Here is a 56,285-nt window from a genome sequence, read left to right on the forward strand (position 1 = left end):
ATCTAAGATCAGCCATTCTGGCTGGTCTTTTTTGATGTTCTAATTAACGAATAGGTTTTTTATCTCCAGGGTTAGCATAGGGCTGGATCTATTTGTTGGTTAAAATACCATTAGAGGGAACGGGAACTGGAGAAAGAGGTTGAATTTAGGTGAAGGAGCTTTGAGGAGAAGAAAAAATTGCAGGTTTTGCATTTATCTTTTCAGGGTATTTATGTAAGATATTTCAACTTTAATGTTCAATGGGGTATGTAACTACATATAATTTGGAGAAAATGGATAATACAGAAAGAAAGTGCGTTTAAGTTGCAAAATGCATTTTTCCTTGTATAATAATAGTCAAATATAGTCAAAGTCAGAATGGAGGAGGCTGAGTGAGAAACATATCTGATGTTATCGAAACTTATTTGAAGCAAGTGCTGGAAATAAGTCAAAAAGATATCTTAGAGATTAAAAGAAGTGAAATAGCAGATAAATTTCAGTGTGTTCCTTCTCAAATCAATTACGTAATCAATACCCGGTTTACAATCGAGAGAGGTTATGTTGTAGAGAGTAAGCGTGGAGGCGGCGGTTATATACGCATCATGAAAGTGGAATCGCAGGATTCCGTGCAACTTATTAACCAATTATTATCGCTTATTGGTTCTAGGGTAACTCAATCGATGGCTGAAGGAGTAATTTCCCGGCTGATGAATGAGGAAGTCATTAATGAAAGAGAAGCAAAGATTATGATGAGCGTCATAGATAGATCGGTGATTTATATCGACCTACCTGACCGCGATGAGCTTAGGGCAAGAATTTTAACTGCGATGCTTACGACTTTAAAATATAAATGAAACTGGCAGAGGTGATGAACGTTGATTTGCCAAGAATGTCATCAAAGGCCTGCTACCCTACACTTCACCAAAATCATCAATGGAAAAAAGACTGAAGTCATGATTTGTGAGAAATGTGCTCAGGAAAAAGGTGAGGTGTTCATGGATGCAGGTGGACCTGGTTTTTCAATAAATAATTTATTAGCAGGATTGTTGAATATGGAGTCGAATATTCAACAGACAAAGGCAAATGCATTTCCCAAATCGGAAGAGAGGCGTTGCCCGAATTGTCATCGTTCCTATAAAGAATTTGTCCATATTGGTAAGTTTGGCTGTGCCGAATGTTATAAAACATTCAATGAACAGTTAAACCCTATTTTAAAAAGGGTTCATAGCGGCAATACAGCACATATAGGGAAAATTCCAAAAAGGATTGGTGGCACCATATATCTTCGAAAGCAAATTTTGGATTTGAAAGAAGTTTTAAAGACCCACATTATTCAAGAGGAGTTTGAGAAAGCGGCAGAAGTAAGAGATAAGGTTCGTTCCCTTGAAAAAAGGTATGATGCACAAGAGGGAGGCGAGGAATTATGAGCTTGGAAAAGTTTGTAGAAAACGCCTTGAGTTCCTGGATGAGTGCCGAAGGGCCGGAGATCGATATTGTATTGAGTTCCAGGATTCGATTGGCCAGGAATTTCAAAGACTTTACCTTCCCAACCTCCTTTTCTAACGAAGAAGCTAAAAAAATAATTGAATTGGTCAAAAAAAGAATTGAAGAGGAAGTTACTCCAGAGATTGGGAAACTGGAACTTCTAGAGATTGACCAATTACAGCCACTGGAAAAGCGCGTTCTTGTTGAAAAACATTTAATCAGCCCTCATTTAGTTGAGGAATCAGCGAAAAGCGCATGTCTCCTTTCGGAAAATGAAGAAATCAGTATCATGATAAACGAAGAGGATCATCTCCGTATTCAGTGTTTAATGTCGGGGTTGCAGCTAAAGGAAACCTTAAAGATTGCAAATGTTCTTGACGATTGGATTGAAGAATCCATAGACTATGCATATGATGAAGAAAGAGGATACCTAACTAGTTGTCCAACTAATGTGGGAACGGGATTAAGGGCTTCAGTCATGATGCATCTGCCAGGCCTGGTCCTTACTCAGCAAATGAATAATATTATACCGGCTATCAACCAATTGGGGTTGGTGGTACGAGGGATTTATGGAGAGGGCAGTCAAGCGTTAGGGAATATCTTTCAAATCTCTAATCAAATCACTCTCGGAAAGTCGGAAAGGGATATCGTTGAAGATCTAACAAGTGTAGTGCAACAAATCATAGCCCAGGAACGGTCAGCGCGGGATGCATTAGCGAGGACTTCCCACATACAATTAGAAGATAGAGTTTTCCGTTCATATGGGATATTGTCCAATGCTCGAATCATCGAGACCAAGGAAGCTGCTACCTGTATCTCAGATGTTAGGCTAGGTATAGATCTTGGGTATATAAAAAATATTTCTAAAAGCATTCTAAATGAGTTGATGATTTTGACACAGTCGGGATTTTTACAAAAGTATGCAGGTGGCCCTTTAAGATCCCATGAAAGGGATATCCGTAGAGCAGCACTCATCCGAGAACGCTTGAATTTCACGGAATCTTCCTCCTCATAGAGGTCATTATCCTCTTTGGAGAGTACCAATATTCATGAATAGGTATGGAGCAAGAACCTGCCATTACTTAGAGAATTGTCTACAACTTTATTCAAAACGAAAATTCTTAAGGAGGAATTCCCTATGATGTTTGGTCGTTTTACTGAAAGAGCACAGAAAGTATTAGCATTAGCCCAAGAAGAGGCAATCCGTTTAGGTCATAATAATATTGGCACGGAACATATTTTACTGGGTCTGGTCCGAGAAGGTGATGGCATTGCAGCCAAAGCGTTATATGCTCTTGGATTGGGACCGGATAAGATTCAGAAAGAAGTGGAAAATTTAATTGGCCGTGGACAGGATACGGCTCAAACGATACATTATACCCCAAGAGCTAAGAAAGTCATTGAGCTTTCCATGGATGAGGCGAGAAAATTAGGTCATTCATATGTTGGAACAGAGCATGTACTTCTTGGTCTGATACGAGAAGGGGAAGGTGTAGCCGCCCGCGTGTTGAATAATCTGGGAGTAAGTTTAAATAAAGCCCGACAACAGGTATTACAACTTTTGGGCAGCAATGAATCAGGTGGTCATCAAGGTTCAGCTGCTTCAAATGCTAGCACACCGACACTGGATGGCCTTGCCCGTGATTTAACGGCGATTGCCCGGGAAGGAAGCTTGGATCCCGTTATCGGAAGAAGTAAGGAAATACAGCGTGTCATTGAGGTATTAAGCCGTCGTACAAAAAATAACCCAGTATTAATCGGTGAACCTGGGGTAGGTAAAACAGCCATTGCTGAAGGGCTTGCCCAACAGATCATCAATAATGAGGTACCTGAAATTTTACGAGATAAACGCGTAATGACCCTAGATATGGGTACTGTTGTGGCAGGTACTAAATATCGGGGTGAATTCGAGGACCGATTGAAGAAAGTGATGGATGAAATTCGTCAGGCGGGTAATATCATCTTATTCATCGATGAATTGCACACATTGATTGGTGCAGGCGGTGCAGAAGGTGCAATTGATGCCTCCAATATCCTTAAGCCATCATTGGCCCGTGGTGAATTACAATGTATCGGTGCTACCACTTTGGATGAGTACCGTAAGTATATTGAAAAAGATGCTGCGCTTGAACGTCGTTTCCAGCCAATCCAAGTAGATGAACCGACCATGGAAGAATCCATTCAAATTCTCAAGGGTTTACGTGACCGTTATGAAGCCCATCACCGTGTCTCGATTACTGACGAAGCGATTGATGCCGCAGTCAAATTATCCGACCGTTATATTTCCGATCGCTTTTTACCGGACAAAGCGATTGACTTGATTGATGAAGCTGGATCCAAGGTTAGGTTACGTTCATACACAACGCCACCAAACTTAAAGGAACTTGAAGTGAAGCTAGATGATGTGCGTAAGGAAAAGGATGCTTCCGTTCAGAGCCAGGAATTTGAAAAAGCTGCTTCGCTTCGCGATACAGAACAACGCTTAAGAGAACAATTGGAAGAAACGAAAAAGACTTGGAAAGAAAAACAAGGGCAAGAGAACAGTGAAGTGACTGTGGATGATATTGCGCACGTCGTATCCAGCTGGACGGGAGTTCCAGTCACTAAACTGGCGCAAACAGAGTCAGATAAACTGCTTAATATGGAATCAATCCTCCACGATCGCGTAATTGGGCAAGAAGAGGCCGTCATTGCGGTTTCTAAAGCAGTACGACGCGCAAGAGCAGGTTTGAAAGATCCTAAACGTCCAATTGGTTCATTCATCTTCTTGGGACCTACAGGGGTCGGTAAAACCGAGCTTGCCCGTGCTTTAGCTGAATCCATTTTTGGTGATGAAGATGCTATGATCCGTATAGATATGTCCGAATATATGGAGAAACATTCGACTTCACGTCTTGTTGGATCCCCTCCAGGATATGTTGGATACGAAGAAGGCGGACAGTTAACGGAAAAAGTGCGGAGGAAACCATATTCAGTCGTTCTGCTTGATGAAATAGAAAAGGCTCATCCAGATGTCTTCAATATTCTTCTTCAAGTTTTGGAAGATGGAAGACTGACAGATTCCAAGGGGCGTACTGTCGATTTCAGGAATACCATTCTGATTATGACATCGAATGTAGGGGCGTCTGCCTTAAAAATTGATAAGTATGTGGGCTTTAACATCCAGGATACCGGCCAGGATTACAAAAATATGAAAGGGAAAGTGATGGAAGAACTCAAACGAGCATTCCGTCCGGAGTTCCTGAATCGTATTGATGAAACTATCGTGTTCCACTCATTAGAGAAGGATCATTTAAAACAAATCGTCACATTAATGTCAAATCAGCTTACTACCCGTTTGAAAGAACAGGAAATATACTTGGAACTTACAGATGCGGCTAGAGAAAAAATTGCTACGGAAGGTTTCGATCCTGAATATGGGGCACGACCAATCCGCAGGGCGCTTCAGAAGCATGTTGAAGATTATCTTTCCGAGGAGTTGCTTAAGGGTAACGTGAAAAAAGGGCAAACGGTCGTGATGGATGTCGTGAATAATGAGTTTGCAATCCGACAAGGTGAACCTGTTAATGTAAGTGAATAACCTGATTCTAAACTTCGAGGTACACGGCAGATTTTTTTGCAGTGTACCTCTGTTTTTTATCCATAGGTAGAAATGAGTATAAGTTGGACAATGTAGAGTGATTATTTTTTTAAAAAAACTTAGCCTTAAGAAGGTTTAAATAAAACAGAGATATAATATCCTTAATATAGGTATTTTTTCCAAAGAAAGAGGAGTAATTTATGGCTGTAAAGAAGAAAACCAAATTTATGTGTCAGTCTTGTGGATATGAGTCCGCGAAATGGATGGGGAAATGCCCAGGTTGCGGTGAATGGAACAAAATGGTCGAGGAAACTGAAATCGTTAAACCTGCTAGAAAAGGTGCTTTTACCCATTCAGAGGTTAGAGGTTCCGGGGAACGGGAAAAGGCAGCGCCCATAACTACTATTCAATCAGAAAAAGAACCACGGATTAAGACGGATTTAATGGAATTGAATCGTGCTCTTGGGGGCGGGATCGTACAGGGGTCACTTGTATTGATCGGAGGCGATCCGGGTATAGGTAAATCCACCCTACTTTTGCAGGTATCCTCCCAATTGGCACATAAACAGAAAAAAGTGCTTTATATATCAGGTGAAGAGTCAGTCAAGCAAACCAAATTGAGAGCGGACCGGCTTGGGACCATGTCAGAAAATCTATTCGTCTATGCTGAAACCGATATGGACTATATCCAACAGGCGATTACAGAGGTAAAACCGGATTTGGTCATTATTGACTCCATTCAAACGGTGTACCATTCGGAGGTTACATCTGCCCCGGGAAGCGTTTCACAAGTTAGGGAATGCACAGCCTCACTCATGCGCATTGCTAAAACGAATGGGATTGCGATCTTTATCGTCGGACACGTTACAAAAGAAGGGGCCATTGCAGGGCCACGGCTGCTTGAGCATATGGTAGACACCGTTTTATATTTCGAAGGTGAAAGACACCATACATATCGAATCATACGTGCTGTCAAAAACCGATTTGGTTCGACGAATGAGATGGGTATATTTGAAATGAAAGAACATGGTTTGGAAGAGGTCGCGAATCCATCGGAAATTTTCCTTGAAGAAAGGTCTCAAGGAGCTTCGGGTTCCACAGTCGTCGCATCCATGGAAGGAACAAGGCCGGTGCTTGTTGAAATTCAAGCATTGATTTCACCTACTAGTTTTGGCAATCCAAGGCGAATGGCCACAGGGATAGACCATAATCGAGTTTCGCTCTTAATGGCTGTTCTGGAAAAGAGAGTGGGCTTGCTGCTCCAAAACCAAGATGCGTATTTAAAGGTTGCTGGTGGTGTCAAGCTGGATGAACCGGCAATTGATCTCGCTGTCGCAATCAGCATTGCCTCTAGTTTCCGTGATAAACCAACAAACCCTACGGATTGCATCATTGGTGAAGTGGGGCTGACTGGTGAGGTAAGAAGGGTGTCAAGAATTGAACAAAGGGTGCAAGAAGCAGCAAAACTAGGGTTTGAACGAGTTATCATACCGGCTAATAATATAGGGGGATGGACCGCACCAAAAGGTATTAAGATCGTTGGTGTTTCATCGGTTTCGGAGGCTCTTCAACAATCGTTAGGGGGGTAAGTATGACAGATAAAAAAGGGTATGAGAAAACAAAATTGGAGATTCTGCAAATTGTAGCTCCAGGTACCCCGCTTCGGGAGGGTATTGAAAATGTCCTGAGGGCAAATACGGGTGGTTTGATAGTGGTTGGATATAACGAGAAGGTTCGAACTATCGTAGATGGCGGCTTCGAAATCAACTGTAGCTGTACCCCAAGTACATTGTATGAGTTGGCGAAGATGGACGGGGCAATCATTTTAAATGAAAAAGCCGATACGATCATTTTCGCAAATGCCCAATTAGTGCCGGATAACAGTACTCCTTCCACTGAAACGGGAATGCGGCATCGGACAGCGGAACGTGTAGCAAGGGAGACCAAGTCGTTGGTCGTCGCAATATCACAACGCCGGAATGTCATCACTTTATATCAAGGCAATTTCCGGTATGCCCTCAAAGATATAGGGGTCATACTTGCTAAGGCCAATTTAGCCATTCAAACCTTGGAAAAATACAAGGTGGTCCTACAGCAGAGCATATCAGTATTAGGAGCATTAGAGTTTGAGGAAATCGTGACCTATGCCGATCTTTTGCAGGTATTGCACCGTTATGTAATGGTACTCAGAATCAAGGCGGAGCTACTTACTTACCTTAATGAGCTTGGTACGGAAGGAAGATTGATCCGTCTGCAAATGAATGAAATCCTGGCAGATATTGAAACGGAAGGAAAGTGGCTTATCAAGGATTATATTTCCAGTAATGATGAAAAACCAGAGGATATCATTTTTCGGCTTCAAGAGTTGGCCATGCAGGAAAAATTGGACGAAAGCATACTTCTAAAGGTACTGGGCTATCACGGATACATACATCTTGATGAGTCAGTACATCCCCGTGGTTACCGTATTCTTCATAAGATTCCACGCTTGCCGGGTTTGATTATCGAAAATTTAGTGAAACAGTTCGGAAGCTTTAGCGAAGTCAATAAAGCTACAGTTCAAAACCTTGACGATGTAGAGGGTATTGGCGAAGTCCGTGCCAATAAAATTAAAGAAGGACTCCGCATTTTAAAAAATCAGTTGGTCACAAATAGAAGGATGTAAGGTGCAGCTGGCCTTCAAAATTTCTCTGGATTAGCTTGAAATTGATTAGTGTTTATTTTTGACACTCAAAACTCAGGGTGCTAGGCTAATATTACGAAAAAGAGAAGGAGTCATATTAGTAAATCCACTAATTCCTTAAGTGAATTTCACGTATATAATGAAAACGAATTTTCGAAGGTTTCATTTTATTTTATTGGTCAATAATGAGTAGAGGGAGGTGAAAGGGATGTTAAAACGCATTATACAAGCATGCTTCTTAATAGTCGGCGGAACACTTGGTATGTTACTTATTCCAGAATTATTAATTGTATTACATGCAGACGATATTGCTTTAATAAACAATCCTTATGTAAGTGTACTGTTGGGTGCCATTATCTTTTATCTTATTACTTTTTGGGCAGTAGATCATGTGATCTATTTTATGAAGTGGCTGGAGGAACAGCTTGTTAAGATACCGATTACGGACATAATCTTTGGCAGCGTCGGTCTTTTAGTGGGACTGCTTGCGGCGTTCTTGGTTGGTTCCGCCTTCAGTGCCATCAAGGTGGTTCCTATCATCCTTACGCTTTTATTTGGTTATCTTGGTTTCCAGGTGGGCTTTAAAAAACGTGATGAACTATTGAGTTTATTTACGAAAAATAATAAGAAAAAGAATACTGATGGTGAAGTAAGTGAAGAGGACGAAGAGGGGTATAGCAAGCGGCTGAAGATTCTCGATACAAGCGTCATCATTGACGGTAGAATTGCGGATATCTGTCAGACAGGCTTCCTGGAGGGTACCATAGTCATCCCTCAATTCGTATTAAACGAACTACAGCACATTGCTGATTCATCTGATGCATTGAAAAGGAATCGTGGAAGACGTGGTTTGGATATCCTGAATCGGATTCAAAAAGACCTTCCGATTAAAGTGGAGATGTACGAGGGAGATTTTGAAGACATCCAGGAAGTGGATAGTAAACTTGTGAAGCTTGCCAAAATATCGGGCGGAATGGTCGTTACCAATGATTTCAATTTAAACAAAGTATGCGAGTTTCAAAATGTGGCGGTCCTTAATATCAATGACCTTGCCAATGCCGTAAAACCTGTTGTACTTCCTGGGGAAGAGATGAATGTTCAGGTCATTAAGGACGGGAAAGAGCAGAACCAGGGCATTGCTTATTTAGACGATGGTACAATGATCGTTGTAGAGGGTGGTCGTGACCATATTGGGAAACGAATCGATGTACTTGTCACAAGTGTACTGCAAACCTCTGCAGGACGTATGATATTCGCTAAACCGAAACTATTAGAAAAAGCATTATAAAGAAGAGTAGGAGAAACCGTTATGTTTTATGAAGTAGTGATACCTGCAGCTGGACAAGGAAAAAGAATGAACGCGGGCAAGAATAAACTTTTTATTGAACTATCGGGTATCCCGATTATTGTTTATACACTTCGTGTCTTTGAAGAAGATCCTGACTGTCGGGGGATTATCCTTTCGATAAACCCGGCAGAAAAGGATTATTTCAGTCAATTGATAGCAACGTATGGGCTTAAAAAGGTCAAGAAACTCGTCTTGGGTGGCAAGGAGCGCCAACAAAGCGTTTATAATGGGCTGCAACATGCTGGGGAAGAAATCATCCTGGTCCACGACGGGGCTCGCCCTTTTATCAATCCAGGGCAAATCAGAGAATTGACTACCGCAGCTTCCCTTCATGGAGGTGCTGTCATTGCAGTGCCCGTAAAGGATACGATTAAAAAAGTTACTGATAAAAAGGTATTGGAAACGGTGGAACGATCAAGCTTGTGGGCGGTACAAACTCCACAAGCTTTTCGTGTATCCATATTAAAAAGGGCGTATGAACAGGCAGAGGCTGAAGCTTTTTTAGGGACGGACGATGCAAGTTTGCTAGAACGGATCAATGAACAGGTAGTTATTATTGAGGGCAATTATGATAATATTAAAATTACGACTCAGGAAGACCTATATTTTGCAGAAGCGATTTTACATAAACAACAACATGGAAAACGATGATTGGGGAGAATGATATGTTTCGAATTGGACAAGGATATGACGTTCATCAGCTTGTAGAGGGTAGACCCTTGATTATTGGCGGAATTACGATTCCGCATGAGAAAGGTTTGTTAGGTCATTCGGATGCGGATGTACTTTTGCATACTGTTGCTGATGCCTGCTTGGGGGCAATCGGTGCAGGGGATATCGGTAAGCATTTTCCGGATACCGATCCTGAATTTAAAGATGCCGATTCGGCAAAACTGTTGCAGTATATTTGGGCGATTGTAAAAAAAGAAGGATATTCCTTAGGTAATGCGGACTGTACAATCATTGCACAAAGCCCGAAAATGGCACCGTATATTGAGGAAATGCGAGGCAGGATTGCAGAACTTTTAGATGCCTCGATAGATAGAATTAATGTAAAGGCGACCACTACAGAGAAACTTGGATTTACAGGCAGAAGCGAAGGAATCGCGGCACAGGCTGTTGTCTTATTGGTTAAATCAAACTAATTTGTTTTTAGAGTGGATGCCTTTAACCAAATGTATATAAATGATAAAATAAACAATAGAAAAGAACGACTGGGAGGTCTATATATATCATGAGCAGTGATATTCGAGTTCGCTATGCACCGAGTCCGACTGGACATTTACATATAGGTAATGCACGGACGGCTTTATTTAACTATTTATACGCACGAAACAAAGGTGGGAAATTCATCATCCGGATTGAAGATACCGACCAAAAGAGAAATATTGAAGGTGGAGAGGAAAGTCAGCTTAAATATTTGAAATGGCTTGGTATGGACTGGGATGAAGGTGTGGATGTTGGCGGTGAATACGGGCCATATCGTCAATCAGAAAGGAACGACCTTTATCAGGAATTGTATCAAGAGCTTTTAGGTAAGGGTTTGGCATATAAATGCTATTGTACGGAAGAAGAGCTTGAAGCAGAGCGTGAAGGACAGGTCGAACGGAATGAGACGCCAAAATATTCAGGGAAGTGCAGGCATTTAACTGAAGAAGAGCAAAGTGAACTATTGGCTGAAGGACGAAAACCTAGCATTCGCTTTGGCGTTCCAGCGGGGAAAGTCCTTACTTTCAAAGATATGGTCAAGGATGACGTTTCGTTTGAAACAGATGGTTTTGGTGATTTTGTTATCGTTAAAAAAGATGGCATACCGACCTATAACTTTGCAGTGGCAGTCGATGATCACTTGATGAAGATTTCCCATGTCCTTCGCGGTGATGATCATATCTCCAATACTCCGAAACAATTGATGATTTATGAAGCATTCGGATGGGAACCGCCGGTATTCGGACATATGACGCTAATTGTAAACGAAAGCAGGAAGAAACTGAGTAAACGTGATGAATCGATCATTCAATTCATTGAGCAATATGAAGAGCTTGGTTATGTACCTGAGGCTTTATTCAATTTCATTACATTATTAGGATGGTCTCCGGTCGGGGAGGAAGAGATTTTCACGAAAGAAGAGTTCATTAATCTTTTCGATGCTGATCGGTTGTCTAAATCACCTGCACTTTTCGATAAGCAAAAACTTACATGGATGAATAACCAATACGTGAAGCAATTGGACGTAAATCGTGCAGTGGAATTGTCAATGCCTCACTTAATTAAAGCTGGGAAGGTCTCAGAGACACTAACCGCTGAAGAAGAAGAGTGGGTACATGGCCTTGTTTCCCTTTTTCAAGAGCAGATGAGCTATGGAGCGGAAATAGTTAAGCTATCTGAACTGTTTTTCAAGGATGAGGTCGAGTTCGAGCCAGAAGCTAAGGAAGTATTGGCAGAAGAACAGGTACCGGAAGTCATGAAAGCTTTCCTTCAGGAAATCGAAGGGCTTGAAGAATTTAATGCGGATGAAATCAAGAAGTCGATTAAAGCGGTACAAAAAAGCACAGGGCATAAAGGAAAAAAATTATTCATGCCGATAAGGGCGGCCGTCACGGGTCAAACACATGGTCCTGACTTGCCTAAGGCCATTTCATTACTGGGCAAAGAAAAAATTAAACAGCGTATTCAGAGTATTTTATATTAACAATTTGTCGAAAATGTAATATAGTATTTAATAATCTTACAAAAGAACGCGTAGATGGGGAGAAGTAAGTAAACGAAGCTTTTTAGAGAGAACCATAACCTGCTGAAAGTGGTTCAGGCCTCTCGTTTTCTGAAATGCACCCTTGAGTCCTTTGCTGAACTAACCTATAGTAGGCACAGGCGGAATGTCCTCCGTTACAGGGATTAAAGTTGGGGATGAAAAAACAGGGGAAAGCTTTACCTGCTTCGTTATTCCAAACAGAGTGGAACCGCGCTTAAAGCGTCTCTGTCTATTTGGACAGAGACGCTTTTTTATATGCATTAAAAGCTTCAAATGGGGATGTAGGAAAAGGACGGAACATAGGGGGGAATCATTTTGTTAAAGATGTTTAAAGAGGATATCGAAGTGGTTTTTGATCAAGATCCTGCTGCGCGCAGTTATTTGGAAGTCATTTTGACGTATGCGGGTTTACATGCGATTTGGAGTCATAGGATGGCTCACGCACTATTCAAGAAGAAGTTCTTTTTCCTAGCGAGAAGTATTTCTCAAATCAGCCGGTTTTTTACCGGAATTGAAATTCATCCAGGAGCTACCATTGGCCGTCGTTTCTTCATTGACCATGGAATGGGGATCGTCATTGGCGAAACTTGTGAGATTGGTGACAATGTGTCTGTCTTTCAAGGTGTAACCCTTGGGGGGACAGGAAAGGAAAAGGGAAAACGTCATCCTACGATAAAGGATAATGTATTGATTGCCACAGGAGCAAAAGTGCTGGGTTCCATCACTGTTGGGGAAAACTCAAAAATCGGTGCAGGATCGGTCGTTTTAAAGCAAGTGCCACCTAATTCTACAGTTGTGGGCATTCCAGGTAAAGTAGTCATTCAAGATGGTATCAAAATCAACAAAGACCTAAATCATTGTGATCTTCCTGATCCAATCGCTGATCGCTTTAAGGAATTGGATAGTGAACTCAGGGCCTTAAGAGCGAAGCTGGCTGAACAGAAGCAGGAAGAAAGGAGTCTATAATATGGCGATTAAAATATATAACACAGCTACAAGAAAAAAGGAAACCTTCATCCCGATTGAAGAGGGAAAGGTGAAGATGTACGTATGCGGACCCACTGTCTATAATTACATTCATATTGGTAATGCACGACCGGCAATCGTATTCGATACCGTTCGTAGGTATTTGGACTACCGTGGATATGATGTGCAATTCGTTTCGAACTTTACGGATGTGGATGATAAGCTGATTCGTGCGGCAAAAGAATTGGGCGAAGATGTCCCGACAATATCAGAGCGTTTCATCAAGGCTTATTTTGAAGATGTGTCCGCATTGGGCTGCAAAAAAGCGGATGCTCACCCAACCGTAATGGAGAACATGGATGAAATCATTGAATTCATCTCGGCATTGATTGAAAAAGGATTTGCTTATGAATCTGAAGGGGATGTGTATTACCGTACCCGTAAGTTTGAGGGGTATGGAAAACTTTCACATCAGTCCATCGATGAGCTGCGAGTAGGGGCCCGTATTGAAATAGGTGAGAAAAAACAAGATGCCCTTGATTTTGCCCTTTGGAAAGCGGCCAAGGATGATGAAATATCTTGGGAGAGCCCGTGGGGAAAAGGGCGTCCTGGCTGGCATATAGAATGCTCCGCAATGGTCAAAAAGTATTTGGGGGATACAATCGATATTCATGCAGGGGGTCAAGATCTAGCTTTCCCGCATCATGAAAATGAAATTGCACAATCCGAAGCTTTGACAGGTAAGACCTTTGCGAATTATTGGATGCATAACGGGTATATAAATATTGAGAATGAAAAAATGTCTAAGTCATTAGGCAATTTCGTTCTTGTGCATGACATCATTCAGAAGCATGATCCACAAGTGTTACGCTTCTTTATGTTATCCGTACATTACCGTCATCCCATCAATTATAGTGAAGAAGTGCTTGAAAATGTAAAAGCGTCCCTTGATCGGTTAAGGACATCTTATCAAAACTTAAAGCATCGCCTTCAGGTAAGCGACGGATTGACTGAGAATAATGATATTTGGTTGGAGAAGCTTAATGGATTACATGAACAATTCATTAAGGAAATGGACGATGATTTCAACACAGCTAATGCAATATCCATACTCTTCGAACTTTCCAAACAGGCAAATTATTACTTGATGGAGAAAAACACAGACAAGGAAGTCATTGATGCTTTCCTTGAAAAATTCAATACTTTATTTTCTGTCCTAGGTTTGTCACTTGAAGAAGCGGGGCTTTTGGATGAAGAAATCGAAGGTTTGATCCAGCAGAGAATTCAAGCGCGGAAAGACCGCAATTTTGGGTTATCTGATGAAATTCGTGATCGTTTGAAAAACATGAATATCATATTAGAGGATACCCCTCAAGGTACAAGATGGAAAAGAGGGTAATTAATGCTTCATTACGATAATAACGTAGATGCAAAAATGCTGAACAGTCTGGCTTTAGCTTATATAGGTGATGCTGTATACGAAACGTATATCCGGCATCATCTCATTCAAAATGGTGCGGTCAAGCCCAATCTACTTCACAAAAAGGCTACATCTTTTGTAGCGGCTAAAGCTCAAAATAAGATTATCCATTTTTTCCTTGAGTCAGATTGGTTATCGGAAGAGGAATCCGCTGTGGTTCGGCGTGGCCGAAATGCAAAATCCGGTTCGGTCCCGAAGAATACGGATGTGCAAACGTATCGCTACAGTACCGCTTTCGAGGCACTTATGGGATTTTTGTACTTATCCGGTCGAATAGAAAGAATGGAAGAACTAATCAAAAAATCTATTGAATACATTGAAGAAGAAAAGGGGAGTAACCCATGAGTGAAGAATATATCATTGGCAGAAACCCCGTATTGGAAGCTCTTCGCTCCGAACGGGATATTAATAAAATTTGGATAGCCGAAGGCTCACAAAAAGGCTCGATGCAACCACTTATCGGTCTGGCGAAGGAAAAGAAGGTATTCGTGCAAATCGTGCCGAAGAAAAAAATTGACCAAATGGCAGAAGGCATCCATCAAGGTGTTGTCGCACAAGTGGCTGCATATGAATATGTGGAATTGGATGACCTATTCGCAAAAGCGGCTGAACGGGACGAAGCACCTTTTTTCATGATTCTTGATGAAGTTGAAGATCCGCATAATTTAGGTTCGATCATGAGAACGGCTGATGCAGTCGGTGCCCATGGAATCATCATTCCAAAAAGAAGAGCTGTGGGCTTGACGGCAACAGTGGCGAAAGCTTCAACTGGTGCAATCGAATATATTCCGGTTGCTCGCGTGACAAATTTGGCAAGGGCAGTGGAAGAGTTGAAAGAGCGAGGGGTATGGATAGTAGGTACCGATGCGAAAGGCAGCGATGATTACCGTAACATGGACGGAAAGATGCCTATCGGACTTGTTATCGGTAGCGAAGGAAAAGGTATGGCCCGGTTAATGAAGGATAAATGTGATTTTCTCATCCGTCTTCCCATGGCAGGGCAGGTAACTTCGTTAAATGCATCGGTAGCAGCCGGTTTATTGATGTATGAGGTTTATAGAAAAAGAAATCCTCTAGGGCAATGATGGGATGAACATTCTGTTGGTGGACGGTTATAACATTATTGGAGCCTGGCCGGAACTGAGAGAATTAAAAGAACGGGATCTTGCTGCTGCAAGAGACCGGTTGATTGAAATGATGGCGGAATATCAAGCATTTACCGGATACCGTGTAATTGTCGTATTTGACGCTCAATATGTTCAGGGGATTGCCCGTATATTCAAAAATCATAAAGTTGATGTAATTTTCACAAAAGAAAATGAAACTGCGGATGAAAGAATAGAAAAGATGGCCATTGAACTGAATAACGTCAAAACGCAAATCCAAGTGGCAACCTCTGACTTTACAGAACAGTGGGTGATCTTTGGCCAAGGGGCTCTAAGGAAATCCGCTCGTGAACTGCTTATTGAAATGGAAGAAATTCAAGGGGAAATCAAGAAAGATGTCAGAAAAACAACGACAATAAAACCCGCGGTTAAAATTCCTTTAAGTGAAGAAGTGGCAGAAATTTTCGAAAAATGGCGCCGAGGTAAAATTTGAACCATTGACGGGTAAATTTTACCTGCTGTATAATATTTCTATCTGAGTCAGGTCAGGGGGATATAATGTGGGTCTCAAATTCGGAATGAAGCTGAACGAAAAGTATCTGCAGTTTGAGGATGATGAATTGATAGGGTTGGTTCACACTGGTGATAGTGAAGCGCTGGATTATTTGATCCAAAAGTATCGTAATTTTGTTAGAGCAAAAGCAAGGACTTATTTCTTAATTGGTGCAGATAAGGAAGACATCGTGCAAGAAGGTATGATTGGTTTATATAAAGCCGTCCGTGATTTTAAAGGGGATAAGTTATCTTCCTTTAAAGCATTTGCAGAACTGTGCATTACGAGGCAGATCATAACAGCTATCAAAACAGCAACACGTCAAAAACATATTCCGCTCAATTCCTATGTTTCCCTGGACAAGCCCATTTATGATGAGGAATCGGACCGAACTCTAATGGATATTATATCGGGTACGAAAGTTTTGGACCCGGAAGAACTTATCATCAACCAAGAAGAGTTTGACGATATCGAATTAAAGATGGCCGAGCTCCTGAGTGATCTTGAGAGAAAAGTGTTAGCTCTTTACCTGGATGGACAAACCTACCAAGAAATTTCGGAAGAGTTGAACCGGCATGTTAAGTCAATCGACAACGCCCTTCAGCGGGTGAAAAGAAAGCTCGAGCGCTACCTGGAAGTAAGGGAAATCAGTTTATAATCCCTCCGCTTTTTCCGCTTAATTTCATCTGTCCCTTCTCCACATGGAAGTTTATTATTCACTGAAATTTTTAATGGTATGTTAAGAAAACAATGGTTTGATTTCCGGTATCCATAATGGGCGAAACCCGCTTTGACATTGACAATAAAAGACAGCCGTGATAAGGTTTTATGGATATAGTAGATAGGATAGGTGTATCTAATGCGAAAAAAAATAGTTCTTGCCTGCACTGATTGCGGTTCAAGAAATTATAGTTATGAGAGCAAACAATCGACAAGCGGAGAACGCCTGGAAATCAAGAAATTTTGCAGTACGTGCAATTCACACTCGATTCATAAAGAAACGAAATAACCGTTTTATAAATAGATTGACAGAAGCTTCTAATGCTTGGAGGATACATTCATGAAACGTTTTACCGAATTTTTCAGCGGAGTCGCTCGCGAAATGCAAAAAGTAAGCTGGCCTAAACGCAAGGAGCTTACCAAATATACAATCGTGGTAGTGACGACTGTATTGTTTATGGCTTTATTCTTTACAGTGGTCGATTTGGGCATTTCCGAATTAATTCGCTTAGTTATTGAATAAGAGATTCGAAAATAAGGTATAATAGTGATAGAATAATATGTGTCAGCAGAAAAGCCCGGAAACGGGTTTTTTAATTTGTCTTTTTTAAGAAGTGAAGAAGTTCAAAATCGAGCACTGCTGTAATATGAATCATCATAATTTATTCTAGTTAAGTCGGGATGACGACGGTTTGGTATTTTGGCTAAAACGTTCAAAGATAAAGATTAATAAAGAAAATGATTGATTGCAGGGAGGGAAGGACGTTAAAGTCCTAACACATGGAAAAGAATTGGTATGTAGTTCACACCTATTCAGGTTATGAGAATAAGGTTAAGGCTAACTTGGAAAAACGTGTTGAGACTATGGGGATGGAAGACAAGATCTTTCGCGTTGTAGTTCCAGAAGAAGAAGAAACAGAAATTAAAGATGGCAAAAAGAAAGTGACCAAAAAGAAAGTATTCCCAGGTTATGTACTGGTTGAGATTATCATGACGGATGATTCTTGGTATGTTGTCCGGAATACGCCTGGCGTAACAGGTTTCGTAGGTTCATCTGGAGCTGGGTCAAAACCGACTGCGTTGCTGCCGGAAGAAATTGAAGTCGTTCTTAAACGAATGGGCGTGGATGAAAGTAAATTCGAAGTTGATTTTGAAATCGGTGAAATGGTTCAAGTTAAAGAAGGACCATTTGCAACCTTTGCAGGACCTATTGAAGAACTTGATAAAGATAAAGGTAAAGTAAGGGTTCTAGTCAATATGTTCGGTCGTGATACACCGGTTGAACTTGATTTTAATCAAGTGGAAAAATTATAAACGGAAAAAAACTTGAAATTGTCTTTTGAAAGTGGTAAAATTTCAAAGGTCAGTATGTTTCAATTTTTAGGCCTCAACGATACAAGCATTCTTTATTAATATATAAAGAATTCAAGATGAGTGGGAGGGTATATCCCTATTACCACATCACGGACTTATAAGGAGGTGTGTCTCGTGGCTAAAAAAGTAATTAAAATGGTTAAATTGCAAATTCCTGCTGGTAAAGCGAATCCGGCACCGCCAGTCGGTCCTGCATTAGGTCAAGCTGGTGTAAACATCATGGGATTCTGTAAGGAGTTCAACGCTCGTACAGCAGATCAAGCTGGTCTAATTATTCCTGTTGAAATCACGGTATTTGAAGACCGTTCATTTACATTCATTACAAAAACTCCACCGGCTGCAGTATTGCTTAAGAAAGTAGCTGGTATCGAGTCTGGTTCTGGTGAACCTAACCGTAAAAAAGTTGCTACAGTCAAGCGTGATCAAGTGCGCGAGATTGCTGAAACTAAAATGCCTGACCTAAACGCTGCAAGCGTTGAAGCTGCAATGCGTATGGTTGAAGGTACTGCTCGCAGCATGGGTATTGTCATCGAAGACTAATCCATGTAATTGCTATTTGTTTCTACGGGGTTGCGATTGATACTCGCAACCTTTATTCGTGGGAGGTTATACCGTTAAAACCACAATTTAGGAGGATTTATATCATGGCGAAAAAAGGTAAAAAGTATCTTGAAGCAGCTAAGCTTGTAGAAGTTTCTAAGGCTTATGCTGTAACTGAAGCAATCGAAGTTGCTAAAAAAGCTAACTTCGCAAAATTCGATGCGACTGTTGAAGTTGCTTTCCGTTTAGGCGTAGACCCTAAGAAAGCTGACCAACAAATTCGTGGAGCGGTTGTTCTACCGAATGGTACTGGTAAAACTCAACGCGTATTAGTATTCGCTAAAGGCGAAAAAGCAAAAGAAGCGGAAGCTGCTGGTGCTGACTACGTTGGCGAATCTGACTTCATCAACAAAATCCAACAAGGATGGTTCGAATTCGACGTAATCGTTGCGACTCCAGACATGATGGGTGAAGTTGGTAAACTTGGCCGTGTATTAGGACCTAAAGGATTAATGCCTAACCCTAAAACTGGCACTGTAACATTCGACGTAACAAAAGCTGTCAATGAAATCAAAGCTGGTAAAGTTGAATACCGCGTAGATAAAGCTGGTAACATCCATGCTCCAATCGGTAAAGTATCTTTCGAAGATGCTAAACTAGTGGAAAACTTCACTACTATCTATGATACGTTAATGAAAGTTAAACCTGCGGCTGCTAAAGGAACTTACATGAAAAACGTTTCTGTAACTACTACAATGGGCCCTGGTGTGAAAGTTGATCCTTCTACTTTCAATAAATAATAATTGACATTCCAAAACTATTGTTGTTATAATAAGTTTTGTTGTGAATAAATGAATATCATTTGTACCGTAGACAGTAGGTGCTCGTTACGAGCTTAATTCCCTGCCGAGGTAATTCGATAATAATAGTCCTTGACTATGACTTTTGAAATTACTGCCTTCATGTCTGCAATAGAGATGAAGGCTTTTTCTTTGAAACGGTATAAATGTTTTCAAGCAAATCTACAGGAGGTGTAAGGATGAACGCAATTATTGAACAAAAGCAAAAAATCGTTGCTGAGATTACTGGTAAATTAACTGCAAGCCAATCAACAGTAGTTGTTGACTACCGTGGATTGACTGTTGCTGAATTAACAGAACTTCGTAAGCAACTTCGTGAAGCTGGCGTTGAGTTTAAAGTTTACAAAAACTCTTTAACTCGCCGTGCTGCTGAAAGTGCTGAACTTAGCACTTTAAACGAATCTCTAACAGGACCAAACGCAATTGCATTCTCAACTGAAGATGTTATTGCGCCAGCAAAAATCCTTAACGATTTTGCGAAAAAACATGAAGCGTTAGAAATCAAAGCTGGAGTTATCGAAGGAAATGTTGCAACTGCTGAAGAAATTAAAGCTCTTGCAGAACTACCTTCACGCGAAGGCCTACTTTCAATGCTACTCAGCGTGCTACAAGCACCTATGCGCGGACTTGCTCTTGCTACAAAAGCTGTTGCAGAGCAAAAAGAAGAACAAGGCGCGTAAGCTAACCGCTTATTCAGCCTGCTGATTCAAAAAAAAACCAACCATTTCGAGGAGGAAATAATAATGACTAAAGATCAAATCATTGAAGCAGTTAAAAATATGACTGTTTTAGAATTAAACGACCTTGTAAAAGCAATCGAAGAAGAATTTGGCGTAACTGCTGCTGCACCTGTAGCTGTAGCTGCTGCTGGTGGCGCTGCTGCTGAAGAACAAACTGAGTTTGATGTTATCCTTACATCTGCTGGAGATCAAAAAATCAAAGTTATCAAAGCTGTACGTGAAGTTACAGGTCTTGGACTTAAAGAAGCAAAAGAACTTGTTGACAACACTCCAAAAGCAATCAAAGAAGGCGCTACTAAAGAAGAAGCTGAAGAAGTTAAAGCTAAACTTGAAGAAGTTGGAGCTGGCGTTGAAGTTAAGTAATCTTGCATAAACAAAAAGCTCGCTATCACTGGCGGGCTTTTTTTCTTCATTTTAATGAAATGACGGAAATACGCCGTTAATGGTTTGATTAATTAAGAGGTTTCGTTATTCAAACATTCCGGCATGCAAGTATCCATTCTTCAAATCTCTTCTCTCATTAAATCTTCAATATTCCTTTCTGATAGGGGGAGATGACTCTGACAGAGCATTACTACTCACATAAACCGGATGTCGTAAGCAATCCGAAGTTTTGGGATTTTACATTAAAGGGACGTACCTTTCGCTTCAAAAGTGATAATGGTGTTTTTTCGAAAAAGGAAGTTGATTTCGGATCGCGTCTTTTGGTTGAGAGTTTTAACCTTAATGAAGCTGTGGAAGGAGATATTCTTGATGTTGGTTGCGGTTATGGACCAATCGGAATATCGATTGCGGCAGCTTATCCCGATAGAGCGATAGAAATGATTGATATAAATAGCCGGGCAGTTGAGTTGTCAAAAGAGAATGCAGCTACTAATGGGATCGCAAATGTGAAGATTTACGAAAGTGATCGTTTTGACAAAGTTGGCTCCAATCAATTCGCGGCAATTCTTACGAACCCTCCCATTCGCGCAGGCAAAAGTGTAGTCCACGAAATTTTAGAAGAAAGCTATCGCAGTTTGGTAGCTGGTGGAGAATTATGGGTTGTCATTCAAAAAAAACAAGGGGCTCCATCCGCAATGGATAAAATGGAGCAATTATTTGGCAATATTGAAGTGCCCGTTAAGAAAAAAGGTTACTATATACTATTATCCAAAAAGGTTTGACTCTAAATTTTCGCTATGTTAGTATTATAAAATGCATATATATAATTCCGTAACTATGCAATTTTTATACCATTGGTGTATAACCAATGGATAATATGGGAAAAATATATAAATAATAGTTCGTTTTATGAGAAATAGTGGTTTTTAAAATAAAAACCATTTTCTTTTTGTCTATGGAAATGATTCCTTTTCCGGGGCAAATGGATCCTTATAACGCTTGATTTAAGGGGTGAATCAGTTGACAGGTCAACTTGTTCAGTATGGACGACACCGCCAACGTAGAAGTTATGCAAGAATCAGTGAGGTTTTGGATCTTCCGAATCTGATTGAAATTCAAACAGCTTCTTATCAATGGTTTCTAGATGTAGGTTTAAAGGAAATGTTCCAGGATATTTCTCCTATTGAGGATTTTACAGGTAATTTATCGTTAGAATTCATCGATTACAGCTTAGCTGAGCCGAAGTATTCTGTGGAAGAAACAAAAGAACGCGATGTTACGTATTCTGCACCACTTCGTGTGAAAGTGCGCCTTGTTAACAAAGAAACAGGGGAAGTGAAAGACCAGGATGTATTTATGGGCGACTTCCCGCTGATGACTGAAACAGGTACATTTGTCATCAATGGTGCTGAACGGGTAATTGTATCCCAATTAGTGCGCTCACCGAGTGTTTACTACAACGGGAAAATGGATAAAAACGGTAAGCTTGGGTTCTCTGCGACCGTCATTCCTAACCGTGGCGCATGGCTCGAATATGAAACAGATGCCAAGGATGTTGTGTATGTTCGAATCGATCGCACCAGGAAATTACCGATAACGGTATTGATGCGTGCCCTTGGATTCGGAACTGATCAAGAAATCATTGATTTGATTGGTGACAACGAATACCTTCGCAACACTCTTGAAAAGGATAACACCGAGAGTGTAGAAAAAGCATTGCTAGAAATCTATGAGCGTCTACGCCCAGGTGAACCACCTACTGTCGATAACGCGAAAAGTCTTTTAGTATCCCGCTTTTTCGATCCGAAACGTTATGATTTAGCTAACGTAGGTCGTTATAAAATAAACAAAAAACTGCATATTAAGAACCGTTTATTCGGACAACGTATTGCAGAGACTTTGATTGATCCTGAAACAGGGGAAATCATCGTTGAAAAAGGTACAATGCTTGATCGTCGGACTCTTGATAGGATTCTGCCTCATATCGAAGCTGGAATCGGATTCAAAACTTTCCATCCATCAGGTGGCGTAGTAGAGGAAGAAACTCTTCTTCAACCTATTAAAGTCTTTGCACCAAACGATGCTGAAGGCGAAAAAGTGATCAATATCATCGGTAATGCCTATGTGACCGACCAGGTCAAAAACATTACACCGGCTGATATCATTTCTTCCATTAGTTATTTCTTTAACTTATTGCATGGTGTGGGAATCACGGATGACATTGACCATTTAGGTAACCGTCGTCTGCGTTCCGTTGGTGAATTGCTGCAAAACCAATTTAGAATTGGTTTATCCCGTATGGAGCGTGTCGTTCGTGAAAGAATGTCTATTCAAGATACGAATACAATCACTCCGCAGCAACTAATTAACATTCGCCCAGTCATTGCGTCTATTAAAGAGTTCTTTGGAAGCTCACAGCTTTCCCAATTCATGGATCAAACGAATCCGCTTGCTGAATTGACGCATAAACGTCGTCTATCTGCATTGGGACCTGGTGGTCTGACACGTGAGCGTGCTGGCTTTGAAGTGCGTGACGTTCATTATTCCCACTATGGCCGTATGTGTCCGATTGAAACGCCTGAGGGCCCGAATATTGGTTTGATTAACTCATTGTCCAGTTTTGCAAAGGTAAACCCATATGGTTTCATTGAAACACCATATCGCCGTGTGAATCCTGAAACTGGTAGAATTACAAGCCAAATCGATTACTTAACAGCTGATGAGGAAGATAACTATGTAGTTGCCCAAGCGAATGTACGTCTATCAGATGACGGCTCATTCCTTGATAATGATGTTGTTGCACGTTTCCGCGGTGAAAATACCGTTGTTCCGCGTGACCGCGTAGATTACATGGATGTATCTCCTAAACAGGTTGTATCTGCTGCGACAGCATGTATTCCTTTCTTGGAGAATGATGACTCCAACCGTGCCCTTATGGGAGCGAACATGCAACGTCAAGCAGTGCCTTTGCTACAACCGGAAGCCCCTCGAGTTGGAACGGGTATGGAATATGTTTCAGCGAAAGACTCCGGTGCTGCTGTCATCTGTAAACACCCTGGTATCGTAGAGCACGTTGAATCACGTGAAGTATGGGTTCGCAGGGTAAGTGAAGTTGACGGACAGCAAGTAAAAGGAAACCTTGATAAATACCGTCTATTAAAATTCATTCGTTCTAACCAAGGAACGTGCTATAATCAACGCCCTATCGTCAGTGTTGGCGACAACGTCGTAAAAGGTGAAATTCTTGCTGATGGTCCTTCAATGGAAAAAGGTGAGTTAGCACTTGGACGTAACGTATTGGTTGCCTTCATGACATGGGATGGGTATAACTATGAAGATGCCATCATCATGAGTGAGCGATTGGTTAAAGATGATGTGTACACTTCTATCCATATTGAAGAATATGAGTCTGAATCACGCGATACGAAATTAGGACCTGAAGAAATCACCCGTGATATCCCTAACGTAGGGGAAGATGCGCTTCGTAATCTTGATGAGCGTGGAATAATCCGTGTGGGTGCTGAAGTAAAAGACGGAGACCTTCTAGTGGGTAAAGTCACGCCTAAAGGTGTAACGGAACTGACTGCTGAAGAACGTCTATTACATGCAATCTTCGGTGAAAAAGCTCGTGAAGTAAGGGATACATCACTTCGTGTACCTCACGGCGGCGGTGGAATCGTTCTTGATGTTAAAGTATTTAACAGAGAAGACGGCGATGAACTACCTCCTGGTGTAAACCAGCTCGCACGTGTATATATCGTACAAAAACGTAAAATCCATGAAGGCGATAAAATGGCTGGACGACATGGTAACAAAGGGGTAATCTCCAGGATCCTTCCTGAAGAAGATATGCCTTATTTACCAGATGGCACTCCAGTCGACATCATGTTAAACCCATTGGGTGTACCTTCACGTATGAACATCGGTCAAGTGTTGGAGCTTCACTTAGGTATGGCTGCACGCGCACTTGGCATTCATGTAGCATCTCCTGTATTCGATGGTGCTACTGAGGAAGACGTTTGGGGTACGATTGAAGAAGCCGGGATGTCTCGTGATGCAAAAACTGTCCTTTATGATGGCCGTTCAGGTGAAGCTTTCGATAACCGTGTATCCGTTGGTGTCATGTATATGATCAAACTGGCACATATGGTCGATGATAAACTTCACGCACGTTCAACTGGACCTTACTCCCTTGTTACGCAGCAACCACTTGGTGGTAAAGCGCAATTTGGTGGACAGCGTTTCGGTGAGATGGAAGTATGGGCACTTGAAGCTTATGGTGCTGCTTATACATTACAAGAAATCCTAACCGTTAAATCAGATGATGTCGTAGGTCGTGTTAAAACGTACGAAGCGATTGTCAAAGGTGAAAATGTCCCTGAACCAGGCGTTCCTGAGTCCTTCAAAGTATTGATTAAGGAGCTTCAAAGTTTAGGATTGGATGTTAAAATTCTTAATGCCGAAGATCGTGAAATCGAAATGCGTGATTTGGAAGATGAAGAAGAGGCCAACCAAGCAGACAAATTAAGCCTTGATTCAGAAACTAAAGATATGGTTGCTTCCGAAGTAGGGGCACCTGTCAAAGAATAAATATAAACATATCTAGTTATATATCACCCGCTCTGACTGGCAGCAAGATGTTTCTTTGAAGATCATGCTGCCTTGTTAGAGCCTTATTGATTCAATCAACCATCATCCGGTGTAAGATTGCCTGATACTTGACGGCAATCGAGGGTTAAACCTGGAGATTAAAAGGGAGGTAGGCCCCTTGTTAGACGTTAATAATTTTGAGTATATGAAAATTGGTCTTGCTTCACCAGACAAGATTCGTTCTTGGTCCCATGGAGAAGTTAAAAAACCAGAAACAATCAACTATCGTACGTTAAAGCCAGAAAAAGACGGTTTATTCTGTGAGAGAATTTTTGGACCTCAAAAGGACTGGGAATGTCATTGCGGAAAATATAAACGTGTTCGTTATAAAGGCGTAGTCTGTGACCGTTGTGGCGTCGAAGTCACTCGTGCTAAGGTACGTCGTGAGCGTATGGGTCATATTGAGCTGGCAGCTCCAGTTTCACACATATGGTATTTTAAAGGAATCCCTAGCCGTATGGGACTTGTTCTTGACATGTCTCCACGTGCATTGGAAGAAGTTATTTACTTCGCATCTTACGTAGTAACTGAAACGGGCGATACAACTTTAGAAAAGAAACAACTTCTTTCTGAAAAGGAATATCGTACATACCGTGAGAAATACGGTAAGAAGTTCCAAGCTGCCATGGGTGCGGAAGCTATTAAAAAACTTTTACAAGATATTGATACGGAAAAGGAAGTAGAGTCGTTGAAAGAGGAGCTTAAAACAGCTCAAGGACAACGCAGGACCCGTGCAATCAAACGCTTGGAAGTGCTTGAAGCATTCCGTAACTCCGGAAATGAGCCTTCATGGATGATCCTGGACGTGCTTCCGGTCATTCCACCGGAACTTCGCCCGATGGTTCAACTTGATGGTGGACGTTTTGCCACATCTGATCTAAATGATTTATATCGCCGTGTTATCAACCGTAATAATCGGTTGAAAAGATTACTGGACCTTGGGGCACCAAGCATTATCGTTCAAAATGAGAAGCGTATGCTACAAGAAGCTGTCGATGCTCTTATCGATAATGGCCGTCGCGGCCGTCCGGTAACTGGACCTGGTAACCGTCCGTTAAAATCTTTATCTCACATGTTAAAAGGTAAACAAGGTCGTTTCCGTCAAAACCTTCTTGGTAAACGTGTTGATTATTCTGGCCGTTCCGTTATCGTAGTTGGACCAAACTTAAAGATGTACCAATGTGGTCTTCCGAAAGAAATGGCGATTGAATTATTCAAACCATTCGTTATGAAGGAGCTTGTTCAAAGAGGTCTAGCGCATAACATCAAATCTGCCAAGCGCAAAATTGAACGTTTATCTCCTGAAATATGGGATGTACTAGAAGAAGTCATAAGAGAACATCCAGTACTATTGAACCGTGCACCGACTCTTCACAGACTTGGTATCCAAGCGTTTGAACCAACGTTGGTTGAAGGTCGCGCAATTCGTTTGCATCCGCTCGTATGTACAGCTTACAACGCTGACTTTGACGGTGACCAAATGGCGGTCCACGTTCCTCTATCTTCTGAAGCCCAAGCCGAAGCACGCATGCTTATGCTTGCAGCACAGAACATTTTGAACCCTAAAGATGGTAAACCAGTCGTAACACCTTCTCAAGATATGGTATTAGGTAACTATTACTTAACATTGGAAAGAGAAGGCGCAATCGGTGAGGGTATGATCTTTAAAGATACAAGTGAAGCATTACTTGCATACCAAAACGGATATGTACACCTGCATTCCCGTTGTGCTGTACATGCATCGTCACTAAATAATGAAACTTTCACTGAAGCGCAAAACAGCCAACTTCTAATTACGACCGTTGGTAAATTGATCTTCAATGAAATTTTACCAAAATCATTCCCGTATATTAACGAACCAACACGATATAATTTGGAAACGAAAACTCCAGAGAAATATTTTGTGGAAAAAGGCGCTAATATCCCTGAAATGATTAAGGCCCAACCTGCTATCGATCCATTCAAGAAAAAAATTCTTGGAAATATCATTGCGGAAGTCTTTAAACGTTTTAAAATTACCGAAACATCCAAAATGCTTGACCGGATGAAAGATCTTGGTTTCAAATATTCGACAAAAGCTGGTATTACCGTTGGTGTGGCTGATATTGTCGTTTTAAAAGAAAAACAAGAAATCATCACTGAGGCTCAAACCAAAGTGGATAACGTCTTGAAACAGTTCAGACGTGGTCTGATTACAGAGGATGAGCGTTATGATCGCGTTATCTCAATTTGGAGTGCTGCCAAGGATACCATTCAGTCCAAACTTATGGACTCACTGGACCGACGCAACCCGATCTTCATGATGAGTGACTCCGGTGCCCGTGGTAATGCATCCAACTTTACGCAGCTTGCGGGTATGCGTGGTTTGATGGCCAACCCGGCTGGACGTATCATTGAATTACCAATCAAATCAAGTTTCCGTGAAGGTTTAACAGTGTTAGAGTACTTCATCTCTACACATGGTGCGCGTAAAGGTCTTGCCGATACAGCACTTAAAACAGCCGATTCCGGTTACCTTACCCGTCGACTTGTTGACGTTGCCCAAGATGTCATCATCCGTGATGACGATTGTGGAACGGACCGCGGTTTGAAAATTTCAGCCTTGAGAGAGGGCACTGAAATAATTGAGCATCTTGAAGAGCGCCTAGTAGGCCGTTATGCAAGAAAAGCGATTAAACATCCAGAAACAAATGAAGTGATCGTGGCTGAAAATGATCTTATCACTGAAGATCTTGCTGATTATATTGATTCACTTGGTATTGAAACAGCTTGGATCCGTTCTGCCTTTACATGTAACACCAGCCATGGTGTATGTAAAAAATGTTATGGACGCAACTTGGCTACCGGTCAAGAAGTTGAAGTGGGCGAAGCAGTCGGTATTATCGCCGCTCAATCAATCGGAGAACCTGGTACACAGTTAACGATGCGTACATTCCATACTGGTGGGGTTGCTGGGGACGATATCACTCAAGGTCTTCCTCGTATCCAAGAGATATTTGAAGCGAGAAACCCTAAAGGTCAAGCCGTCATTTCCGAAATCGAAGGAACGATTGTTTCGATTAATGAAATTCGGGATAAACAACAGGAAATCGTTGTTCAAGGAGCAGTTGAATCACGCACATATACTGCGCCGTACACAGCGCGCTTAAGAGTAACTGTTGATACGCCTGTCCGTCGTGGTGAAGAGTTAACAGAGGGTTCTATCGATCCGAAAGAATTGCTGAAGGTTACAGATGTACTTACTGTTCAGGAATACCTGCTTCATGAAGTTCAAAAAGTATACCGGATGCAAGGGGTTGAAATCGGTGATAAACACATCGAGGTAATGGTTAGACAAATGATGCGTAAAGTCCGTGTGCTTGACGCAGGTGAAACTGAAGTACTTCCAGGAACATTATTGGATGTTAACCAATTCACTACTGCAAACACAGATGCATTGTTGACTAACAAGTTACCTGCTACAGGACGCCCTGTATTACTGGGTATCACGAAAGCATCCCTAGAAACGGATTCCTTCTTGTCCGCCGCGTCATTCCAAGAAACGACTAGAGTCTTGACTGATGCAGCAATAAAAGGAAAACGTGATGAATTGCTTGGACTTAAAGAAAATGTCATCATCGGTAAACTTGTCCCTGCAGGAACAGGAATGCTTAGATACAGAAAAGCAAACCCTGTCGTTGTTGGTGACGAAAGTGCCGATACAGTAACAGTGGATTAAAGGAAAAAGGACCAGCTCAATTAAAACTGAAAACCACACTCCTGTATTCGAGTGGAGCTGAAGGGTCAGAATTTATTGTGCTGGTCTCTCTTATTACTCAAGGTCGCCTGAAAAGAAGTACGAGGAATGGATATATTACCTCTAGGCAAATTGATAATCTTAATAGAATTATGTAAGGAAAACCTTTTGCTTGAAATATTTTTTATGAAAGAAGTTGACAGTATCCGACTTATAATGATACTATAGCAAAGGTGCTCCTATGTTACCCTGTAACTTTGGAGGATATGGACCATGTCTTATGAAAAAGTAATACAGGCAAAGTCAGTGATTATAGGGACGAAACAAGCAGTTAGAGCTCTTAAAAACAATTTAATTCAAGAAGTTATCATCGCTGATGATGCAGATATATACTTGACTGGGCGTGTCGTTGAGACCGCTAAAGAATTGGATGTTCCTATCACATATGTTGATTCGATGAGAATGCTTGGCAAAGCATGTGGTATTGATGTCGGAGCAGCAACTGTTGCCATTAAAAAGTAAAAATGTTTTTGCAATAATATTTGCAAAGACTTTGTTTTTACCCATTTATGAACCACCTGGATGTGTGGTACTAGAAATGAAAACGTGAAGGGAGGAAAAATGTAATGCCTACTATTAATCAATTAGTGCGTAAAGGACGCGAGTCTAAAGAGGTTAAATCAAAATCTCCAGCACTTAACAAAGGCTACAACAGCTTTAAAAAAGCACAAACTAACGTATCATCTCCGCAAAAACGTGGTGTTTGCACTCGTGTGGGTACTATGACACCGAAAAAACCAAACTCCGCGTTACGTAAATATGCGCGTGTACGTTTAACAAACGGTATCGAGGTAACAGCTTATATCCCAGGTATCGGTCACAACCTACAAGAACACAGCGTGGTTCTTATCCGTGGCGGTCGTGTAAAAGATTTACCAGGAGTACGTTATCACATCGTACGTGGTGCTCTTGATACTGCTGGAGTTAACAATCGTATGCAAGGCCGTTCTAAATACGGTACTAAGCGTCCGAAAGCAGCAAAAAAATAATCTCAAACAAAAATTAAACTTTCTTGAAAGGAGGAAATATAATGCCTCGTAAAGGACCTGTAACGAAAAGAGACGTATTACCAGATCCAATTTATAATTCAAAACTTGTGACTCGCTTAATCAACAAATTAATGGTTGATGGACAAAGAGGTAAATCACAAAAAATTCTTTACTCTGCATTTGATTTAATCAAAGAACGTACTGGCAATGAGCCGATCGAAGTTTTTGATCAAGCACTTAAAAACATCATGCCTGTATTAGAAGTAAAAGCACGCCGTGTGGGTGGAGCTAACTACCAAGTACCAGTTGAGGTGCGTCCAGACCGTAAATCGACTCTAGGACTTCGTTGGTTAGTAAACTACTCTCGCCTTCGTGGAGAAAAAACGATGGAAGAGCGTTTAGCTTATGAAATCATGGATGCTGCCAACAATACTGGAGCAGCAGTTAAGAAACGTGAAGATACACACAAAATGGCTGAAGCTAACAAAGCATTCGCTCATTATCGTTGGTAAGATTAATTACTATAAAATCCTTATAGAAGGAAGGAGAAAGACAAATGGCAAGAGAGTTCTCCTTAGCAAACACTCGTAATATCGGTATCATGGCTCACATCGATGCTGGTAAAACGACAACAACAGAACGTGTTCTATATTACACTGGTAAAATCCACAAAATCGGTGAAACACACGAAGGTGCTTCACAAATGGACTGGATGGAACAGGAACAAGAACGCGGGATCACGATCACATCCGCTGCAACAACAGCACAGTGGAAAGGTCACCGTGTAAACATCATCGATACACCGGGACACGTAGACTTCACAGTTGAAGTTGAACGTTCTTTGCGCGTACTTGATGGAGCTGTAGCTGTACTTGATGCCCAATCAGGTGTTGAGCCTCAAACTGAAACAGTTTGGCGCCAAGCTACAACTTACGGTGTACCACGTGTCGTATTCGTAAATAAAATGGACAAAATCGGTGCAGACTTCCTCTACTCAGTTGGAACTATCATCGACCGTCTTCAAGCTAATGCACACCCAGTTCAGTTACCAATCGGCGCTGAAGATCAATTCTCTGCAATCATTGACCTTATTGAAATGAAAGCTCATTTCTATGGTAATGACCTAGGAACTGATATCTCTGTTGGTGAAATTCCTGAAGAACATCGCGAATTAGCTGAAGAATACCGTGAAAAGCTTGTTGAAGCAGTAGCGGAAGTTAATGAAGACTTAATGGAAAAATACCTTGGCGGCGAAGAAATCAGCGTTGCTGAATTAAAAGCTGCTATTCGTACAGCAACCGTTAACGTTGAATTCTTCCCAGTTATCTGTGGATCAGCTTTCAAAAACAAAGGTGTTCAATTAATGCTTGATAACGTTATCGACTTCCTTCCATCTCCATTGGACGTACCAGCTATTAAAGGTACTCTGCCGGATTCAGAAGAAGAAGTAGAACGTCATTCAGATGATTCTGAACCGTTCTCAGCTTTAGCGTTTAAAGTTATGACTGACCCTTACGTTGGTAAACTTACATTCTTCCGTGTGTACTCAGGTACATTAGAATCAGGATCATATGTAATCAACTCAACTAAAGGTAAACGTGAACGTATTGGACGTATCCTTCAAATGCATGCAAACAGCCGTGAAGAAATCTCAACTGTATACGCAGGGGATATCGCAGCAGCTGTTGGATTGAAAGATACTACAACTGGAGATACACTATGTGATGACAAGAACCAAGTAATTCTTGAATCAATGGTATTCCCAGAGCCGGTTATTTCACTTTCAGTAGAACCGAAATCAAAAGCAGACCAAGACAAAATGTCTCAAGCTTTACAAAAGCTACAAGATGAAGATCCAACATTCCGTGCGCATACTGACCAAGAAACTGGTCAAACGATCATCGCTGGTATGGGTGAACTTCACTTGGACATCCTTGTTGACCGTATGCGTCGCGAATTCAAAGTGGAAGCAAACGTTGGTGCTCCTCAAGTAGCATACCGTGAAACTTTCCGTGGTTCAGCTAAGGTTGAAGGTAAATTCGTTCGCCAATCAGGTGGTCGTGGACAATTTGGACACGTATGGATTGAATTTGGTCCAAACGAAGAAGGTAAAGGATTCGAATTTGAAAATGCTATCGTCGGTGGTGTAGTACCACGTGAATATATCCCTGCTGTACAAGCTGGATTAGTTGATTCACTTGACCGTGGTGTACTTGCTGGTTACCCGCTAGTCGACATCAAAGCAAAATTATTTGACGGTTCATACCATGACGTTGACTCCAACGAAATGGCATTTAAAATTGCTGCTTCAATGGCACTTAAAAATGCTGCTTCTAAGTGTAAACCGGTTATCCTTGAACCAATCATGAAAGTGGAAGTAGTTATTCCTGAAGATTATCTAGGTGACATCATGGGAGATATCACATCTCGTCGTGGTCGCGTAGAAGGTATGGAAGCTCGCGGTAACACGCAAATGGTTAAAGCAATGGTTCCACTATCTGAAATGTTCGGATATGCTACATCTCTACGTTCTAACACACAAGGACGCGGAACATTCTCTATGCACTTCGACCATTATGAAGAAGTACCTAAGAGCATTTCTGAAGAGATCATCAAAAAAAATAAAGGTGAATAATTGATTTTCACCTCTTATTAAAGTATAACTATCTTATGTAAGCTGTGATGGAAGAATTAGTCTTCTTTCACAGCCCTATATACTTAATCTTTTATTTATAATTTTAAGGAGGAATTCCTAATGGGAAAAGCTAAATTTGATCGTTCAAAACCGCACGTTAACGTTGGAACAATTGGTCACGTCGACCATGGTAAAACAACTCTAACAGCTGCAATCACAACTGTACTTGCTAAAACTGGTGGAGCAGAAGCTCGCGCTTATGACCAAATCGATGGTGCTCCAGAAGAAAGAGAACGTGGTATCACAATCTCTACTGCACACGTTGAGTACGAAACAGCTACTCGTCACTATGCACACGTTGACTGCCCAGGACATGCTGACTATGTTAAAAACATGATCACTGGTGCTGCACAAATGGACGGCGGAATCCTAGTAGTATCTGCTGCTGATGGCCCAATGCCACAAACTCGTGAGCACATCCTTCTTTCTCGTCAAGTAGGTGTACCATTCCTAGTAGTATTCATGAACAAATGCGACATGGTTGATGACGAAGAACTTCTTGAATTAGTAGAAATGGAAATTCGTGACCTTCTTTCTGAATACGAATTCCCTGGCGATGACATTCCAGTTATCAAAGGATCTGCACTAAAAGCTCTTCAAGGAGAAGCTGCTTGGGAAGAAAAAATTCATGAATTAATGACAGCTGTTGACGAGTATATCCCAGAACCAACTCGTGACACTGACAAACCATTCATGATGCCAGTTGAGGATGTATTCTCTATCACTGGTCGTGGTACAGTTGCTACTGGCCGTGTTGAGCGTGGACAAGTTAAAGTCGGTGACGTTGTTGATATCATCGGTTTCAACGAAGAGTCTAAACCAACAACTGTAACAGGTGTTGAAATGTTCCGTAAACTTCTTGACTATGCTGAAGCTGGTGACAACATCGGTGCACTTCTTCGTGGTGTATCCCGTGAAGATATCCAACGTGGACAAGTACTTGCTAAACCAGGTACAATCACTCCACACACAAAGTTCAAAGCTGAAGTTTATGTTCTATCTAAAGAAGAAGGTGGACGTCACACTCCATTCTTTACAAACTACCGTCCTCAGTTCTACTTCCGTACAACTGACGTAACTGGTATTTGTAACCTTCCAGAAGGCGTAGAAATGGTTATGCCTGGAGACAACATCGAAATGACTGTAGAACTTATCGCTCCAATCGCTATCGAAGAAGGTACTAAATTCTCTATCCGTGAGGGTGGACGTACTGTAGGCGCTGGCGTCGTTGCTACAATCACTGAGTAATTAATTCTTAAATGAATATTGGAAGGGACGCCTTCCGGGAAAAGCAGATGGGACGCCATCTGCTTTTTTTCTATTTTAGAGGACTTTTCATGTTTACTTCTATAATATCCATTGAAAAATGGAAGTATTCCAAAGAGAATGTTGTTGATTTATCAAATGAAGAAAATGGATATGAAAGACCGTGTAGAATGTACTTGTAAATACTTAAGATAGTATGTATAATAATAAAAGTGTGTTGCACAAGAAAAATCTAAGTTTAACTTGCATTCTACTTGTGCTTTATGTATAATAGACAATGTTGGTCTTTGACTGCGATGATATGGAAGGTTGCTGACACACCCGGCCGCTTTGCCATGGCGAGTGTGTGGGAAATTTCCATTGAGAAGGTCTATTTTAAAATAGGCGAAAAGGAGGGAAAATTATGGCAAAACAAAAAATTCGTATCCGTTTAAAAGCATATGATCACAGAATTCTTGATCAATCTGCTGAGAAAATTGTTGAAACTGCAAAACGTTCTGGTGCGGCTGTATCTGGTCCGATTCCATTGCCTACTGAAAGATCGGTTTACACGATCCTACGTGCGGTTCATAAATACAAAGACTCTCGTGAACAATTCGAAATGCGTACGCATAAACGTCTAATCGACATCGTTAATCCAACTCCACAAACAGTTGATTCATTGATGCGTTTAGATTTACCATCAGGCGTTGACATTGAAATCAAATTATAATTCATATAAATATGAACAATTACTCTAGGAGGTGTGACTTATGACCAAAGGAATCTTAGGAAGAAAAATCGGTATGACTCAAGTTTTTGCTGAAAACGGCGAACTTATCCCGGTAACAGTTATCGAAGCTGCTAATAACGTGGTTCTTCAAAAGAAAACTGTTGAAACTGATGGCTATGAAGCAGTTCAAGTTGGTTTTGAAAACAAACGTGAAAAGCTTTCTAACAAACCTGAAAAGGGACATGTTGAAAAAGCAAATACTACTCCTAAGCGCTTCATTCGCGAATTCCGCGGAACGGATCTTACTGAATATGAGATCGGTCAAGAAGTCAATGTTAGTATTTTCGCAGAAGGCGATTTAGTAGATGTTTCAGGAATTTCAAAAGGTAAAGGTTTCCAAGGCGCTATCAAACGTCACGGACAATCTCGCGGACCGATGACTCATGGTTCTCGTTACCACCGTCGCCCAGGTTCAATGGGTCCTGTAGCTCCAAACCGCGTATTCAAAGGTAAATTATTACCTGGACGTATGGGTGGAGAACAAATTACTGTTCAAAACTTGGCTATCGTTAAAGTTGATGTTGAACGTAACCTACTATTGATCAAAGGTAATGTACCTGGTGCTAGAAAAGCATTGATCAAAGTTAAAACTGCTGTTAAAGCAAAGTAATTTCTGAGAAAGGAGGAGCAATAGAATGCCAAAAGTTACATTGTTCAACCAAACAGGTTCACAAGTTGGCGACATCGAACTAAATGAATCCATCTTTGGTATCGAACCTAATAATCATGTATTATTTGAAGCAATCATTATGCAACGAGCTTCCTTACGTCAAGGAACTCATAAAGTTAAAAACCGTTCTGAAGTTGCAGGCGGTGGACGTAAACCTTGGAAACAAAAAGGAACTGGACGTGCGCGTCAAGGTTCTATCCGTTCTCCACAATGGCGTGGCGGTGGCGTTGTTTTTGGACCAACTCCAAGATCTTACGCTTACAAGCTACCTAAAAAGGTGCGTCGTTTAGCTATTAAATCTGCATTGTCTGCAAAGGCATTGGAAGAGAACATTTTGGTACTTGAAAGCTTGTCTTTCGAAGCTCCAAAAACAAAAGAATTTGTAGCAGTACTTAATAACCTTTCTATTGATACTAAAACGTTGATTGTTACTGACGGATTAGATGAGAAAGTTGCTCTTTCTGCACGTAACATCCCTGGTGTTACTGTAGTTGAAGCTGTTGGTCTTAATGTTCTTGATGTTGTATCACACAACAAATTGATCTTGACTAAATCAGCTGTCGAAAAAGTAGAGGAGGTGCTTGCATAATGGATGCACGCGATATCATTAAGCGCCCCGTAATCACTGAACGCTCTTCAGACATAATGGCTGAAAAAAAATATACTTTTGAAGTTGATGTTAGAGCTAACAAAACTCAAGTTAAAGATGCTGTTCAAGAAATTTTCGGCGTTAAAGTTGAGAAAGTAAACATCATGAACTACAAAGGTAAATTTAAACGTATGGGCAAACATGCAGGCTATACTAACAAGCGCCGTAAAGCAATTGTTAAATTAACTGCTGACAGCAAAGAAATCGAGCTTTTCGAGGCTTAATTCATTAGAGAAGGAGGGAAATACAAATGGCGATTAAGAAGTATAAACCTACCTCTAACGGTCGACGTAATATGACAACTTCCGATTTTGCTGAGATTACTACAGACAAACCGGAAAAATCATTACTTGCTCCTTTACACAGCAAAGGCGGCCGTAATAACCAAGGTAAGTTAACAGTTCGTCATCAAGGTGGCGGCCACAAGCGTCAATACCGTATCATCGATTTCAAACGGAATAAAGATGGTATACCAGGACGCGTTGCTACTATTGAGTACGATCCAAATCGTTCTGCAAACATTGCATTAATTAATTACGTTGATGGAGAAAAACGTTATATCCTAGCTCCGAAAAACCTAGAAGTAGGTTTGGAAATCATGTCAGGTCCAGAAGCTGACATTAAAGTGGGTAACGCACTTCCTCTTATTAACATCCCAGTTGGTACAGTAATTCATAACATCGAACTTAAACCAGGTAAAGGTGGACAATTAGTCCGTTCAGCAGGAACATCTGCTCAAGTACTTGGTAAAGAAGGTCGTTATGTACTTGTACGTTTAAACTCAGGTGAGGTTCGTATGATTCTTGCTACTTGCCGTGCTACAATCGGTCAAGTTGGTAATGAACAACATGAACTTATCAACATTGGTAAAGCTGGCCGTAACCGTTGGTTAGGTAAACGCCCAACAGTTCGTGGATCAGTAATGAACCCGAACGATCACCCGCATGGTGGTGGTGAAGGTAAAGCTCCAATCGGACGTAAATCACCAATGTCTCCATGGGGTAAACCAACTCTTGGATTCAAAACTCGTAAGAAGAAAAATAAATCCGATAAATTTATCGTACGTCGTCGTAAAAAATAACGGGATTGACCTACGGTTCATATATAGAACCGTAGAACAGTCACGAAGGGAGGTACTCGCATGGGTCGTAGCTTAAAAAAAGGGCCTTTTGTTGATGATCATTTATTGGTAAAAGTTGAAAAATTAAATGAAGCTGACAAGAAACAGGTAGTAAAAACTTGGTCTCGTCGCTCAACAATCTTCCCGCAATTCATCGGACATACAATCGCTGTTTATGACGGTCGTAAGCATGTGCCGGTTTATGTAACAGAAGATATGGTAGGTCACAAACTAGGCGAATTCGCGCCTACACGCACTTATAAAGGTCACGCAAGTGATGACAAGAAAACAAGACGTTAATGAGAGGAGGGCATCTCATGCAAGCAAAAGCTGTCGCTAGAACAGTTCGTATTGCTCCTCGTAAAGTGCGTTTAGTCGCAGATTTAATTCGAGGAAAACAAGTAGGTGAAGCAGTAGCGATTCTTCGCTTAACACCAAAATCTGCTTCTCCAGTCGTAGAAAAAATTCTGAAATCTGCTATCGCAAATGCAGAACATAACTACGAAATGGATATCAATAACCTAGTCGTTTCAGAGGCATACGTTAACGAAGGACCAACATTAAAACGTTTCCGTCCTCGCGCTCAAGGTCGTGCGAGTGCAATTAACAAACGTACTAGTCATATTACAATCGTTGTATCAGAAAAGAAGGAGGGGTAATCTGTGGGTCAAAAGGTAAATCCAGTCGGTTTGCGTATCGGGATCATCCGTGATTGGGAATCCAAATGGTACGCTGATAAAGACTACGCAGTTCTTTTGCATGAAGACCTTAAAGTTCGTGAGTATATCGCGAAACGTTTAAGTGATGCTTCTGTATCCAAAGTTGAAATCGAACGTGCAGCTAACCGTATCAATGTATCTGTTCACACTGCTAAACCAGGAATGGTTATCGGTAAGGGCGGTACTGAAGTCGAAGCACTTCGTAAAGCTTTGAACCAGTTAACTGGCAAAAGAGTTCATATCAATATCATTGAAATTAAAAGAGCAGATCTTGACGCAAAATTGGTTGCTGAAAACATCGCTCGTCAATTAGAAAACCGTGTTTCATTCCGTCGTGCTCAAAAACAAGCTATCCAACGTACTATGCGTTCTGGCGCACAAGGAATCAAAACTCAGGTTTCTGGTCGTCTTGGCGGTGCTGATATTGCTCGTGCTGAACATTACAGCGAAGGAACAGTTCCACTTCACACACTTCGTGCTGACATAGATTATGCTCATGCTGAAGCAGATACTACTTACGGTAAGCTAGGCGTGAAAGTTTGGATCTACCGTGGAGAAGTTCTTCCTACTAAGAAGAAATCTGAGGAAGGAGGAAAATAATATGTTATTGCCAAAACGCGTAAAATACCGTCGTGAACACCGCGGTAAGATGAGAGGGATGGCTAAGGGCGGCACTGAAGTTCATTTTGGAGAATTTGGACTTCAAGCTCAAGAAGCTTCCTGGATCACTAACCGCCAAATCGAAGCAGCTCGTATTGCGATGACTCGTTATATGAAACGTGGAGGAAAAGTTTGGATCAAAATTTTCCCAAGCAAACCTTACACAGCTAAGCCGCTTGAAGTACGGATGGGTTCCGGTAAAGGTGCTCCTGAAGGTTGGGTAGCAGTTGTTAAACCGGGCAAAGTATTGTTTGAAATCTCTGGTGTATCTGAAGAGGTGGCAAGAGAAGCATTGCGCCTTGCAGCACACAAACTTCCAATCAAATGCAAGTTTGTAAAAAGAGAGGAAATTGGTGGTGAAACAAATGAAAGCTAATGAAATCAAAGATCTAACCACTGCTGAAATTGAACAAAAACTAAAATCTCTTAAAGAAGAACTATTTAATCTTCGTTTCCAGTTAGCTACTGGACAACTTGAAAATACAGCTCGCATCCGTGAAGTTCGCAAATCGATTGCTCGTATGAAAACAGTTGTTCGTCAAAGAGAGATCGGTGTCACTAATCGATAATGAATGGAGGTTTGCAGAATGAGCGAACGCAACCAACGCAAAATCTACACTGGCCGCGTAGTATCCGATAAAATGGATAAAACAGTAACAGTTGTTGTAGAAACCTATAAAAAGCATTCTTTATACGGTAAACGCGTGAAATACTCTAAAAAGTTAAAAGCTCATGACGAGCTAAACGAAGCTAAAGCAGGCGACGTAGTACGTATCATGGAAACTCGTCCACTTTCAGCTACAAAGCGCTTCCGTCTTGTAGAAGTAGTAGAAAAAGCAGTAATCATTTAATATAGTTCGGATTAAGCTAATTCCGAAGGGAGGTACCGTACATGATTCAACAAGAATCTCGTTTAAAAGTCGCTGACAATTCAGGTGCTCGTGAAGTGCTAACAATTAAAGTCCTAGGTGGTTCTGGCCGTAAAACTGCAAACATCGGTGATGTCATAGTTTGTACAGTTAAACAGGCAACACCAGGAGGCGTTGTTAAAAAAGGTGAAGTCGTTAAGGCTGTTGTTGTCCGTACAAAACGTGGTATGCGTCGTCCTGACGGTTCTTACATTCGTTTTGATGAAAACGCATGTGTAATTATCCGTGACGATAAGAGCCCACGTGGAACTCGTATTTTTGGACCTGTTGCTCGTGAATTACGTGACAATAGTTTCATGAAGATCGTTTCTCTAGCTCCAGAAGTTCTATAATATGTAAAAATTGTATAAAGCCTTTCAAGGAGGTGCCAAGCTAATGCATGTTAAAAAAGGTGACAAAGTCGTAGTCATCTCTGGTAAGGACAAAGGCAAACAAGGAACAATTCTTGAAGCATATCCGAAACAAAATCGTGTGCTTGTTGAAGGAATTAACATCGTGAAAAAGCATTCCAAGCCATCTCAAATTAATCCACAAGGTGGAATTATCAGCAGAGAAGCTGCTATTCACGTATCCAATGTAATGCCACTTGATCCTAAATCAGGTAAACCGACTCGTGTTGGATATAAGATTGAAAATGGTAAAAAAGTACGCGTAGCTAAAATATCAGGTGAATCTTTAGATAAATAAGTCATAAATGAAGGGAGGTACACTAAGCAATGAGCCGCCTTAAAGAAAAATTCAGAAGTGAAATTACACCATCATTGATGGGTAAATTCAACTATCAATCAGTAATGCAAGTACCAAACATTGAGAAAATCGTTATTAACATGGGTGTGGGTGACGCAGTATCTAACTCAAAAGCTTTAGATACAGCTGTTGAAGAACTTACATTGATCACTGGTCAAAAACCAGTTATAACAAAAGCTAAAAAATCAATCGCAGGCTTCCGTTTGCGTGAAGGTATGCCTATCGGAGCGAAAGTTACATTACGTGGAGAGCGTATGTATCAATTCCTTGATAAGCTAGTATCTGTATCTTTACCACGTGTACGTGATTTCCGCGGCGTTTCAAAGAAATCCTTTGACGGACGTGGGAACTATACATTAGGTGTTAAAGAACAACTTATCTTCCCTGAGATTGATTACGATAAAGTGAGCAAAGTTCGTGGTATGGATATCGTTATCGTAACGACTGCCAACACTGACGAAGAAGCTCGTGAACTACTTACTCAAGTTGGAATGCCGTTCCAAAAGTAATCTCTAAATAAAGGGAGGCGAAATCGTGGCTAAAAAGTCTATGATCGTAAAGCAAAAACGCGAACAAAAGTTTAAAGTACAAGAATATACACGTTGCGAACGTTGCGGACGTCCACATTCTGTATTACGTAAATTTAAACTTTGTCGTATTTGTTTCCGCGAACTTGCATATAAAGGACAAATTCCTGGCGTTAAAAAAGCTAGCTGGTAAAACCCGAGTTTGGGAAGGAGGTAAAATATAATGGTCATGACAGATCCTATTGCAGATATGCTTACTCGCATCCGTAATGCGAATATGGTTCGTCACGAAAAACTAGAAGTTCCTGCTTCAAAGATCAAGAAAGAAATTGCTGAGATCTTAAAGCGTGAAGGCTTCGTACGTGACTTTGAATTAATCGAAGACAACAAACAAGGTATCATCCGTATCTTCTTAAAATACGGTGCAAACAACGAACGTGTTATCACTGGTCTAAAACGTATCAGCAAACCTGGTTTGCGTGTATATGCAAAAACTGGAGAGGTACCACGCGTTCTTAACGGTTTAGGTATCGCAGTTGTTTCTACTTCTCACGGAGTTTTAACAGACAAGGAAGCTCGCTCTAAACAAGTTGGCGGAGAAGTTTTAGCATACGTTTGGTAATACATTTTCACAAGAATGGAGGTGCACAATATGTCTCGTATAGGTAAAAAACCTATTGAAATCCCTGCAGGCGTAACAGTTACTGTTAACGGAAGTGAAGTAACTGTTAAAGGACCTAAAGGTGAATTAACTAGATCATTCAATCCTGATCTTACAATCGTTGTTGAAGAGAACGTGTTAACTGTAACACGTCCGTCTGACGAGAAGGCTCACCGTTCTTTACACGGAACTACTCGCGCACTTATCTCTAACATGGTTGAAGGTGTATCAACAGGATTTGTAAAATCACTTGAACTTATTGGGGTTGGGTACCGTGCACAAAAGCAAGGTACTAAGCTTATCCTTAACGTTGGATATTCCCACCCTGTAGAAATAGAACCAGAAGCGGGCGTTGAAGTCGAAGTTCCTTCTAATACAAAAGTAATCATCAAAGGTGCAAACAAAGAACGTGTAGGAGCTCTAGCAGCTAATATCCGTGATGTTCGCCCACCTGAACCGTATAAAGGTAAAGGTATTCGTTACGAAGGCGAATTCGTTCGTCGTAAAGAAGGTAAAACTGGTAAGTAATGCCGCATAAGTAAACGAAAGGAGTGACGTAAATGATTACGAAGCTTGATAAAAATGCTACTCGTCAGAAAAGACATGCACGTGTACGTGCTAAGCTTTCTGGAACAGAAGCTCGTCCTCGTTTAAATGTGTTTCGTTCAAACAAACACATTTACGCACAATTAATTGACGATGCACAAGGCGTAACATTAGCAAGTGCTTCAACTCTTGATAAAGAGATCAGTATCGAAGCTAGTAGCAATGCTGAAGCAGCTCAAAAAGTTGGCGAACTTATTGCGAAACGTGCTGTTGAAAAAGGTTTCAAAGCTGTGGTATTTGACCGCGGTGGTTACCTCTTCCATGGTCGTGTTAAAGCATTGGCTGACGCTGCTCGTGAAAACGGCTTAGAATTTTAATGGATAAGGAGGGACATAACAGATGCGTAGCATTGATCCTAATAAATTAGAACTTGAAGAACGCGTAGTTACAGTAAATCGTGTAGCTAAAGTTGTTAAAGGCGGACGTCGTTTCCGTTTCACTGCACTAGTTGTTGTTGGTGATAAAAATGGTCATGTTGGATTTGGTACTGGTAAAGCTCAAGAAGTTCCGGATGCTATCCGTAAAGCTATTGAGGATGCTAAGAAAAATCTAATTACAGTACCAATGGTTGGAACTACAATTCCTCACCTTGTGAACGGTCGCTATGGCGCAGGTCACATTCTATTGAAACCAGCTTCTGAAGGTACAGGAGTAATTGCTGGTGGTCCTGTTCGTGCGGTACTTGAATTAGGCGGAGTTAGCGATATCTTGTCTAAATCACTAGGTACTAATACACCTATTAATATGGTTCGCGCAACAATTGAAGGATTGAAGCAATTGAAACGTGCTGAAGACGTAGCTAAGTTACGTGGAAAATCAGTACAAGAACTGTTAGGATAAGGAGGGAAATCGAATTATGGCTAATAAATTAGAAATTACCCTCACTCGCAGCTTGATTGGTCGTCCAGAAGATCAACGTGTTACAGTTAACACTTTGGGTTTACGCAAAATGCATCAAACGGTTACTCATGAAGATAACCCTGCGATTCGCGGTATGATTACCAAAGTTGCTCATCTTGTTACTGTAAAAGAACAATAAAATAATTTTTAACTTAACAAGGAGGTGCCAACATGAAACTTCATGAGTTAAAAGCTGCAGAAGGTTCTCGTAAAGAACGTAAACGTAAAGGTCGCGGTATTGGATCTGGTAACGGTAAAACAGCAGGTAAAGGACATAAAGGACAAAACGCTCGCTCCGGCGGCGGTGTGCGTCTTGGATTTGAAGGGGGACAAACTCCTCTATTCAGACGTCTACCTAAACGTGGATTTACCAACATCAACCGTAAAGACTATGCTATCGTGAATCTCGATACGTTAAATCTTTTCGAAGACGGTACTGAAGTAACACCAGCTCTTTTACTTGAGACTGGAGTTGTAAGTAAAGAAAAAGCAGGAATCAAAATTCTTGCCAAAGGAAGCATTGAGAAAAAGCTTACTGTTAAAGCTCACAAATTCTCGTCTACTGCTAAAGAAGCTATCGAAGCTGCTGGCGGTAATACAGAGGTGATCTAATGTTTCGCACGATCTCCAATTTTATGCGCGTGGGTGAAATAAGGAATAAGATTATTTTTACCCTTCTAATGTTAATCGTCTATCGCATCGGTACATTTATACCTGTACCGCATGTGAATGCCGATTTTCTCGCTGAACAGGACCAGCTGAGCGTCATCGGTCTTTTAAATACCTTTGGCGGCGGAGCACTACAAAACTTTTCCATATTAGCGATGGGTATCATGCCATACATCACGGCATCTATCATCGTTCAACTATTACAGATGGATGTTGTACCTAAGTTCACTGAATGGTCTAAACAAGGAGAAGCAGGGCGCCGTAAATTAGCTCAATTCACTCGTTACTTCACTATTATCCTAGGATTCATCCAAGCTTTGGGTATGTCTTATGGGTTCAATAATATGTCAGGTGGCCAATTGATTGAAAATCCTGGAATTGCAACATACTTGCTTATTGCGACTGTCTTAACGGCAGGAACAGCTTTTCTTTTGTGGTTAGGGGAGCTGATCACTGCTAAGGGTGTGGGTAATGGGATTTCCATCATAATCTTTGCTGGTATCGTAGCTAGTTTGCCAACTACGGCAAATCAGATCTACGCCCAACAATTTGAAAATGCCGGGGATCAATTATTCTTACGAATCATAACGATTATCCTCATTGTTTTAGCAGTATTAGCAATCGTGGTTGCTGTCATCTTCATTCAGCAGGCATTACGAAAAATTCCTATTCAGTATGCGAAACGTGCTGCGGTAGGTCGTACACAAATGGGTGGCCAGTCTACACATTTACCATTGAAAGTAAATGCTGCGGGGGTTATTCCGGTAATCTTTGCAATGGCATTTATCATTACTCCAACTACAATCGCTTCTTTCTTCGGAAAGAACAGCGTCACTAGTTGGATATCAACAAATCTTGATTACACCAAGCCAATTGGTATGATCATTTATGTTGCTCTTATCATTGCTTTTGCGTATTTTTATGCATTCATTCAGGTTAACCCTGAACAAATGGCTGAGAATTTGAAAAAGCAAGGTGGCTATGTGCCGGGGATTCGTCCAGGTAAGAGTACACAAGAATATTTAACACGTGTTTTATACCGATTAACGTTTGTAGGCTCTATATTCTTAGCCATCATTGCCGTTTTACCGGTATTTTTCATTAAGCTTGCTGATCTACCTCAATCTGCACAGATTGGTGGCACTAGTTTGCTAATCGTAGTGGGGGTTGCCCTTGATACGATGAAGCAACTGGAATCACAACTTGTGAAGAGACACTATAAAGGCTTTATAAAGTAATGAGTTTTGGGAACGGTTTGTTCCCTTTACCCATTATAGAGTTTGAGGGGGAAGAAAATTGAATCTAGTGTTAATGGGTCTGCCGGGTGCTGGTAAGGGCACTCAAGCTGAACAAATCGTAGAAAAATATAATATCCCTCATATTTCTACTGGAGATATGTTCCGAACAGCTATCAAAGATGGAACAGAATTAGGTCTAAAGGCAAAATCATTCATGGACAAAGGCGAATTGGTACCTGATGAAGTTACCATTGGCATTGTACGTGAACGTTTAAGCAAGGAAGACTGCCTAAAGGGTTTTTTGCTTGATGGATTTCCACGTACTGTGGCACAGGCAGAGGCACTTGAAAGCATTCTTACTGATTTAGATCGAAAAATAAATTTTGTCATTAATATCGATGTGGATAAAAGCATCTTAATGGAAAGATTGACAGGACGTCGTATTTGCAAATCATGTGGTGCGACATATCATCTTGTATTCAATCCTCCTGCTAAAGATGATGTATGCGACCGCTGTGGCGGAGAATTATATCAACGTGCTGACGATAATGAAGAAACGGTTCAAAATCGCTTAGATGTGAATTTGAAACAAACCAAGCCACTTCTTGATTTCTACGGAGACAAAGGATACTTGGTCAACATTAATGGACAGCAAGATATTAATAAGGTATTTGAAAATATCGATGTGTTATTAGGTGCTTTGCAAAATTAATCATTCGTATTGATTTATGAAATTCATACCATTTTTATATCTTACTAGTTAAACTTGGTGCATTCCTTTAATACAAAGGGTATAATGGATTTCGCGAGAGCATTCGCACATTTATTAATCAGGTTCTTGTACTTGGTATTCCCTGAATTGGGCGATTACTTTTTAAGTGATCTTCATGGACATATCCGGTCGGCAAAATTGATGAAGAAATGCAGTGACTCTATTGGGATTCCTAAAGAGTCGTGATATAGAGGGTTGAAAGAAGCTATGTCAGGCGTGCGCCTTTCAAACATCTCCCATGCTATTCAAACCTATGTCGAGACTAATTGCTTCTCTATTCGAGAGTATGTCGGTCACGGAATCGGTCAAGACTTACATGAGGACCCATAAAATCCTCATTTCGGTCCAACTGATAAAGGTCCTCAGTTAAAGCCTGGTTCTACAAAATGGTGAATACTTGATGCAGAATTGTAAGACTTATGAGGATAATTGGACTGTAGTAATGTTGACGGAAAGATGTGTACCTTTAATAGGTTCACGCATAGAGAAGGGAGAATCACTTTAATGGCGAAAGATGATGTAATTGAAGTAGAAGGCACAGTACAAGAGACTTTGCCAAATGCAATGTTTAAGGTAGAATTAGAAAATGGTCATACTGTTTTAGCTCATGTATCCGGTAAAATTCGTATGCACTTTATTCGCATTTTGCCTGGAGATAAAGTTACGGTTGAGCTTTCCCCGTATGATCTAACTCGCGGCAGAATCACATACCGGTTCAAATAATCCGGTTACGCTCCGATCTGTATAAGGAGGTTAGATAGCAATGAAAGTCAGACCATCAGTCAAACCAATCTGCGAAAAGTGTAAAGTTATCCGCAGAAAAGGTAAAGTTATGGTTATTTGCGAAAACCCTAAACATAAACAAAAACAAGGCTAAATAGAAGGAGGTGCACTCAAGCATGGCACGTATTGCTGGAGTAGATATTCCCCGTGACAAACGTATTGTTATCTCATTAACATATATATATGGTATTGGAAAACAAACAGCGATGAAAGTTCTTGCAGAAGCAGGCGTTTCTGAAGAAACTCGCGTTCGTGACTTAACGGAAGACGAATTGAATAAAATTCGTGATATCATTGACAAGCTTAAAGTAGAAGGCGACCTTCGTCGTGAAATCTCCCTAAACATCAAACGTTTAATGGAAATCGGTTCTTACCGTGGTTTACGTCACCGTCGTGGTCTTCCTGTCCGCGGTCAAAATACAAAAAACAATGCTCGTACGCGTAAAGGACCTCGTCGTACTGTAGCTAACAAGAAAAAATAATTAGTAAAGGAGGTTACTTTTCATGGCACGTAAAACTAATACACGTAAACGTCGTGTGAAAAAGAATATAGAAACTGGTATTGCACATATTCGTTCAACTTTCAATAACACTATCGTTACGATCACTGACTCTCATGGTAATGCTATTTCTTGGTCAAGTGCTGGAGCTCTAGGATTCCGTGGATCTCGTAAATCCACTCCATTTGCTGCACAAATGGCTGCTGAAACAGCTGCTAAAACATCAATTGAACATGGTATGAAAACTCTTGAAGTTACAGTTAAAGGACCTGGTGCTGGACGTGAAGCTGCTATTCGTGCACTTCAAGCTGCTGGCCTAGAAGTAACTGCAATTAAAGATGTAACTCCAGTTCCACATAACGGATGCCGTCCACCAAAACGTCGCCGTGTTTAATTTTTCTGTATAGATTTTGTATTCCTGTCAATAATGGGATATAATACTGAGTTTGCGTTCTTACAGAGGATTAATTTTCAGTTGTTGCGCACAGCGGGAACGTATACATGGGGAATTTCGGTTTAAGTGACTTAGTTTACTTGCCGGGGTTTTGACGTTTTGAAGGAGGGTTTATTGATGATCGAAATAGAAAAACCAAAAATCGAAACGGTTGAAATCAACGACGATACCAAATTCGGTAAATTCGTCGTAGAGCCACTAGAGCGTGGGTATGGTACTACATTGGGTAACTCCTTACGTCGTATCCTTTTATCCTCACTCCCAGGTGCTGCTGTCACAGCTATACAAATTGATGGAGTGCTACATGAGTTCTCAACAATTGAAGGCGTCGTGGAAGATGTAACATCTATCATTCTTAATGTGAAAAAACTAGCTCTTAAGATTTACTCTGATGAAGAGAAGACGCTGGAAATTGACGTTCAAGGTGACGGAGTCATCACGGCTGCTGATATCACTCATGATAGTGATGTAGAAATTCTTAATCCGGATTTATATATTGCTACAATTGGTAAAAACGGTCATATGCGTATGCGTTTATCTGCACGTCGCGGCCGCGGCTACACTCCTGCTGTTCAAAACAAGAGAGAAGATCAACCAATTGGTGTAATTCCAATCGATGCTCTTTACACTCCAGTTTCACGCGTATCTTTCCAAGTTGAAAATACACGTGTTGGACAGTTGTCTAACTTTGACAAGTTAACGTTCGATGTTTGGACTGATGGCAGTACGGGTCCGCAAGAAGCGGTAGCACTTGGAGCTAAGATTTTAACAGAGCATTTAAATATCTTTGTTGGGTTAACCGATGAAGCTCAAAATGCTGAAATCATGGTTGAAAAAGAAGAAGATCAAAAAGAAAAAGTTCTTGAGATGACGATCGAAGAATTAGACCTTTCTGTTCGTTCTTACAACTGCTTGAAACGTGCTGGAATCAATACCGTTCAAGAGCTAGCTCATAAAACGGAAGAAGATATGATGAAAGTACGTAATCTAGGCCGTAAATCACTTGAAGAAGTGAAAGCGAAACTAGAAGAATTAGGCTTAGGTCTTCGTAAAGACGACTGATAACATGGCGGAATCAATCCATTATGTTGTGAGCCTTGTTTAGACACACAATATAGAACTTCAACAAAGGAGGGAATCTCTAATGGGTTACAGAAAGTTAGGACGCACTAGCGCACAACGTAAAGCATTACTTCGTGATTTAGCTACGGATCTTATTATCCATGAGCGCATTGAAACTACTGAAGCACGTGCAAAGGAATTACGTTCTGTAGTAGATAAAATGATCACTCTTGGTAAACGTGGTGACTTGCATGCACGCCGTCAAGCTGCATCATTCATCCGTAACGAAATCGCTGACGCTGAGAATGGCACAGATGCCCTTCAAAAACTATTCAGTGACGTGGCTCCACGTTATGAAGAACGTCAAGGTGGATACACTCGTATCATGAAAGTTGGTCCACGCCGCGGTGACGGTGCACCAGTCGTGGTTATTGAATTAGTTTAATAACAACGATGAAAAAGGGCGGGACAATTGAATAAACTCACTTGTTCTATGCCCTTTTTCTTTTTTTAAATAGAAATTCTGTTATTTAGAAATTCGCATTGAGTGTTACGATGGCTGGCGGAACCTGTTTATACAGGGAGCCTTCACGTCTAGCTCAAGCATCCCTTCCCGCTTTTGATAAGCGATTATAAGATAACCTGTTTTTCGTAACAGGCCCGCTGTAAGCTGCTCTTAATTTACCGAAAATTCTTTCGGTGGAAGGGGTGCAGCGTTTTTTTATATTTTCAGAAGAAATACCACTATGTTTATGTTGATTGAGCAGAGTTTAGATTAGACGAGTGCAGTCGAGGATGAGGAGGGCCACATGGGGAAGAAGCTGGTTTCTTTAAATAATATTATTTTTAAATATGAGGGTCAGTCTCGAAACGCCTTGGATGATGTTTCATTTGATATTCATCAGGGGGAGTGGCTTGCGATTGTCGGGCATAATGGTTCTGGCAAGTCGACATTAGCGAAGTTACTGAATGGACTTCAGTTCGCTAACTCAGGTACCATTACGATTAATGATCAACTATTGACGGAAGAAACTGTTTGGGATGCGCGCCAAAAAATTGGCATGGTTTTTCAAAACCCAGATAATCAATTTGTAGGCACTACAGTTCAGGATGATGTGGCTTTTGGTTTAGAAAACGCCGGTGTTTCTCAGCAGGTTATGGTGGAGCGTGTTCATGGTGCGTTAAATAAGGTTAAAATGAATGCCTTTCTTAATCAAGAGCCGCACCATCTATCCGGCGGTCAAAAGCAAAGAGTGGCCATAGCAGGTGTAATAGCCTTGCAGCCAGACATAATCATCTTAGATGAAGCAACCTCCATGCTTGACCCAAGAGGCCGTGAAGAAGTGCTTGAAACAGTTAGGGAGTTAAAACAGGAAAACGAGATTACCGTCATATCAATCACCCATGATCTTGAGGAAGCTGCGAAAGCTGATCGAATGATAGTCATGAACCAAGGTCGGTTATATCGTGAAGGACCGCCTCAGGATATTTTTGAATTAGAGGAAGAATTAATTGCTCTTGGTCTGGATATTCCCTTTTCAGTGAAACTTACCAAAGAGTTACAAAAAAATGGTGTTCGTGTGGTTGATGGGCATTTGACAGAGGAAGAGTTGGTGAAGGATTTATGCGAATTACACTCGATGATGTAGAATACCGCTATCAGGTGAATACTCCTTTTGAACATCTCGCCCTTCATGATGTCAATATTTCAATGGAGCCGGGAACCTATACCGCAATCATCGGGCATACAGGGTCCGGGAAATCGACGCTACTGCAGCATTTGAATGCTCTTTTAAAACCGACGAAGGGTCGGGTCTTCATTGGGGACCGGACGATCGAGGCTGGAAGAAAAGAAAAGGCATTGCGGCCAATTAGACAAAAGGTCGGAATTGTTTTTCAGTTTCCGGAACATCAGCTATTTGATGAAACGGTTGAAAAGGATATATGTTTCGGACCTATGAATTTTGGGGTTTCTGAAACCGATGCTAAGAAACTGGCCAGGAAAGCCATCGCTCAAGTTGGATTGAGTGAGGAAATTCTTGAAAAATCTCCATTCGATCTATCCGGCGGACAAATGCGGCGGGTGGCCATTGCCGGGGTACTTGCCATGGAGCCGGAAGTATTGGTACTGGATGAGCCTACAGCGGGACTGGATCCACGGGGACGCAAAGAAATAATGAACATGTTTTATGATTTGCATAAAGTAAGGGGCATTTCTACAATTCTAGTGACACATAGTATGGAGGATGCAGCAAAGTACGCGGATGACATCATTATCATGCACCAGGGTACGGTGTTCAAAAAAGGGACTCCGCAGGAAATCTTCTCCGAGCCAGAACAATTACTTGAGCTTGGCCTGGATGTACCTGATACGGTACGTTTTCAGCTCAAGCTCCAGAAGGAACTTGGGGTTAGATTTGATCAACCGTGTCTTAATATCGGTGATTTAGCGATAGAAATAGATAAAGCCATGAAACGGGGGAACCGCTGATGCTGGATAAAATGATTATCGGGCGCTATGTACCTGCTGACTCCCTGATACACAGGATGGATCCAAGGGCTAAATTACTCCTTGTGTTTCTGTTTGTTTGTGTCATCTTTTTGGCGAATAATGTCGTTTCTTATGGTTTACTCGCGGTATTCACCATCCTTTTGATTAGCCTTTCGAAGATACCCCTTCGCTATCTTTATAATGGGTTAAAACCTATCTTTTTCTTAATCGTGTTTACTTTCCTTCTCCATATATTATTTACGAAAGAAGGGGAATTGCTTTTTGAATACGGTTGGTTCGAGATCTATGAAGGCGGTTTGATTCAAGGTTTGTTCATATCCGTAAGATTTACTTTACTAATCCTTGTTACGTCACTATTAACATTGACGACAACTCCGATATCCATTACAGATGGAATGGAAGAGCTGTTGGGTCCCTTGAAAAAGTGGAAAATGCCTGTACACGAACTAGCATTGATGATGTCCATTGCCCTTCGGTTCATTCCAACGCTAATGGAGGAAACGGAAAAAATCATGAAGGCTCAAACTGCAAGGGGAGTTGACTTTTCATCTGGTCCAGTAAAGGACAGGGTTAAATCGATTGTACCGCTGCTTGTTCCTTTATTTGTGAGTTCATTCAAACGGGCAGAAGAATTGGCAACTGCCATGGAATCAAGAGGATATCGTGGTGGGGAAGGCCGCACGAAATACCGCCAATTGGACTGGAAGACGAGTGATAGCCTTTTAATGGTCTCAATAGGTCTTCTTACGGTCATGTTATTTTTATTACGTTCATATTAAGGAAGAGTACTATGCCAAAATATAAATGTGTGATCGCGTATGACGGCACGGGTTTCGCTGGGTATCAGGTGCAGCCTGAGAAACGAACCATACAAAGTGAATTCGAGGCAGTCTTAGCACAAATGCACAAAGGCTCAATTATAAAGGTGACTGCTTCAGGCAGGACAGATTCAGGGGTCCATGCAAAGGGGCAGGTCATTCACTTTGAATCGCCCCTTACATTTCCTACTGAAAATTGGGTAAAGGCGTTCAGCGCCCTTCTTCCGACCGATATTGTCGTTTTGGAAGTCGATATCGTGCCTGACGATTTTCACGCGAGGTTCCATACGACTGGGAAAGAGTACCGTTATATCGTAGCCCGATCCAATCTACGGGATCCGTTCCAACGTAATTACGCCTACCATTATCCCTACCCATTAGATGGGAAGGCGATGAGGGAAGCCATTTCCTATTTGATAGGGACACATGACTTTACAAGTTTTTGTTCGGCAAAAACGGAAGTGGTCGATAAAGTTCGAACCATTCAAGAAATCGATTTTGAAGAGAGCGATGGCGTCATGGTTTTTCGCTTCGTTGGGGAAGGTTTTCTGTATAATATGGTACGTATCTTGGTTGGGACACTCCTGGAAGTCGGCAGCGGGAAGATGGCACCCCGGGATATGATCGGGATATTGGATAAAAAAGACCGCAGTTTTGCAGGGAAAACAGCACCAGCCCAAGGCTTGTATTTATGGAAAGTATTTTACAAATAAAAATATTTCTCGTGTGATACCAGTTTTTTTACAACTGATAAACGGGAAGAAATCAGTAATGGAGCGGTTTGGCGCTATACTGACCTTTTCATGGAGTTGCAGAGAGTATTTTATAGACAACTTATCCTAGTGTAACATTCCCTTGACAATGAATCTGGGAGAAGTTAATATAATATGGTATGTATTTTAATCCCACGATAAGCCCCGGAAGTTTATTGTGATTGAAAATAAATATAAAAAATTAAAAAGTTTTTTAGGAGGTTAACCATGCGTACGACATTTATGGCGAAAGCTAATGAAGTAGAACGTAAATGGTATGTGATTGACGCTGAAGGCAAAACTTTGGGTCGCCTTTCTACTGAAGTAGCATCCATCTTACGTGGTAAACATAAACCAACTTTTACACCTAACATTGACACTGGTGATCATGTAATTCTAATCAATGTTGAAAAAATCCACTTGACTGGTAAAAAATTGACTGACAAAATTTATTACCGTCACACTATGCATCCAGGCGGTCTTAAAACTAGAACTGCTCTTGAAATGCGTACAAACTACCCTGAGAGAATGCTTGAACTTGCTATCAAAGGTATGCTTCCAAAGAATTCTCTTGGTCGTCAAATCTACAAAAAATTACACGTATACGCTGGAGCTGAGCACCCTCACGCTGCTCAACAACCAGAAGTATACGAATTACGCGGATAATTACTAAGGAGGTTACTATCTTGGCACAAGTTCAATATTATGGTACTGGTCGCCGTAAGAGCTCAGTAGCTCGTGTACGTTTAGTACCAGGCGAAGGTCGCATCGTTATTAACGGTCGTGACATTAATGAATATATTCCTTTCGCAGCATTACGTGAAGTTGTTAACCAACCACTAGTTGCAACGGAAACTACTGGAAATTACGACGTTCTAGTAAACGTTAGCGGTGGTGGATACACTGGTCAAGCTGGAGCAATCCGTCACGGTATCGCTCGTGCATTGCTTCAAGTTGATCCAGAATACCGTCCATCTCTTAAAACTGCTGGTTTACTAACTCGTGACCCACGTATGAAAGAACGTAAAAAATACGGTCTTAAAGGCGCACGTCGTGCACCTCAGTTCTCAAAACGTTAATTCTATTACCGTTTCAAAGGCTCTCAACCATTTTGGTTGGGGGTCTTTTTTTATCAGGAAAAAGATTTTGATCATATCATGCTCCATGAACCTTATTGTGTGGGACTGAAATATATTAAAAATAATAAAGCATATCTGGGATATCCCAGATATGCTTTATTTTAAAGACTCCATTGTTAATAATTTTAGTTATGGGATTCACTTTCACTTTTTTTGATTGTGGCTTTTTTAGGCATAAAACATGTAAAAATTAACGCCACAATAGATAAGATTAACATAAAAACATAGGCGTCACTTGAGCCAAAGATAGAAGCTAATGACTCTAGTCGTATAGCTGTAATGTTTTCATTTTGCACTGATAGCTCAGAGGCATGTAAAGTTGCTTGCATTGTATACACTGTGATGACAACTGCTGTGCCGATAGCACCTGACAATTGGCGAATGGTATTATTTACAGCTGAACCATGGGAACCCAATTCTCGTGGTAAAGCATTTAACCCTGCTGTATTTAAAGGCATGGTAATAAAGCTTAATCCAATTCGTAAAATAATGGTACGAACCATTAAATACATATAGGTTGTTGATTCGTTTACATCAATGACTCCCCACATCGAAACAATGATAAATAGTAAACCTGTAATAAAGAGTGGTTTAGCACCGTATTTGTCATACATTTTACCTGTGATAGGGGATAAGAAGGCATTAATGACAGCTCCAGGTAATAACAGCAAACCTGCTTCAAATGCTGTAAAACCTCGTCCATTCTGCAAGTAAATTGGTAAAAGTATTAAATCCGCATACATAATCATTGTAATTAGTACATTGATGAATGATGTGAGAGTGAAAATTTTATACTTAAATACGGATAAATTTAATAATGGATCATTGGATTTCATTTGACGTATACAGAATAGAGTCGTCACGATTATTCCGACGATAATTGTAGTTATGACAACGAGATTATCCCACCCCTTGCTTCCTGCGCTACTAAATCCAAATAAAATACAGCCAAAACCAATCGTTGATAAAATGACACTTGTGATATCTAATTTTGCTTTTGTTGTCTCCGCAACATTCATTAAATATTTGAACGCTAGAACAATGACAATTAATATAAATGGGATTAACCCAATAAATAGCCATCTCCATGAAACATACTCAATGATAAAACCAGATAATGTAGGAGCGATGGCTGGAGCAAAAATCATCGCAAAGCCAATTGTCCCCATAATACTTCCACGCTTTTCGCTAGGATATAAATATAAAATAACTGTCATCATTAGAGGCATAATAATCCCGGCACCAATTGCTTGAATCATTCTTCCTGTTAAAAGCATGCCAAAATTCATCGCACATGCACAAATTACCGATCCGATGAGCAAAAAAAACATTGAGCTAATAAATAGCTGCCTTGTTGTAAACCGTTTCATTAAAAAAGCAGTAATTGGTACTAAAACACCGTTTACTAGCATAAAGCCTGTTGATAACCATTGTACAGTTGCAGCCGTTACATGAAATACGTCCATTAAGCCACTCAATGCAACATTTAATAAAGTCTGATTTAATGTTGATAAAAAACAGCCAGCAATCAATACAATTAATAATACTTTTTTATTTCCTTCTGTTATGTCCATTTCTTTCGACAACCCCTTTATTTTTGTCTTGCATTCTCAACATCGTGTCGATAAAATCGATGGTAACAAAAATACATGTTCCTTACCATGAACAGTTTTCATGAAAATGTTCACTAATCGACATAGAAATATATGCTGTTGAGAAAGTAAAAGAAAAAACTATAAAGGAGTTAAAAATGTCTATACCTAAAAAAGAAGATCCTCGTACAATTCGTTCTAGAGAAATGTTTAAAAATGCGGTCATTGCTCTCTTATGCGAGGATCCCGCAATTTCAAATTTAACGGTTCAGAAAATCGCAGCCAATGCAGGATTAAATCGGACAACATTTTACTTGCATTACCAGGATATTCAAGATTTACTAACGCAAATCACCGATGAGATTTTAAATGAGCTTTCTGATAAAATTGTTGCTTTAATACATGCAAAAGATTTATCAGAAAAACAACAGCTAACACAATTGCTTGATTACTTATATATCCATCGAAATTATTTACTTATTTTATTTAATACGAATCAGTTTGAGGAACAATTGTTTTCATTATTAAAGCAATTAGTAGAAATAAGGAGGAAGAATTCCAAGAAGGATTTACCTGCTGATTATGTTGCCATTGATATTAAAACAGCCTCCTTGGTAGGCATTATAATATGGTGGTTAAGACAGGGGCTTCATTTTAGTTCAGATTATATTGCCAATCAAATTTATTTAATGTACAGAGTGCACTGATTCTACTTTCGTTTGAATCAACTTTGAATTTCATTAATGTCGGGGTTTTGTTCTGATGTTTTAGATTTTCACAGTTTTTAATAGTCGTCCTTGATGGTTCGGTGTCTTTTTTAGGCCCGGTAAAAGATTAGACCACATCATGAATTCTGAATGCGTCTTTCCAGCATCAAATGCAAATGAAACGCCGCGGTAAAGGCGTTTCAGCGTTGGAGACAGTTGCGTTCCATTCGTTGGAAGATGAGTTTATTTATGTAATACAGGTTTATTTGTAAAATCCATATTTATTAAGTTTCTGATTAGGAGTATGATAATACTAAAAAAAAGAAAGAGGACTTCATATGAATTCAACATTCTCAGCGACAGAAACAACTAAAACAAAGG

General features: G+C 40.8%; 71 protein-coding genes and 2 other annotated features (1 of these 73 running past the window's edge). Of the genes, 70 read left to right on the forward strand and 1 reads right to left on the reverse strand.

Translation table 11 applies throughout. The features are described 5' to 3' along the window. The first annotated feature begins 371 nt into the window (after positions 1–371). The 68 genes from QUF94_RS26045 to rpsI all read left to right on the forward strand — a co-directional run bounded on the left by QUF94_RS26045 (position 372) and on the right by rpsI (position 53,545). Entirely contained in the window at positions 372–833 is a 462-nt protein-coding gene (locus QUF94_RS26045) for a CtsR family transcriptional regulator (protein WP_289318627.1), read from the forward strand. Between the two features lie 21 nt (positions 834–854). Then, positions 855–1,406, forward strand: a complete 552-nt coding sequence (gene mcsA, locus QUF94_RS26050) for a protein-arginine kinase activator protein McsA (protein ID WP_289318628.1) — start codon at positions 855–857, stop codon at positions 1,404–1,406. Then, positions 1,403–2,479: a protein-arginine kinase McsB gene (gene mcsB, locus QUF94_RS26055; RefSeq protein ID WP_289318629.1), complete on the forward strand. Its 1,077-nt coding sequence runs from the start codon at positions 1,403–1,405 to the stop codon at positions 2,477–2,479. Before mcsA ends, mcsB begins: the two co-directional genes overlap by 4 nt. 123 nt (positions 2,480–2,602) lie before the next feature. Beyond that, positions 2,603–5,044 (forward strand): ATP-dependent protease ATP-binding subunit ClpC, encoded by a 2,442-nt coding sequence (clpC, locus tag QUF94_RS26060; protein ID WP_289318630.1) that lies wholly within the window; start codon positions 2,603–2,605, stop codon positions 5,042–5,044. Positions 5,045–5,244: 200 nt separating this feature from the next. Beyond that, positions 5,245–6,633 (forward strand): DNA repair protein RadA, encoded by a 1,389-nt coding sequence (gene radA, locus QUF94_RS26065; protein WP_289318631.1) that lies wholly within the window; start codon positions 5,245–5,247, stop codon positions 6,631–6,633. A 2-nt stretch (positions 6,634–6,635) separates the two neighbouring features. After that, positions 6,636–7,709, forward strand: a complete 1,074-nt coding sequence (gene disA, locus QUF94_RS26070; protein WP_289318632.1) for a DNA integrity scanning diadenylate cyclase DisA — start codon at positions 6,636–6,638, stop codon at positions 7,707–7,709. A gap of 226 nt (positions 7,710–7,935) precedes the next feature. Continuing rightward, positions 7,936–9,015: a PIN/TRAM domain-containing protein gene (locus QUF94_RS26075; protein WP_289318633.1), complete on the forward strand. Its 1,080-nt coding sequence runs from the start codon at positions 7,936–7,938 to the stop codon at positions 9,013–9,015. A 21-nt stretch (positions 9,016–9,036) separates the two neighbouring features. Next, complete coding sequence (ispD, locus tag QUF94_RS26080; protein WP_289318634.1) at positions 9,037–9,726, forward strand: 2-C-methyl-D-erythritol 4-phosphate cytidylyltransferase; 690 nt, start codon at positions 9,037–9,039, stop codon at positions 9,724–9,726. Between the two features lie 14 nt (positions 9,727–9,740). Beyond that, the gene (gene ispF, locus QUF94_RS26085) at positions 9,741–10,220 is read left to right on the forward strand and encodes a 2-C-methyl-D-erythritol 2,4-cyclodiphosphate synthase (protein WP_095395284.1); all 480 of its coding nucleotides are present in this window, start codon (positions 9,741–9,743) and stop codon (positions 10,218–10,220) included. Positions 10,221–10,309: 89 nt separating this feature from the next. Beyond that, positions 10,310–11,767: a glutamate--tRNA ligase gene (gene gltX, locus QUF94_RS26090; protein WP_289318635.1), complete on the forward strand. Its 1,458-nt coding sequence runs from the start codon at positions 10,310–10,312 to the stop codon at positions 11,765–11,767. Positions 11,768–11,809: 42 nt separating this feature from the next. Beyond that, positions 11,810–12,057 (forward strand) — a binding site (T-box leader). A gap of 85 nt (positions 12,058–12,142) precedes the next feature. Beyond that, positions 12,143–12,793, forward strand: a complete 651-nt coding sequence (cysE, locus tag QUF94_RS26095; protein WP_289318636.1) for a serine O-acetyltransferase — start codon at positions 12,143–12,145, stop codon at positions 12,791–12,793. Between the two features lies 1 nt (position 12,794). Next, a complete protein-coding gene (gene cysS, locus QUF94_RS26100) occupies positions 12,795–14,192 on the forward strand; it encodes a cysteine--tRNA ligase (RefSeq protein ID WP_289318637.1) in 1,398 nt (465 codons plus the stop codon). A 3-nt stretch (positions 14,193–14,195) separates the two neighbouring features. Then, on the forward strand, positions 14,196–14,618 hold the full coding sequence (locus tag QUF94_RS26105; RefSeq protein ID WP_289318638.1) for a Mini-ribonuclease 3: 423 nt from the start codon (positions 14,196–14,198) through the stop codon (positions 14,616–14,618). Then, on the forward strand, positions 14,615–15,358 hold the full coding sequence (gene rlmB / locus QUF94_RS26110; RefSeq protein WP_289318639.1) for a 23S rRNA (guanosine(2251)-2'-O)-methyltransferase RlmB: 744 nt from the start codon (positions 14,615–14,617) through the stop codon (positions 15,356–15,358). The genes QUF94_RS26105 and rlmB overlap by 4 nt, the downstream gene beginning before the upstream one ends. Before the next feature lie 4 nt (positions 15,359–15,362). Further along, the gene (locus tag QUF94_RS26115; protein ID WP_289318640.1) at positions 15,363–15,872 is read left to right on the forward strand and encodes an NYN domain-containing protein; all 510 of its coding nucleotides are present in this window, start codon (positions 15,363–15,365) and stop codon (positions 15,870–15,872) included. A gap of 85 nt (positions 15,873–15,957) precedes the next feature. Further along, positions 15,958–16,590: an RNA polymerase sporulation sigma factor SigH gene (gene sigH / locus QUF94_RS26120; RefSeq protein WP_094246690.1), complete on the forward strand. Its 633-nt coding sequence runs from the start codon at positions 15,958–15,960 to the stop codon at positions 16,588–16,590. Between the two features lie 201 nt (positions 16,591–16,791). Next, a complete protein-coding gene (rpmG, locus tag QUF94_RS26125) occupies positions 16,792–16,941 on the forward strand; it encodes a 50S ribosomal protein L33 (RefSeq protein WP_081113075.1) in 150 nt (49 codons plus the stop codon). A 51-nt stretch (positions 16,942–16,992) separates the two neighbouring features. Next, positions 16,993–17,175 (forward strand): preprotein translocase subunit SecE, encoded by a 183-nt coding sequence (gene secE, locus QUF94_RS26130; RefSeq protein WP_214751063.1) that lies wholly within the window; start codon positions 16,993–16,995, stop codon positions 17,173–17,175. 257 nt (positions 17,176–17,432) lie between these two features. Beyond that, on the forward strand, positions 17,433–17,966 hold the full coding sequence (gene nusG / locus QUF94_RS26135; RefSeq protein ID WP_289318641.1) for a transcription termination/antitermination protein NusG: 534 nt from the start codon (positions 17,433–17,435) through the stop codon (positions 17,964–17,966). A gap of 174 nt (positions 17,967–18,140) precedes the next feature. Next, the gene (gene rplK, locus QUF94_RS26140) at positions 18,141–18,566 is read left to right on the forward strand and encodes a 50S ribosomal protein L11 (RefSeq protein WP_063235791.1); all 426 of its coding nucleotides are present in this window, start codon (positions 18,141–18,143) and stop codon (positions 18,564–18,566) included. A gap of 104 nt (positions 18,567–18,670) precedes the next feature. Further along, positions 18,671–19,366 carry a 50S ribosomal protein L1 gene (rplA, locus tag QUF94_RS26145; protein ID WP_061440375.1) on the forward strand — a complete coding sequence of 232 codons (696 nt, stop codon included), beginning with the start codon at positions 18,671–18,673 and terminating at the stop codon, positions 19,364–19,366. 49 nt (positions 19,367–19,415) lie between these two features. Further along, positions 19,416–19,566 (forward strand) — a sequence feature (ribosomal protein L10 leader region). Positions 19,567–19,605: 39 nt separating this feature from the next. Then, complete coding sequence (gene rplJ, locus QUF94_RS26150; protein ID WP_207439800.1) at positions 19,606–20,106, forward strand: 50S ribosomal protein L10; 501 nt, start codon at positions 19,606–19,608, stop codon at positions 20,104–20,106. 63 nt (positions 20,107–20,169) lie between these two features. Then, the gene (rplL, locus tag QUF94_RS26155; protein WP_289318642.1) at positions 20,170–20,529 is read left to right on the forward strand and encodes a 50S ribosomal protein L7/L12; all 360 of its coding nucleotides are present in this window, start codon (positions 20,170–20,172) and stop codon (positions 20,527–20,529) included. A 197-nt stretch (positions 20,530–20,726) separates the two neighbouring features. Continuing rightward, positions 20,727–21,332, forward strand: a complete 606-nt coding sequence (locus QUF94_RS26160; RefSeq protein ID WP_289318829.1) for a class I SAM-dependent methyltransferase — start codon at positions 20,727–20,729, stop codon at positions 21,330–21,332. A gap of 238 nt (positions 21,333–21,570) precedes the next feature. After that, complete coding sequence (rpoB, locus tag QUF94_RS26165; protein ID WP_289318643.1) at positions 21,571–25,140, forward strand: DNA-directed RNA polymerase subunit beta; 3,570 nt, start codon at positions 21,571–21,573, stop codon at positions 25,138–25,140. Between the two features lie 178 nt (positions 25,141–25,318). Then, the gene (gene rpoC / locus QUF94_RS26170) at positions 25,319–28,918 is read left to right on the forward strand and encodes a DNA-directed RNA polymerase subunit beta' (RefSeq protein ID WP_289318644.1); all 3,600 of its coding nucleotides are present in this window, start codon (positions 25,319–25,321) and stop codon (positions 28,916–28,918) included. Positions 28,919–29,209: 291 nt separating this feature from the next. After that, positions 29,210–29,458, forward strand: a complete 249-nt coding sequence (locus tag QUF94_RS26175; protein WP_034305040.1) for a 50S ribosomal protein L7ae-like protein — start codon at positions 29,210–29,212, stop codon at positions 29,456–29,458. A 104-nt stretch (positions 29,459–29,562) separates the two neighbouring features. Beyond that, positions 29,563–29,985, forward strand: a complete 423-nt coding sequence (rpsL, locus tag QUF94_RS26180; protein WP_061440379.1) for a 30S ribosomal protein S12 — start codon at positions 29,563–29,565, stop codon at positions 29,983–29,985. 41 nt (positions 29,986–30,026) lie between these two features. Then, entirely contained in the window at positions 30,027–30,497 is a 471-nt protein-coding gene (gene rpsG, locus QUF94_RS26185) for a 30S ribosomal protein S7 (protein ID WP_048677878.1), read from the forward strand. Between the two features lie 44 nt (positions 30,498–30,541). Continuing rightward, positions 30,542–32,620, forward strand: coding sequence for an elongation factor G (gene fusA / locus QUF94_RS26190; RefSeq protein WP_289318645.1), 2,079 nt, complete (start codon positions 30,542–30,544; stop codon positions 32,618–32,620). A gap of 120 nt (positions 32,621–32,740) precedes the next feature. Next, positions 32,741–33,928, forward strand: a complete 1,188-nt coding sequence (gene tuf, locus QUF94_RS26195; RefSeq protein ID WP_053349066.1) for an elongation factor Tu — start codon at positions 32,741–32,743, stop codon at positions 33,926–33,928. A gap of 421 nt (positions 33,929–34,349) precedes the next feature. Continuing rightward, a complete protein-coding gene (rpsJ, locus tag QUF94_RS26200; RefSeq protein ID WP_019244375.1) occupies positions 34,350–34,658 on the forward strand; it encodes a 30S ribosomal protein S10 in 309 nt (102 codons plus the stop codon). 40 nt (positions 34,659–34,698) lie between these two features. Next, complete coding sequence (rplC, locus tag QUF94_RS26205; RefSeq protein ID WP_061440382.1) at positions 34,699–35,328, forward strand: 50S ribosomal protein L3; 630 nt, start codon at positions 34,699–34,701, stop codon at positions 35,326–35,328. A gap of 25 nt (positions 35,329–35,353) precedes the next feature. Then, positions 35,354–35,977: a 50S ribosomal protein L4 gene (gene rplD / locus QUF94_RS26210; RefSeq protein WP_289318646.1), complete on the forward strand. Its 624-nt coding sequence runs from the start codon at positions 35,354–35,356 to the stop codon at positions 35,975–35,977. Continuing rightward, the gene (gene rplW / locus QUF94_RS26215; RefSeq protein WP_034305023.1) at positions 35,977–36,261 is read left to right on the forward strand and encodes a 50S ribosomal protein L23; all 285 of its coding nucleotides are present in this window, start codon (positions 35,977–35,979) and stop codon (positions 36,259–36,261) included. The genes rplD and rplW overlap by 1 nt, the downstream gene beginning before the upstream one ends. A gap of 26 nt (positions 36,262–36,287) precedes the next feature. Further along, on the forward strand, positions 36,288–37,118 hold the full coding sequence (gene rplB, locus QUF94_RS26220) for a 50S ribosomal protein L2 (RefSeq protein WP_061440383.1): 831 nt from the start codon (positions 36,288–36,290) through the stop codon (positions 37,116–37,118). 60 nt (positions 37,119–37,178) lie between these two features. Further along, positions 37,179–37,457 (forward strand): 30S ribosomal protein S19, encoded by a 279-nt coding sequence (gene rpsS / locus QUF94_RS26225; RefSeq protein WP_034305018.1) that lies wholly within the window; start codon positions 37,179–37,181, stop codon positions 37,455–37,457. Positions 37,458–37,474: 17 nt separating this feature from the next. Next, positions 37,475–37,816 carry a 50S ribosomal protein L22 gene (gene rplV, locus QUF94_RS26230; protein WP_061440384.1) on the forward strand — a complete coding sequence of 114 codons (342 nt, stop codon included), beginning with the start codon at positions 37,475–37,477 and terminating at the stop codon, positions 37,814–37,816. 3 nt (positions 37,817–37,819) lie between these two features. After that, positions 37,820–38,476: a 30S ribosomal protein S3 gene (rpsC, locus tag QUF94_RS26235; RefSeq protein WP_289318647.1), complete on the forward strand. Its 657-nt coding sequence runs from the start codon at positions 37,820–37,822 to the stop codon at positions 38,474–38,476. A 1-nt stretch (position 38,477) separates the two neighbouring features. Next, positions 38,478–38,912 carry a 50S ribosomal protein L16 gene (gene rplP / locus QUF94_RS26240; RefSeq protein ID WP_053349061.1) on the forward strand — a complete coding sequence of 145 codons (435 nt, stop codon included), beginning with the start codon at positions 38,478–38,480 and terminating at the stop codon, positions 38,910–38,912. Further along, complete coding sequence (rpmC, locus tag QUF94_RS26245) at positions 38,902–39,105, forward strand: 50S ribosomal protein L29 (RefSeq protein WP_034305010.1); 204 nt, start codon at positions 38,902–38,904, stop codon at positions 39,103–39,105. Before rplP ends, rpmC begins: the two co-directional genes overlap by 11 nt. An 18-nt stretch (positions 39,106–39,123) precedes the next feature. Then, on the forward strand, positions 39,124–39,387 hold the full coding sequence (rpsQ, locus tag QUF94_RS26250; RefSeq protein WP_034305007.1) for a 30S ribosomal protein S17: 264 nt from the start codon (positions 39,124–39,126) through the stop codon (positions 39,385–39,387). Positions 39,388–39,428: 41 nt separating this feature from the next. After that, positions 39,429–39,797, forward strand: coding sequence for a 50S ribosomal protein L14 (gene rplN, locus QUF94_RS26255; RefSeq protein ID WP_061440386.1), 369 nt, complete (start codon positions 39,429–39,431; stop codon positions 39,795–39,797). Positions 39,798–39,840: 43 nt separating this feature from the next. Beyond that, a complete protein-coding gene (gene rplX, locus QUF94_RS26260) occupies positions 39,841–40,152 on the forward strand; it encodes a 50S ribosomal protein L24 (RefSeq protein ID WP_061440387.1) in 312 nt (103 codons plus the stop codon). 29 nt (positions 40,153–40,181) lie between these two features. Continuing rightward, positions 40,182–40,721 carry a 50S ribosomal protein L5 gene (gene rplE / locus QUF94_RS26265; protein WP_034305000.1) on the forward strand — a complete coding sequence of 180 codons (540 nt, stop codon included), beginning with the start codon at positions 40,182–40,184 and terminating at the stop codon, positions 40,719–40,721. Between the two features lie 25 nt (positions 40,722–40,746). Then, a complete protein-coding gene (locus QUF94_RS26270; protein ID WP_034304998.1) occupies positions 40,747–40,932 on the forward strand; it encodes a type Z 30S ribosomal protein S14 in 186 nt (61 codons plus the stop codon). A 30-nt stretch (positions 40,933–40,962) separates the two neighbouring features. After that, the gene (rpsH, locus tag QUF94_RS26275) at positions 40,963–41,361 is read left to right on the forward strand and encodes a 30S ribosomal protein S8 (protein ID WP_053349057.1); all 399 of its coding nucleotides are present in this window, start codon (positions 40,963–40,965) and stop codon (positions 41,359–41,361) included. 30 nt (positions 41,362–41,391) lie between these two features. After that, positions 41,392–41,928: a 50S ribosomal protein L6 gene (gene rplF / locus QUF94_RS26280; RefSeq protein WP_289318648.1), complete on the forward strand. Its 537-nt coding sequence runs from the start codon at positions 41,392–41,394 to the stop codon at positions 41,926–41,928. 32 nt (positions 41,929–41,960) lie between these two features. Continuing rightward, complete coding sequence (rplR, locus tag QUF94_RS26285) at positions 41,961–42,323, forward strand: 50S ribosomal protein L18 (RefSeq protein WP_061440390.1); 363 nt, start codon at positions 41,961–41,963, stop codon at positions 42,321–42,323. A gap of 22 nt (positions 42,324–42,345) precedes the next feature. Next, positions 42,346–42,846, forward strand: a complete 501-nt coding sequence (rpsE, locus tag QUF94_RS26290; protein WP_034304987.1) for a 30S ribosomal protein S5 — start codon at positions 42,346–42,348, stop codon at positions 42,844–42,846. Positions 42,847–42,862: 16 nt separating this feature from the next. Beyond that, positions 42,863–43,045 carry a 50S ribosomal protein L30 gene (rpmD, locus tag QUF94_RS26295; RefSeq protein WP_289318649.1) on the forward strand — a complete coding sequence of 61 codons (183 nt, stop codon included), beginning with the start codon at positions 42,863–42,865 and terminating at the stop codon, positions 43,043–43,045. Between the two features lie 32 nt (positions 43,046–43,077). Continuing rightward, positions 43,078–43,518, forward strand: coding sequence for a 50S ribosomal protein L15 (gene rplO, locus QUF94_RS26300; RefSeq protein ID WP_034304982.1), 441 nt, complete (start codon positions 43,078–43,080; stop codon positions 43,516–43,518). After that, a complete protein-coding gene (secY, locus tag QUF94_RS26305) occupies positions 43,518–44,813 on the forward strand; it encodes a preprotein translocase subunit SecY (protein WP_289318650.1) in 1,296 nt (431 codons plus the stop codon). The genes rplO and secY overlap by 1 nt, the downstream gene beginning before the upstream one ends. Positions 44,814–44,871: 58 nt before the next feature. Further along, entirely contained in the window at positions 44,872–45,525 is a 654-nt protein-coding gene (locus QUF94_RS26310) for an adenylate kinase (RefSeq protein WP_289318651.1), read from the forward strand. An 84-nt stretch (positions 45,526–45,609) separates the two neighbouring features. Continuing rightward, the gene (locus QUF94_RS29160; protein ID WP_214773328.1) at positions 45,610–45,771 is read left to right on the forward strand and encodes a hypothetical protein; all 162 of its coding nucleotides are present in this window, start codon (positions 45,610–45,612) and stop codon (positions 45,769–45,771) included. A gap of 21 nt (positions 45,772–45,792) precedes the next feature. Beyond that, positions 45,793–45,915, forward strand: a complete 123-nt coding sequence (locus QUF94_RS29165) for a M24 family metallopeptidase (RefSeq protein ID WP_289318652.1) — start codon at positions 45,793–45,795, stop codon at positions 45,913–45,915. Positions 45,916–46,089: 174 nt separating this feature from the next. After that, a complete protein-coding gene (gene infA / locus QUF94_RS26325; RefSeq protein WP_028390440.1) occupies positions 46,090–46,308 on the forward strand; it encodes a translation initiation factor IF-1 in 219 nt (72 codons plus the stop codon). 40 nt (positions 46,309–46,348) lie between these two features. Continuing rightward, positions 46,349–46,462 carry a 50S ribosomal protein L36 gene (gene rpmJ, locus QUF94_RS26330; RefSeq protein WP_003156543.1) on the forward strand — a complete coding sequence of 38 codons (114 nt, stop codon included), beginning with the start codon at positions 46,349–46,351 and terminating at the stop codon, positions 46,460–46,462. 22 nt (positions 46,463–46,484) lie between these two features. After that, positions 46,485–46,850, forward strand: coding sequence for a 30S ribosomal protein S13 (gene rpsM / locus QUF94_RS26335; protein ID WP_057915228.1), 366 nt, complete (start codon positions 46,485–46,487; stop codon positions 46,848–46,850). Positions 46,851–46,872: 22 nt separating this feature from the next. Next, entirely contained in the window at positions 46,873–47,262 is a 390-nt protein-coding gene (rpsK, locus tag QUF94_RS26340) for a 30S ribosomal protein S11 (RefSeq protein WP_028390438.1), read from the forward strand. 177 nt (positions 47,263–47,439) lie between these two features. Further along, a complete protein-coding gene (locus tag QUF94_RS26345) occupies positions 47,440–48,384 on the forward strand; it encodes a DNA-directed RNA polymerase subunit alpha (RefSeq protein ID WP_053349049.1) in 945 nt (314 codons plus the stop codon). Between the two features lie 82 nt (positions 48,385–48,466). Next, the gene (gene rplQ, locus QUF94_RS26350; RefSeq protein ID WP_034304973.1) at positions 48,467–48,829 is read left to right on the forward strand and encodes a 50S ribosomal protein L17; all 363 of its coding nucleotides are present in this window, start codon (positions 48,467–48,469) and stop codon (positions 48,827–48,829) included. A 364-nt stretch (positions 48,830–49,193) separates the two neighbouring features. Then, positions 49,194–50,033 (forward strand): energy-coupling factor ABC transporter ATP-binding protein, encoded by an 840-nt coding sequence (locus QUF94_RS26355; RefSeq protein ID WP_289318653.1) that lies wholly within the window; start codon positions 49,194–49,196, stop codon positions 50,031–50,033. Next, positions 50,009–50,875: an energy-coupling factor ABC transporter ATP-binding protein gene (locus tag QUF94_RS26360; protein ID WP_289318654.1), complete on the forward strand. Its 867-nt coding sequence runs from the start codon at positions 50,009–50,011 to the stop codon at positions 50,873–50,875. Before QUF94_RS26355 ends, QUF94_RS26360 begins: the two co-directional genes overlap by 25 nt. Next, entirely contained in the window at positions 50,875–51,675 is an 801-nt protein-coding gene (locus tag QUF94_RS26365) for an energy-coupling factor transporter transmembrane component T family protein (RefSeq protein ID WP_289318655.1), read from the forward strand. Before QUF94_RS26360 ends, QUF94_RS26365 begins: the two co-directional genes overlap by 1 nt. Before the next feature lie 11 nt (positions 51,676–51,686). Further along, on the forward strand, positions 51,687–52,427 hold the full coding sequence (truA, locus tag QUF94_RS26370; protein WP_289318656.1) for a tRNA pseudouridine(38-40) synthase TruA: 741 nt from the start codon (positions 51,687–51,689) through the stop codon (positions 52,425–52,427). A 267-nt stretch (positions 52,428–52,694) separates the two neighbouring features. After that, complete coding sequence (gene rplM / locus QUF94_RS26375; RefSeq protein ID WP_034304960.1) at positions 52,695–53,132, forward strand: 50S ribosomal protein L13; 438 nt, start codon at positions 52,695–52,697, stop codon at positions 53,130–53,132. A gap of 20 nt (positions 53,133–53,152) precedes the next feature. Then, entirely contained in the window at positions 53,153–53,545 is a 393-nt protein-coding gene (gene rpsI, locus QUF94_RS26380) for a 30S ribosomal protein S9 (RefSeq protein WP_034304957.1), read from the forward strand. A gap of 185 nt (positions 53,546–53,730) precedes the next feature. Here the strand turns inward: rpsI and QUF94_RS26385 are convergent, their stop codons facing one another. Beyond that, positions 53,731–55,179 carry a DHA2 family efflux MFS transporter permease subunit gene (locus QUF94_RS26385; protein WP_289318657.1) on the reverse strand — a complete coding sequence of 483 codons (1,449 nt, stop codon included), beginning with the start codon at positions 55,177–55,179 and terminating at the stop codon, positions 53,731–53,733. A 176-nt stretch (positions 55,180–55,355) separates the two neighbouring features. Here QUF94_RS26385 and QUF94_RS26390 point away from each other — a divergent pair, with 176 nt between their 5' ends. Beyond that, a complete protein-coding gene (locus QUF94_RS26390) occupies positions 55,356–55,904 on the forward strand; it encodes a TetR/AcrR family transcriptional regulator (protein ID WP_289318658.1) in 549 nt (182 codons plus the stop codon). 338 nt (positions 55,905–56,242) lie between these two features. Next, positions 56,243–56,285, forward strand: partial view of an ECF transporter S component gene (locus tag QUF94_RS26395; RefSeq protein ID WP_289318659.1) — the start only. 485 nt of this gene lie beyond the right edge of the window; 43 of the gene's 528 nt are visible here — the first part of the coding sequence; its start codon is at positions 56,243–56,245; the stop codon falls past the right edge of the window.

Source organism: Peribacillus sp. NJ4 (assembly GCF_030348345.1).
In the GTDB taxonomy this organism is placed as follows: domain Bacteria; phylum Bacillota; class Bacilli; order Bacillales; family DSM-1321; genus Peribacillus.

Excerpts from the sequence above, each read along its gene's own strand:
- QUF94_RS26105 (WP_289318638.1), top strand. The coding sequence starts at position 14,196 with ATGCTTCATTACGATAATAACGTAGATGCAAAAATGCTGAACAGTCTG.
- rpsG (WP_048677878.1), top strand. The coding sequence starts at position 30,027 with ATGCCTCGTAAAGGACCTGTAACGAAAAGAGACGTATTACCAGATCCA.
- QUF94_RS26365 (WP_289318655.1), top strand. The coding sequence starts at position 50,875 with ATGCTGGATAAAATGATTATCGGGCGCTATGTACCTGCTGACTCCCTG.
- QUF94_RS26175 (WP_034305040.1), top strand. The coding sequence starts at position 29,210 with ATGTCTTATGAAAAAGTAATACAGGCAAAGTCAGTGATTATAGGGACG.
- rplQ (WP_034304973.1), top strand. The coding sequence starts at position 48,467 with ATGGGTTACAGAAAGTTAGGACGCACTAGCGCACAACGTAAAGCATTA.
- rpsH (WP_053349057.1), top strand. The coding sequence starts at position 40,963 with ATGGTCATGACAGATCCTATTGCAGATATGCTTACTCGCATCCGTAAT.
- rplA (WP_061440375.1), top strand. The coding sequence starts at position 18,671 with ATGGCGAAAAAAGGTAAAAAGTATCTTGAAGCAGCTAAGCTTGTAGAA.
- disA (WP_289318632.1), top strand. The coding sequence starts at position 6,636 with ATGACAGATAAAAAAGGGTATGAGAAAACAAAATTGGAGATTCTGCAA.
- rpmC (WP_034305010.1), top strand. The coding sequence starts at position 38,902 with ATGAAAGCTAATGAAATCAAAGATCTAACCACTGCTGAAATTGAACAA.
- rpsE (WP_034304987.1), top strand. The coding sequence starts at position 42,346 with ATGCGTAGCATTGATCCTAATAAATTAGAACTTGAAGAACGCGTAGTT.
- gltX (WP_289318635.1), top strand. The coding sequence starts at position 10,310 with ATGAGCAGTGATATTCGAGTTCGCTATGCACCGAGTCCGACTGGACAT.
- rpmD (WP_289318649.1), top strand. The coding sequence starts at position 42,863 with ATGGCTAATAAATTAGAAATTACCCTCACTCGCAGCTTGATTGGTCGT.
- ispD (WP_289318634.1), top strand. The coding sequence starts at position 9,037 with ATGTTTTATGAAGTAGTGATACCTGCAGCTGGACAAGGAAAAAGAATG.
- rpsK (WP_028390438.1), top strand. The coding sequence starts at position 46,873 with ATGGCACGTAAAACTAATACACGTAAACGTCGTGTGAAAAAGAATATA.
- rplM (WP_034304960.1), top strand. The coding sequence starts at position 52,695 with ATGCGTACGACATTTATGGCGAAAGCTAATGAAGTAGAACGTAAATGG.
- rplB (WP_061440383.1), top strand. The coding sequence starts at position 36,288 with ATGGCGATTAAGAAGTATAAACCTACCTCTAACGGTCGACGTAATATG.
- rlmB (WP_289318639.1), top strand. The coding sequence starts at position 14,615 with ATGAGTGAAGAATATATCATTGGCAGAAACCCCGTATTGGAAGCTCTT.
- clpC (WP_289318630.1), top strand. The coding sequence starts at position 2,603 with ATGATGTTTGGTCGTTTTACTGAAAGAGCACAGAAAGTATTAGCATTA.
- mcsB (WP_289318629.1), top strand. The coding sequence starts at position 1,403 with ATGAGCTTGGAAAAGTTTGTAGAAAACGCCTTGAGTTCCTGGATGAGT.
- rplJ (WP_207439800.1), top strand. The coding sequence starts at position 19,606 with ATGAACGCAATTATTGAACAAAAGCAAAAAATCGTTGCTGAGATTACT.
- rplO (WP_034304982.1), top strand. The coding sequence starts at position 43,078 with ATGAAACTTCATGAGTTAAAAGCTGCAGAAGGTTCTCGTAAAGAACGT.
- nusG (WP_289318641.1), top strand. The coding sequence starts at position 17,433 with ATGGAAAAGAATTGGTATGTAGTTCACACCTATTCAGGTTATGAGAAT.
- rplW (WP_034305023.1), top strand. The coding sequence starts at position 35,977 with ATGGATGCACGCGATATCATTAAGCGCCCCGTAATCACTGAACGCTCT.
- QUF94_RS26390 (WP_289318658.1), top strand. The coding sequence starts at position 55,356 with ATGTCTATACCTAAAAAAGAAGATCCTCGTACAATTCGTTCTAGAGAA.
- QUF94_RS26385 (WP_289318657.1), bottom strand. The coding sequence starts at position 55,179 with ATGGACATAACAGAAGGAAATAAAAAAGTATTATTAATTGTATTGATT.
- rpsM (WP_057915228.1), top strand. The coding sequence starts at position 46,485 with ATGGCACGTATTGCTGGAGTAGATATTCCCCGTGACAAACGTATTGTT.
- QUF94_RS26115 (WP_289318640.1), top strand. The coding sequence starts at position 15,363 with ATGAACATTCTGTTGGTGGACGGTTATAACATTATTGGAGCCTGGCCG.
- tuf (WP_053349066.1), top strand. The coding sequence starts at position 32,741 with ATGGGAAAAGCTAAATTTGATCGTTCAAAACCGCACGTTAACGTTGGA.
- rplE (WP_034305000.1), top strand. The coding sequence starts at position 40,182 with ATGAGCCGCCTTAAAGAAAAATTCAGAAGTGAAATTACACCATCATTG.
- rplX (WP_061440387.1), top strand. The coding sequence starts at position 39,841 with ATGCATGTTAAAAAAGGTGACAAAGTCGTAGTCATCTCTGGTAAGGAC.
- rplF (WP_289318648.1), top strand. The coding sequence starts at position 41,392 with ATGTCTCGTATAGGTAAAAAACCTATTGAAATCCCTGCAGGCGTAACA.
- rpsQ (WP_034305007.1), top strand. The coding sequence starts at position 39,124 with ATGAGCGAACGCAACCAACGCAAAATCTACACTGGCCGCGTAGTATCC.
- rplP (WP_053349061.1), top strand. The coding sequence starts at position 38,478 with ATGTTATTGCCAAAACGCGTAAAATACCGTCGTGAACACCGCGGTAAG.
- rplV (WP_061440384.1), top strand. The coding sequence starts at position 37,475 with ATGCAAGCAAAAGCTGTCGCTAGAACAGTTCGTATTGCTCCTCGTAAA.
- rplC (WP_061440382.1), top strand. The coding sequence starts at position 34,699 with ATGACCAAAGGAATCTTAGGAAGAAAAATCGGTATGACTCAAGTTTTT.
- secY (WP_289318650.1), top strand. The coding sequence starts at position 43,518 with ATGTTTCGCACGATCTCCAATTTTATGCGCGTGGGTGAAATAAGGAAT.
- QUF94_RS26075 (WP_289318633.1), top strand. The coding sequence starts at position 7,936 with ATGTTAAAACGCATTATACAAGCATGCTTCTTAATAGTCGGCGGAACA.
- rpsL (WP_061440379.1), top strand. The coding sequence starts at position 29,563 with ATGCCTACTATTAATCAATTAGTGCGTAAAGGACGCGAGTCTAAAGAG.
- truA (WP_289318656.1), top strand. The coding sequence starts at position 51,687 with ATGCCAAAATATAAATGTGTGATCGCGTATGACGGCACGGGTTTCGCT.
- cysS (WP_289318637.1), top strand. The coding sequence starts at position 12,795 with ATGGCGATTAAAATATATAACACAGCTACAAGAAAAAAGGAAACCTTC.
- sigH (WP_094246690.1), top strand. The coding sequence starts at position 15,958 with ATGAAGCTGAACGAAAAGTATCTGCAGTTTGAGGATGATGAATTGATA.
- QUF94_RS26345 (WP_053349049.1), top strand. The coding sequence starts at position 47,440 with ATGATCGAAATAGAAAAACCAAAAATCGAAACGGTTGAAATCAACGAC.
- rpmJ (WP_003156543.1), top strand. The coding sequence starts at position 46,349 with ATGAAAGTCAGACCATCAGTCAAACCAATCTGCGAAAAGTGTAAAGTT.
- rplN (WP_061440386.1), top strand. The coding sequence starts at position 39,429 with ATGATTCAACAAGAATCTCGTTTAAAAGTCGCTGACAATTCAGGTGCT.
- QUF94_RS26360 (WP_289318654.1), top strand. The coding sequence starts at position 50,009 with ATGCGAATTACACTCGATGATGTAGAATACCGCTATCAGGTGAATACT.
- QUF94_RS29165 (WP_289318652.1), top strand. The coding sequence starts at position 45,793 with ATGTCAGGCGTGCGCCTTTCAAACATCTCCCATGCTATTCAAACCTAT.
- rpsJ (WP_019244375.1), top strand. The coding sequence starts at position 34,350 with ATGGCAAAACAAAAAATTCGTATCCGTTTAAAAGCATATGATCACAGA.
- infA (WP_028390440.1), top strand. The coding sequence starts at position 46,090 with ATGGCGAAAGATGATGTAATTGAAGTAGAAGGCACAGTACAAGAGACT.
- QUF94_RS29160 (WP_214773328.1), top strand. The coding sequence starts at position 45,610 with ATGGATTTCGCGAGAGCATTCGCACATTTATTAATCAGGTTCTTGTAC.
- ispF (WP_095395284.1), top strand. The coding sequence starts at position 9,741 with ATGTTTCGAATTGGACAAGGATATGACGTTCATCAGCTTGTAGAGGGT.
- secE (WP_214751063.1), top strand. The coding sequence starts at position 16,993 with ATGAAACGTTTTACCGAATTTTTCAGCGGAGTCGCTCGCGAAATGCAA.
- QUF94_RS26355 (WP_289318653.1), top strand. The coding sequence starts at position 49,194 with ATGGGGAAGAAGCTGGTTTCTTTAAATAATATTATTTTTAAATATGAG.
- rplR (WP_061440390.1), top strand. The coding sequence starts at position 41,961 with ATGATTACGAAGCTTGATAAAAATGCTACTCGTCAGAAAAGACATGCA.
- rplD (WP_289318646.1), top strand. The coding sequence starts at position 35,354 with ATGCCAAAAGTTACATTGTTCAACCAAACAGGTTCACAAGTTGGCGAC.
- rpsS (WP_034305018.1), top strand. The coding sequence starts at position 37,179 with ATGGGTCGTAGCTTAAAAAAAGGGCCTTTTGTTGATGATCATTTATTG.
- fusA (WP_289318645.1), top strand. The coding sequence starts at position 30,542 with ATGGCAAGAGAGTTCTCCTTAGCAAACACTCGTAATATCGGTATCATG.
- rpmG (WP_081113075.1), top strand. The coding sequence starts at position 16,792 with ATGCGAAAAAAAATAGTTCTTGCCTGCACTGATTGCGGTTCAAGAAAT.
- rplL (WP_289318642.1), top strand. The coding sequence starts at position 20,170 with ATGACTAAAGATCAAATCATTGAAGCAGTTAAAAATATGACTGTTTTA.
- radA (WP_289318631.1), top strand. The coding sequence starts at position 5,245 with ATGGCTGTAAAGAAGAAAACCAAATTTATGTGTCAGTCTTGTGGATAT.